At 67.0% G+C, this 56,861-nt stretch carries 50 protein-coding genes and 2 tRNA genes (2 of these 52 running past the window's edge); 27 read left to right on the top strand and 25 right to left on the bottom strand.

What is annotated here, in order from left to right; genetic code table 11:
• Positions 1–1,667: the 3' portion of a ribonuclease E gene (gene rne, locus AC5P8D_RS01080; protein ID WP_495203000.1), read on the top strand. The gene continues 1,606 nt to the left of window position 1, outside the view; 1,667 of the gene's 3,273 nt are visible here — the last part of the coding sequence; its start codon lies beyond the left edge, outside the window; it ends in the stop codon at positions 1,665–1,667.
• A gap of 177 nt (positions 1,668–1,844) precedes the next feature.
• Here the strand turns inward: rne and AC5P8D_RS01075 are convergent, their stop codons facing one another.
• From AC5P8D_RS01075 to AC5P8D_RS01030, 10 genes are all read right to left on the bottom strand, one after another.
• A complete protein-coding gene (locus AC5P8D_RS01075; RefSeq protein WP_019336628.1) occupies positions 1,845–2,732 on the bottom strand; it encodes an endonuclease/exonuclease/phosphatase family protein in 888 nt (295 codons plus the stop codon).
• A 2-nt stretch (positions 2,733–2,734) separates the two neighbouring features.
• Entirely contained in the window at positions 2,735–5,902 is a 3,168-nt protein-coding gene (locus tag AC5P8D_RS01070; RefSeq protein WP_329840937.1) for a discoidin domain-containing protein, read from the bottom strand.
• Positions 5,899–6,735 (bottom strand): carbohydrate ABC transporter permease, encoded by an 837-nt coding sequence (locus tag AC5P8D_RS01065; protein ID WP_006378064.1) that lies wholly within the window; start codon positions 6,733–6,735, stop codon positions 5,899–5,901. Before AC5P8D_RS01065 ends, AC5P8D_RS01070 begins: the two co-directional genes overlap by 4 nt.
• Positions 6,732–7,613 (bottom strand): carbohydrate ABC transporter permease, encoded by an 882-nt coding sequence (locus AC5P8D_RS01060; RefSeq protein WP_006378065.1) that lies wholly within the window; start codon positions 7,611–7,613, stop codon positions 6,732–6,734. Before AC5P8D_RS01060 ends, AC5P8D_RS01065 begins: the two co-directional genes overlap by 4 nt.
• Positions 7,610–8,950 (bottom strand): sugar ABC transporter substrate-binding protein, encoded by a 1,341-nt coding sequence (locus tag AC5P8D_RS01055; protein ID WP_010486726.1) that lies wholly within the window; start codon positions 8,948–8,950, stop codon positions 7,610–7,612. The genes AC5P8D_RS01060 and AC5P8D_RS01055 overlap by 4 nt, the downstream gene beginning before the upstream one ends.
• 4 nt (positions 8,951–8,954) lie before the next feature.
• Entirely contained in the window at positions 8,955–10,559 is a 1,605-nt protein-coding gene (locus AC5P8D_RS01050) for a glucoamylase family protein (protein WP_010486724.1), read from the bottom strand.
• Positions 10,560–10,809: 250 nt separating this feature from the next.
• A complete protein-coding gene (locus tag AC5P8D_RS01045) occupies positions 10,810–13,896 on the bottom strand; it encodes a TonB-dependent receptor (RefSeq protein WP_329840936.1) in 3,087 nt (1,028 codons plus the stop codon).
• Between the two features lie 76 nt (positions 13,897–13,972).
• Positions 13,973–15,010: a LacI family DNA-binding transcriptional regulator gene (locus AC5P8D_RS01040; RefSeq protein WP_125438023.1), complete on the bottom strand. Its 1,038-nt coding sequence runs from the start codon at positions 15,008–15,010 to the stop codon at positions 13,973–13,975.
• A gap of 149 nt (positions 15,011–15,159) precedes the next feature.
• Complete coding sequence (locus AC5P8D_RS01035) at positions 15,160–15,435, bottom strand: BolA family protein (protein WP_019336633.1); 276 nt, start codon at positions 15,433–15,435, stop codon at positions 15,160–15,162.
• Positions 15,432–15,731: a YciI family protein gene (locus AC5P8D_RS01030; RefSeq protein WP_029550673.1), complete on the bottom strand. Its 300-nt coding sequence runs from the start codon at positions 15,729–15,731 to the stop codon at positions 15,432–15,434. Before AC5P8D_RS01030 ends, AC5P8D_RS01035 begins: the two co-directional genes overlap by 4 nt.
• A 374-nt stretch (positions 15,732–16,105) precedes the next feature.
• Between AC5P8D_RS01030 and AC5P8D_RS01025 the strand changes: the two genes are divergently transcribed.
• From AC5P8D_RS01025 to AC5P8D_RS01015, 3 genes are read left to right on the top strand one after another with little or no spacing between them, the layout of a single operon-like run.
• Positions 16,106–17,011 (top strand): segregation and condensation protein A, encoded by a 906-nt coding sequence (locus tag AC5P8D_RS01025; protein WP_010486714.1) that lies wholly within the window; start codon positions 16,106–16,108, stop codon positions 17,009–17,011.
• 13 nt (positions 17,012–17,024) lie between these two features.
• Positions 17,025–17,900 (top strand): SMC-Scp complex subunit ScpB, encoded by an 876-nt coding sequence (scpB, locus tag AC5P8D_RS01020; RefSeq protein ID WP_019336635.1) that lies wholly within the window; start codon positions 17,025–17,027, stop codon positions 17,898–17,900.
• Positions 17,893–19,527 carry a pseudouridine synthase gene (locus AC5P8D_RS01015; protein WP_071306023.1) on the top strand — a complete coding sequence of 545 codons (1,635 nt, stop codon included), beginning with the start codon at positions 17,893–17,895 and terminating at the stop codon, positions 19,525–19,527. The genes scpB and AC5P8D_RS01015 overlap by 8 nt, the downstream gene beginning before the upstream one ends.
• A gap of 116 nt (positions 19,528–19,643) precedes the next feature.
• Here the strand turns inward: AC5P8D_RS01015 and AC5P8D_RS01010 are convergent, their stop codons facing one another.
• Positions 19,644–20,432: an AraC family transcriptional regulator gene (locus AC5P8D_RS01010; protein ID WP_032129778.1), complete on the bottom strand. Its 789-nt coding sequence runs from the start codon at positions 20,430–20,432 to the stop codon at positions 19,644–19,646.
• Positions 20,433–20,522: 90 nt separating this feature from the next.
• Between AC5P8D_RS01010 and AC5P8D_RS01005 the strand changes: the two genes are divergently transcribed.
• Positions 20,523–21,650: an MFS transporter gene (locus AC5P8D_RS01005; RefSeq protein WP_043401504.1), complete on the top strand. Its 1,128-nt coding sequence runs from the start codon at positions 20,523–20,525 to the stop codon at positions 21,648–21,650.
• Positions 21,651–21,745: 95 nt separating this feature from the next.
• Positions 21,746–22,039, top strand: a complete 294-nt coding sequence (locus tag AC5P8D_RS01000; protein ID WP_043401502.1) for a hypothetical protein — start codon at positions 21,746–21,748, stop codon at positions 22,037–22,039.
• Here the strand turns inward: AC5P8D_RS01000 and AC5P8D_RS00995 are convergent.
• The 3 genes from AC5P8D_RS00995 to AC5P8D_RS00985 all read right to left on the bottom strand — a co-directional run bounded on the left by AC5P8D_RS00995 (position 22,026) and on the right by AC5P8D_RS00985 (position 24,533).
• A complete protein-coding gene (locus AC5P8D_RS00995; protein WP_010486698.1) occupies positions 22,026–22,460 on the bottom strand; it encodes a hypothetical protein in 435 nt (144 codons plus the stop codon). The two genes, AC5P8D_RS01000 and AC5P8D_RS00995, sit on opposite strands and share 14 nt — an antisense overlap.
• A 103-nt stretch (positions 22,461–22,563) precedes the next feature.
• Positions 22,564–23,370 carry an amidohydrolase gene (locus AC5P8D_RS00990; protein ID WP_235651904.1) on the bottom strand — a complete coding sequence of 269 codons (807 nt, stop codon included), beginning with the start codon at positions 23,368–23,370 and terminating at the stop codon, positions 22,564–22,566.
• Between the two features lie 14 nt (positions 23,371–23,384).
• Positions 23,385–24,533, bottom strand: a complete 1,149-nt coding sequence (locus tag AC5P8D_RS00985; protein ID WP_010486694.1) for a pyridoxal phosphate-dependent aminotransferase — start codon at positions 24,531–24,533, stop codon at positions 23,385–23,387.
• 196 nt (positions 24,534–24,729) lie between these two features.
• Between AC5P8D_RS00985 and ccmA the strand changes: the two genes are divergently transcribed.
• From ccmA to AC5P8D_RS00930, 11 genes are all read left to right on the top strand, one after another.
• Positions 24,730–25,359 carry a heme ABC exporter ATP-binding protein CcmA gene (ccmA, locus tag AC5P8D_RS00980; protein ID WP_019336398.1) on the top strand — a complete coding sequence of 210 codons (630 nt, stop codon included), beginning with the start codon at positions 24,730–24,732 and terminating at the stop codon, positions 25,357–25,359.
• Entirely contained in the window at positions 25,356–26,051 is a 696-nt protein-coding gene (gene ccmB, locus AC5P8D_RS00975; RefSeq protein WP_006456616.1) for a heme exporter protein CcmB, read from the top strand. The genes ccmA and ccmB overlap by 4 nt, the downstream gene beginning before the upstream one ends.
• A gap of 43 nt (positions 26,052–26,094) precedes the next feature.
• Positions 26,095–26,865 carry a heme ABC transporter permease CcmC gene (ccmC, locus tag AC5P8D_RS00970; protein ID WP_010486688.1) on the top strand — a complete coding sequence of 257 codons (771 nt, stop codon included), beginning with the start codon at positions 26,095–26,097 and terminating at the stop codon, positions 26,863–26,865.
• Positions 26,862–27,050 (top strand): heme exporter protein CcmD, encoded by a 189-nt coding sequence (locus AC5P8D_RS00965; RefSeq protein ID WP_010486686.1) that lies wholly within the window; start codon positions 26,862–26,864, stop codon positions 27,048–27,050. The genes ccmC and AC5P8D_RS00965 overlap by 4 nt, the downstream gene beginning before the upstream one ends.
• The gene (gene ccmE / locus AC5P8D_RS00960; RefSeq protein ID WP_019336396.1) at positions 27,047–27,508 is read left to right on the top strand and encodes a cytochrome c maturation protein CcmE; all 462 of its coding nucleotides are present in this window, start codon (positions 27,047–27,049) and stop codon (positions 27,506–27,508) included. The genes AC5P8D_RS00965 and ccmE overlap by 4 nt, the downstream gene beginning before the upstream one ends.
• Positions 27,509–29,428, top strand: a complete 1,920-nt coding sequence (locus AC5P8D_RS00955; protein ID WP_495202999.1) for a heme lyase CcmF/NrfE family subunit — start codon at positions 27,509–27,511, stop codon at positions 29,426–29,428.
• Positions 29,429–29,436: 8 nt separating this feature from the next.
• Positions 29,437–30,054, top strand: a complete 618-nt coding sequence (locus AC5P8D_RS00950) for a DsbE family thiol:disulfide interchange protein (RefSeq protein WP_005410345.1) — start codon at positions 29,437–29,439, stop codon at positions 30,052–30,054.
• A gap of 4 nt (positions 30,055–30,058) precedes the next feature.
• Positions 30,059–30,508, top strand: a complete 450-nt coding sequence (locus AC5P8D_RS00945) for a cytochrome c-type biogenesis protein (RefSeq protein ID WP_019336393.1) — start codon at positions 30,059–30,061, stop codon at positions 30,506–30,508.
• Complete coding sequence (locus tag AC5P8D_RS00940) at positions 30,502–31,491, top strand: tetratricopeptide repeat protein (RefSeq protein WP_495202998.1); 990 nt, start codon at positions 30,502–30,504, stop codon at positions 31,489–31,491. Before AC5P8D_RS00945 ends, AC5P8D_RS00940 begins: the two co-directional genes overlap by 7 nt.
• A 180-nt stretch (positions 31,492–31,671) precedes the next feature.
• On the top strand, positions 31,672–32,784 hold the full coding sequence (gene metX / locus AC5P8D_RS00935) for a homoserine O-acetyltransferase MetX (protein ID WP_495202997.1): 1,113 nt from the start codon (positions 31,672–31,674) through the stop codon (positions 32,782–32,784).
• Positions 32,785–33,129 carry a DUF1294 domain-containing protein gene (locus AC5P8D_RS00930; RefSeq protein ID WP_019336390.1) on the top strand — a complete coding sequence of 115 codons (345 nt, stop codon included), beginning with the start codon at positions 32,785–32,787 and terminating at the stop codon, positions 33,127–33,129. It abuts the gene before it with no gap.
• Between the two features lie 100 nt (positions 33,130–33,229).
• Here AC5P8D_RS00930 and cydC read toward each other — a convergent pair whose 3' ends face one another.
• Entirely contained in the window at positions 33,230–34,903 is a 1,674-nt protein-coding gene (cydC, locus tag AC5P8D_RS00925) for a thiol reductant ABC exporter subunit CydC (protein WP_262102174.1), read from the bottom strand.
• Positions 34,900–36,645 carry a thiol reductant ABC exporter subunit CydD gene (gene cydD / locus AC5P8D_RS00920; RefSeq protein ID WP_262102173.1) on the bottom strand — a complete coding sequence of 582 codons (1,746 nt, stop codon included), beginning with the start codon at positions 36,643–36,645 and terminating at the stop codon, positions 34,900–34,902. The genes cydC and cydD overlap by 4 nt, the downstream gene beginning before the upstream one ends.
• 228 nt (positions 36,646–36,873) lie before the next feature.
• Here cydD and AC5P8D_RS00915 point away from each other — a divergent pair, with 228 nt between their 5' ends.
• The 10 genes from AC5P8D_RS00915 (at position 36,874) to pgaD (ending at position 47,561) form a co-directional block, all read left to right on the top strand.
• The gene (locus AC5P8D_RS00915; protein WP_005410352.1) at positions 36,874–38,463 is read left to right on the top strand and encodes a cytochrome ubiquinol oxidase subunit I; all 1,590 of its coding nucleotides are present in this window, start codon (positions 36,874–36,876) and stop codon (positions 38,461–38,463) included.
• Between the two features lie 15 nt (positions 38,464–38,478).
• Positions 38,479–39,630, top strand: a complete 1,152-nt coding sequence (cydB, locus tag AC5P8D_RS00910) for a cytochrome d ubiquinol oxidase subunit II (RefSeq protein WP_159360392.1) — start codon at positions 38,479–38,481, stop codon at positions 39,628–39,630.
• Between the two features lie 53 nt (positions 39,631–39,683).
• A complete protein-coding gene (gene cydX / locus AC5P8D_RS00905; RefSeq protein WP_005410354.1) occupies positions 39,684–39,800 on the top strand; it encodes a cytochrome bd-I oxidase subunit CydX in 117 nt (38 codons plus the stop codon).
• A gap of 55 nt (positions 39,801–39,855) precedes the next feature.
• Positions 39,856–39,932, top strand: a tRNA-Pro gene (locus AC5P8D_RS00900).
• A 140-nt stretch (positions 39,933–40,072) separates the two neighbouring features.
• Positions 40,073–40,149 (top strand) — tRNA-Pro (locus AC5P8D_RS00895).
• Between the two features lie 222 nt (positions 40,150–40,371).
• The gene (locus AC5P8D_RS00890) at positions 40,372–41,577 is read left to right on the top strand and encodes a CynX/NimT family MFS transporter (RefSeq protein ID WP_043400972.1); all 1,206 of its coding nucleotides are present in this window, start codon (positions 40,372–40,374) and stop codon (positions 41,575–41,577) included.
• A gap of 343 nt (positions 41,578–41,920) precedes the next feature.
• Positions 41,921–43,948 carry a poly-beta-1,6 N-acetyl-D-glucosamine export porin PgaA gene (gene pgaA, locus AC5P8D_RS00885; RefSeq protein WP_010486663.1) on the top strand — a complete coding sequence of 676 codons (2,028 nt, stop codon included), beginning with the start codon at positions 41,921–41,923 and terminating at the stop codon, positions 43,946–43,948.
• 1 nt (position 43,949) lies between these two features.
• Complete coding sequence (gene pgaB, locus AC5P8D_RS00880) at positions 43,950–45,836, top strand: poly-beta-1,6-N-acetyl-D-glucosamine N-deacetylase PgaB (protein WP_043400969.1); 1,887 nt, start codon at positions 43,950–43,952, stop codon at positions 45,834–45,836.
• Position 45,837: 1 nt separating this feature from the next.
• Positions 45,838–47,094: a poly-beta-1,6-N-acetyl-D-glucosamine synthase gene (gene pgaC / locus AC5P8D_RS00875; protein ID WP_010486660.1), complete on the top strand. Its 1,257-nt coding sequence runs from the start codon at positions 45,838–45,840 to the stop codon at positions 47,092–47,094.
• Positions 47,091–47,561 carry a poly-beta-1,6-N-acetyl-D-glucosamine biosynthesis protein PgaD gene (pgaD, locus tag AC5P8D_RS00870; protein WP_010486657.1) on the top strand — a complete coding sequence of 157 codons (471 nt, stop codon included), beginning with the start codon at positions 47,091–47,093 and terminating at the stop codon, positions 47,559–47,561. The genes pgaC and pgaD overlap by 4 nt, the downstream gene beginning before the upstream one ends.
• A gap of 107 nt (positions 47,562–47,668) precedes the next feature.
• Here the strand turns inward: pgaD and AC5P8D_RS00865 are convergent, their stop codons facing one another.
• From AC5P8D_RS00865 to AC5P8D_RS00825, 9 genes are all read right to left on the bottom strand, one after another.
• A complete protein-coding gene (locus tag AC5P8D_RS00865) occupies positions 47,669–48,940 on the bottom strand; it encodes a glutamate-5-semialdehyde dehydrogenase (protein WP_071306032.1) in 1,272 nt (423 codons plus the stop codon).
• Positions 48,937–50,094, bottom strand: a complete 1,158-nt coding sequence (proB, locus tag AC5P8D_RS00860; RefSeq protein ID WP_057503879.1) for a glutamate 5-kinase — start codon at positions 50,092–50,094, stop codon at positions 48,937–48,939. The genes AC5P8D_RS00865 and proB overlap by 4 nt, the downstream gene beginning before the upstream one ends.
• A gap of 11 nt (positions 50,095–50,105) precedes the next feature.
• Positions 50,106–50,369, bottom strand: coding sequence for a YciI family protein (locus tag AC5P8D_RS00855; protein ID WP_010486652.1), 264 nt, complete (start codon positions 50,367–50,369; stop codon positions 50,106–50,108).
• Entirely contained in the window at positions 50,369–51,664 is a 1,296-nt protein-coding gene (gene argH / locus AC5P8D_RS00850; RefSeq protein ID WP_019336646.1) for an argininosuccinate lyase, read from the bottom strand. Before argH ends, AC5P8D_RS00855 begins: the two co-directional genes overlap by 1 nt.
• A gap of 20 nt (positions 51,665–51,684) precedes the next feature.
• Entirely contained in the window at positions 51,685–52,638 is a 954-nt protein-coding gene (gene argC, locus AC5P8D_RS00845; RefSeq protein ID WP_043400943.1) for an N-acetyl-gamma-glutamyl-phosphate reductase, read from the bottom strand.
• The gene (locus tag AC5P8D_RS00840; protein WP_010486646.1) at positions 52,635–53,237 is read right to left on the bottom strand and encodes a GNAT family N-acetyltransferase; all 603 of its coding nucleotides are present in this window, start codon (positions 53,235–53,237) and stop codon (positions 52,635–52,637) included. The genes argC and AC5P8D_RS00840 overlap by 4 nt, the downstream gene beginning before the upstream one ends.
• A gap of 3 nt (positions 53,238–53,240) precedes the next feature.
• The gene (locus AC5P8D_RS00835; protein WP_010486643.1) at positions 53,241–54,569 is read right to left on the bottom strand and encodes an acetylglutamate kinase; all 1,329 of its coding nucleotides are present in this window, start codon (positions 54,567–54,569) and stop codon (positions 53,241–53,243) included.
• 25 nt (positions 54,570–54,594) lie between these two features.
• Positions 54,595–55,683, bottom strand: coding sequence for an acetylornithine deacetylase (locus tag AC5P8D_RS00830; RefSeq protein WP_010486641.1), 1,089 nt, complete (start codon positions 55,681–55,683; stop codon positions 54,595–54,597).
• 132 nt (positions 55,684–55,815) lie between these two features.
• Positions 55,816–56,861 carry the 3' portion of an argininosuccinate synthase gene (locus AC5P8D_RS00825; protein ID WP_495202996.1) on the bottom strand. Its footprint extends 148 nt past the window's final position, so 1,046 of the gene's 1,194 nt are visible here — the last part of the coding sequence; the start codon falls outside the window, past its right edge — the gene reads right to left on this strand; it ends in the stop codon at positions 55,816–55,818.

The following is a 56,861-nucleotide window of genomic DNA, read 5'->3' as shown; positions in this document are numbered from 1 at the left end:
TGCGCGAGGAAGTGGAGCCGGCCAAGGCAGCCCCGGCCCCGGTCGCGGTCGCACCGACGGCCCCGGCCCCCAGCGGCGGCGTGATCGGCTGGCTCAAGCGCGTGTTTGGTGGCGAGCCGGCCCCGGCGCCGGCGCCGGCCGCTCCGGCGGCGCGTCAGTCGCAGGACGGTGGCCGCAAGGAACGCAACAAGGATCGCAACAAGGACCGCAAGGACCGTCGCGACGACAATCGTGGCAACGGCAACGCGCAGCAGCAGAAGGACGGCGGCAACCGCAAGGACCGCGGTGAGCAGCGCAAGGATGGCCGCAACGGCAACAACGGCAATGCCCAGCCGCAGCCGCAGCAGGGCAAGCAGAAGGAGCCGCAGCAGAAGGATGGCCAGCAGCAGCCGCAGCAGCAGAACAAGCCGCGCAACGAGCAGCAGGGCCAGAACCAGAACCAGCAGCAGCCGAAGCTGAAGCAGCCCAAGCAGCCGCGTCCGCAGCAGCAGGACGGTGACAAGCCGGCCGAGAAGCCGCAGCGCGGTGCCGCCGATGCACCGGTCGACGCCGTGACCGCGGCAGCAGCCGTGGCCGCCACGGCCGCCGCCGCCAATGGGGTGACCGCACAGGAAGCCACTGCACCGGTCGCCCCGGTGGCCGCCGCTCCGGTGGACGCCGCAGTAGCGATCGAGACCGGTGCCAACGAGGCCGAGGTGGTTGCGGTTGCCGGTGAAGAGGCCGCAACCGACGCCAATGGCGAGCAGGCAGGCGAAGGCGCGACCCGCCGTCGCCGTGGCCGTCGTGGTGGCCGTCGTCGTCGTCGCGGTGGCACCGAGAACGCCGCCGGCAGCGACGCTCTGGGTGATGACCAGGACGAGGGTGATGACAGTGATGACGCCGACGGCGCCGAGCCGAACGTCGACAGTACTGCCGGCACTGCGCCGGTCGCTGTTGCGCAGCCGGCCCGTTCGCAGCCGGAGTTCGACTTCGATGACGAAGTCGAGCCGGTCGTTGCCGACGCCTCGAAGCCGGTCCGTGCTGCCGCCGCCGTTGCCGCCGCACCGGTTGCCGTGGTGAGCAGCGCCGTGGTCGAAGCCGCCGCCCCGGTCGTGGCTGAAGTGCAGGCCCCGGTCGAAGCTGCTGCGAAGACCGAAGCGGTGTCCTCGCCGGTGCAGACCAGCATGCTCGATGCCATCGACGCCGCGACCCCGGCCCAGCCGGTAGCCGCTGCCGCGCCGGTGATCGAAGTCATTGCGCCGGTGACCGAAGCACAGCCGGTCGCGGTTGAAGCAGCCCCGGTGGCTGAAGCCGCTCCGGTGATCGAAGCGAAGCCGGCGGCGGTCGAAGCTGCGCCGGTGGTTGAAGCCAAGCCGGAGATCGTTGAAGCCACTCCGGTGGTTGAAGCCACTCCGATGGTTGAAGCCAATCCGGAGGCCGTTGAGGCTGCGCCGGTGGTTGAAGCCAAGCCGGTCGTCGAACCCGTCGTAGCCGCCGAACAGCCGGTCGCTCCGGTGGCGGTGGAAGCCGCGCCGATCGAAGCCGCTGCCCCGGTCGCCGAAGCGGTGGTGACGCCGTTGATCGACCCGGTCGCCGATGGCCATGCCGACGCTGCAGCCCAGGCTGCAGAAGCCAAGGCCGACGAAGAAGACGAAGAGACTGCCAAGCGCACGCCGCCGGCGAACTGATCGCTCTTTGATCGCATGAAAACGAAACGGCGGGGATCAATGATCCCCGCCGTTTTTGTTTGTGCCTCGGGCGCGTGCAGCGCTCTGGAAGAGGCCGACCTTGGTCGGCGCCGTTGTTGGAGCGGACGCGGACACGTCCGTGCCAACCAAGGTTGGCACCTACCGAAGCGTGCTCCGTCAGGGTTTCGGTGCGAACTGCAGACGGGTCCACACGCCGTAGTGGTCCGAGGCCCAGCGACCGCTGTCATCGGGCTGGTCGAACAGGAGCTTGGCCTCACGCGCGACCATCTCGTCCTGCTGGAAGAAGATGTGGTCGATCCGCGAGGGTGCCTGGTAGTAGTGCCGGTTCAATGTACTGACCCCGGCCAGGTCAGTGTTGACGTGCACGCTGCCGTAGCTGTCGCCGTAGTGGCTGCGCAGCTCGCTCAGGTCACCAGCATCCACCAGCGCATTGAAGTCGCCGGCGATCACCACCGGAGCACCGGCCGACGTTGCAGTGATGAAGCGCAGCAGGTCCTCGACCTGGCTGCGGCGGATGCGCTGCCCGCTCTCGTCACTGCGCTCGTTGAGGTGCGTGGCATAGACGTTCACCGGCGTGCCATCGACGTCGATGCGCAGGTGAGCAACCGTGCGGTAGTCGTCCAACGGCTGCAGCAGATGATCCCCCTGGGCGAGGATCGGCCGCCGCGTCAGCAGCGCATTGCCGTAGCGCTTGGGCGCCCCAACCGGATCGGTGGACACGAACACGTACCTGTAGCCGAGTTGGCTGGCCAGCCATTGCGCCTGGTTGCGCACGTTGCGGCGCTGGATCACCTCCTGCAGGGCAACCGCATCCGGCTGCAGGCGCTTGAGTTCGGCCAGAATGGTGCGGCGCCGGCTCGGCCAGTCCTCGCGGTCATGATGCAGGTTGAAGGTGACCATGCTCATGCCCGGCGCGCTGGCAACGTCGGGCGCCGCGGTCGTGGCAGCCGGTTCGGCCGCCATCAACACGCCCGGCAATGTCAATGCAATGGCCAGCCCCAGGGCACGCACCGATGTGCGCACCCTCGCCCCCTGCTGCTTCATCGTTACTGTCCCTTGCGCTCGGCGCGGCGCACCGCGCTCGGCACTTCGATCTCGATCCGCGCCGGCAGCTGGTGCACGTGCAGTTCCTTGTTGATCCACTCGGCGGCTTCGCCGTTGACCGTCACCTCGCCCGGATCACCCGCGTACGGCCATGGCAGCACCACGCCCCCCACCGGCGGCACCAGGCCCGGCTGCACCTCCAGCACCAGCTGCTTGTCGCTGCGCTGCAGGCGGTAATTGAGCTGGCCCTGTGGCGTACGCAGGCCCTGCACCGCGACACCCTCACCCTGCAGCCACGCGCTCGGTACGCCGGCGGCCAGCACCAGCGCATCGTCCATGTCACGGTTGTAGGCGAACATGTCCAAGGCCGAGCGCACGAAGTCCGAGGCCACCCAGGCATGCGGCAGGTCACCGACGAAGAACGGCTTGCGCGGCGTGCGCGAGACCACTTCGGCCCACTGGTTCCAGGCCTGCGGTGCGCGGTCCTTGAAGAAGAACTCGGTGGCCTGCCAGGCGCGGTCGCGCCAGCCCAGGCGCACGAACGCGGCCACGTTGCGCCATTCGTACGGGGTGTAGTCCTTCCACTCGCGCTTGCCATCGCGCCGCGCGACGAACTCGTTCCAGTAGCGTTCGAAGGTCGCCTCCAGCGCCTGCTGCGGCAGCCTGCCCTGCTCGCCGCCCGGGGCCAGTGCGATGGTGGTCGACGTCGCGTCGAAGTCACCCAGCTCGGCCGAGCCCGGCAGGTAGTCGATGCTGTGCTGCTGCATCGCCGACAACAGCGAGGCCTGCAGGTCATCCCTGAACTGGTCGCGCGATTCGGCAATCTGCATCGCCTCGACCTTGCCCAGCTGGGTCGCCAGCAGCGCCGCGTCCTTGTAGCCGCGCAACGCCCAGAAGTTGTCCCAGTACGAGTGCATCGGCTTGGCCGAATAGCCTTCGTGGCTGATCGAGGCCGGCATCATCCCGTAGAACGCCGGGTTGCGCGCGCGGTTCTCTTCGGTGCGCTCGCTGGCGCGCAGCTGCTCCATGTAGGTGTAAGCGCCCTGCACGTGCGGCCACATCAGCTCGGTGAAGGTGCTGTCGCCGGTGTAACGCCCGTACTCGGCGATGCTGTAGATCAGCTCGCCATGGCTGTCGTTCTCCGGCACCGGATCACTGCCGCGCGCATCGACGCAGCACGGCACCTTGCCGTTCTCGAACTGGTACGGCGCATACCAGTTGATGTAGTCACGCACCGCATCGCTGCGGCCCATGCGCAGCAGGCCCTCGGAAATCATCGCGCCATCGCGGATCCAGCTGCGCGCATACGAACGCGTGCCCGGCTGCAGCCGCGGCCCGACCCGCGAGATCAGCATGTGCGCGACCGCCGTGCGCAGGGTGTCGACCAGCGGTTGGCCTGCAGCGGGCACCTGCAGCGAGACCACGCCCAGCTTCTTGCGCCATTGTTCGGCCACCTGCGCCTGCGCCTTGGCCACGTCCAGCGCCTGCGGCGCCCAGCCACCGGTCTGTGGCAGCACCACCGCCACCTCGCGGCTCTGGCCAGGCTCGAGCTTGATCGTATAGATCAACGCGCCCGACGCCATGCCGGTGCTGTCCTTCACCGCGGTCTCAGCCGGGTACTTGCCGTCCGCCAGGTGCATCGCATCGAGCTTGCCATCGAACGTACTGGCAAAGCGCGCGTCCGGCACCTGCAGCGGATAGAGGCGCGGCTCGCCGTTGACCCGTACCAGCTGCTCGCCGACATCCAGTGCATCGATGCGGCTGAAGCCACCGACGGTGTTGAGGAACTGCGTGGGCGGATTGACCTGCCACGGACGGATCGCCAGTGCCAGGGTGTATTCGTGTGCGACCTTGTCCGGATTGCTCAGCCGGTAGCGGCCGATCAGCTGCGCGCGCTCCGGCGTGCCCTGCACGAAGCCGGTCACCGCCAGGCCAACCTTTTCATGCACCCAATCGACGTTGGCGATCGGCAGGTAATGATCCTGCAGCGACTGGGTGATCGCCACCTTCGACCAGTCCAGCAGCTTGCCATCGAGGCGGATGAACGGTTCGATGCTGAAGCTGCCCTTGGCCGGCTCCAGTGCGCCGTCCTCGCTGATCAGCGCCTGTTCCTGGCCGCCATCGAGGCCGAGCAGGGTCCAGTACGGCTGCTCACCCACATAGGCACGTGGCAGCGAGCCGCGTGGCAGGTCGGCGGCGACCGAGGAGAGAAAAGCGTTCGGGGTGGCGGCAAAGGCCAGCGGCTTGAGCGTGATGTCACGGATGCCATAGCGCCAGTTCGGCCCGTCCTGCAGATCGAAGCGCACGTAGCGCGCATCGGTGTCCGGCAGCGCCAGCCAGTCGCGGCCACCGGCACCACTGGTCACTTCACGCACGGTACGCCAGTCACGGCCATCCTCGGAAGTGCGCACGGTATAGCGGCGGGCTTCCAGATTCGGCAGCCAGTCGATCACCGCACCGCCGATCTCGCGGCTCTTGTGCAGGTCCAGGCTGATGGTCTGCTGCTTGACGCCACCACTGATCCAGAACGTATCGCTCTTGCCGTCGATCATGCGGTCCTGCAGCGCGGTGGCGGTATCGGCAATCACCGATGGCACCAGCGCCGAATCATCCTGAGCTGGCAGGCCCTGCAGGGTCAGCTTGTCGAAGCACACCGTGCCGCGGCCGCCGACCTTGCTGTAGATCGTGAACTCGACCGCAGCACTGCGTGCCATCTCCTTCTCGGGCGAGGGACCCCACGCCTTGTCGATCTGGCGGCGGCGGTACTCGACCGGCGTCCACGCCTTGGGGAAGCTGTAGCCGGGCCGGTTGACCCACCAGACGTTGTCGCCACTGGTATCGATCAGCTTGAACTGCAGGTCGTTGCCCGGCGAATCACCGCGCAGCTGGAAACCGAAGCGGTAATTGACCGGGTATTCGATGTTCAGCGCGCGACGGATGCCGACGTAGCCGGAGACATCGTGGAAGTCATAGTCCAGGCACAGCGCGCGGCCACCACCGGCGCCGCTGACCGGCCGAAGCGAACCGCTGACCTGGTCGGACAGCACCAGCTTCCAGGCCGCGATGTCGTCGAAGTCGTCCAGCACCTTCGGTGCCGGCAGCGCCGGGGGGGCGGCGATCGCCAGGGAGGTCCACAACAGGCACAGTCCAACGGCGATCGCTCGCTTCATCCCTTGACGCTCCCCAGCAACAGACCTTGGATGTAGTACCGCTGCAGCACCAGGAACAGCGCCAGCACCGGGACCACGGTGACCACCGCGCCGGCCATCATCATTTCCACGTCCATGATGTGCTCGCGCGAGAGGGTGGCCAGCGCCACCGGCAAAGTGTAGTGCTCCTGATCGGTCAACACGATCAACGGCCACATGAAATCGTTCCATGCACCCATGAAGGTGAAGATCGCCAGGGTCACCAGCACGGGCTTGAGCATCGGCAGCACGATCTGGAAGAAGATGCGCAGCTCCCCTGCCCCGTCGATGCGGGCCGCTTCCAGCAGCTCGTCCGGAATCGAACGCGCGTACTGCCGCACCAGGAAGATGCCGAACACGCTGGCCAGCGCCGGCACGATCACGCCGCCGAAGCTGTTGACCAGGCCCAGCTGCTTCATCAGCAGGAACAGCGGCAGCATCGCCACCTGCGCCGGAATCACCAGCGCCGCCATCAGCACCTGGAACAGGCGCTCGCGGCCGACGAAGTTCAGCTTGGCGAAGGCATAGCCGGCCATCGTGTTGAGCAGCAGCGAACCCAGCGTGATACCGACCGACACCAGCAGGCTGTTGGCGAAGTTGCCGCCCATGCCGGTGCGCGCGAACAACTCATGGTAGTTGCGCGTGGTGATGCTCGATGGCAGCAGCGGCGGCGGGAAGTGGGTCGCCTCGCCCTGCGGCATGAACGAGACCGAGAGCATCCACAGCAGCGGCGCCAGGCTGACCAGGGCCAGCACCAGCAACGCACCATTGATCAACCACGGGTACCAGCGCGACTGGCCGATTTCACGACTCATACCAACTGCCTCTTGCGGCCGAAACGCAGCATCACGGTGGTCACCGCCAGGATGATCAGGAACAGCAGGAACGCCACTGCGGAGGCGCGCCCCAGGTTCCACCACTTGAAGCCTTCCTCGAACATGAAATACAGCACGCTGACGGTGCTCTGCAGTGGGTCGCCGCGGGTCATCACGTACGGTTCGGCGAACAGCTGGAAGTAGCCCGACACGGTGATCACGCCGACCACCAGCAGCACCGGGCCGAGCATCGGCAGGGTGATGTGCAGGAACTGCTTCCAGCGCGAAGCACCGTCGATACGGGCCGCCTCGTACAGATCATGCGGGATGGCCTGCAGGCCGGCCAGGAAGATCACCATGTTGTAGCCGAAGTTCTTCCACACCGCGAACAGCATGATGGTCGGCATCGCCCAGTTGGGATCGCCCAGCCAGTCGATCGGGCTGATGCCCAGATGGCCCAGGCCGTAGTTCACCAGGCCGTAGCTGGTATGGAACAGGTAGCGCCAGATCACCGCCACCGCCACCAGCGTGGTCACCACCGGCGCGAACAGGGCGGTGCGGAACAGCGCCTTGAAGCGTGCGGCCGGTGCATTCAGCAGCATCGCCGCACCCAGCGACACGCCAATCGACAACGGCACGCCGATCAACACGAAGTAGGTGGTGTTCCACAGCGACTTCCAGAACATCGGCGTCTGCAGCAGGTCGATGTAGTTGCCGAGGCCGACGAACCGCAGGTTGCTGCTGTCAGCCAGTGCATAGAGGTCGAAGTCGGTCACGCTCAGCGCCAGCGCCGAGGCGACCGGCAGGCCGAAGAACATGCCCAGCACGATCAGCGAGGGACCGGCGAAAATCCAGCCGGCAAGCGAAGTACGTTTCATTGCGCGCTCCCGGCGGCCACGGCACTGCTCGATTGCGGCGACGGCACGCGCTGCTGCAGGCGTTGTTGTTCATGCATCCAGCGGCGCTTGGCCAGCACCTTGTCCACGCGCTGGTCCAGCTCTTCCACGGCCTTGTCCTGCGCCAGGCCACCACGCACCACCTTCTCGGTGACGATGCGCATTTCCTGCACGATGCGCTCCCACTCAAGCACCTTCGGCGTCGGCTTGACCCGCTCCAGCTGGTCACGGAACGCAGCGGCCAGAGGATCATTGGCCAGCGACGGTGCGTTCCAGGTACTGCGACGCGGCGGCAGGTCGCCGATGATGGAATGGAAGCGGGCCTGGATTTCCGGGCGCGACAGGAACTCGATCAGCCTCCAGGAGGCTTCCTTCTGCTGCGACTTGCGGAAGATCACCAGGCTGGTGCCACCGGCAATACCGGCGCCCGGACCGTCCGGACCCGGCAACGCGGCCGTGCCCCACTGCCCTTCCAGCTCCTTGGGCTGCAGCTTCTTGAACTCGCGGATGTTCCAGGGGCCGGAGATGTAGAACACATTGAAACCACGGAAAAACTCGTCCCAGACGTTGGAGATCTGCGTCTCGGACATCTTCGGCGCCCAGCCCTGCTCGAACATGTTGGCGTAGAAGGCCAGCGTGCGGCGGAACCCCGGGCTGGCGAAATTGCCGCGGGTGTCATCGTCGCGCAGCAACGGATCGGGCTGCTGCAGCGCGAGCGACAGCTGCTGCTCGAACTCGTTGATCGGCATCAGCACCGCATAGCGGTTCGGGCCCTGCATGCGCTTGATAGCCGCCATCTGTTCGTCCCACTCCTGCCACGTGCGCGGCGGGTGGTCGTAACCGGCCTTGGCCAGCAGATCCTTGCGGTAGAAGATCAGGCGCGTATCGACATACCACGGCACGCCCACCAGCTCGCCGTGGATCACATTGGTATCCCAGATGCCTTGGAAGTAGTCCTTCGGGTCGACCACGGCCGAGCGCTGCACGAACGGCTGCAGCGGCGTCAGCGCATCAAGTTCGGCGAACTCCGGTACCCAGGTGTTGCCCAGCTGGCACACGTCCGGCAGGCCGTCGGCGGCGAACGCGGTCAGCAGCTTCTCGTGCGCGGCCGTCCACGGGATGTTCTGCACATCCACCTTGATACCCGGATTCTCGGCCTCGAACTCATGGATCAGCTCGCTTACCACCTCCGCCTCGCGGCCCATCGCCCAGAAACGTACGGTGGTGGTGCCCGGATCGGTACGGGCACAGCCGGCCACGGCCAATGCGGCCAAGGCAGGCAGCGCCCAGCGGCGCAGGCGGTCGATCCAGTTCGGCATCGGGTTACTTGCCCTGGCCTGTGGTGCGGTTGGCATTGTTCTTCTGTTCCTGCGCGGCAGCCGCGCGTGATTCGGCGATACCCACCGCGCGTGCCGCCGCGGCCTTTTCGTCTTTCTGCAGTTCCAGCGGCTGGAACGAACCTTCCGGTGCCAGCCAGCCACCACTGAACCCGGCCCGTTCCAGGCCCTTGCGGATGTACGGGTTCTTCTTCATGACTTCCCAGACGAAGTCATCGCGGTAGTTGGCGATCATGGTCAGGATCGGGCCCTGATCGATGGCGATGTAATCGCTGGCGACCCAGCCGCGATCCGGCACCAGGCGGCCGGTCTTGATCGGGATGTCGTAGTTGAAGCTGGGGTTGAATGAATCCAGGAAGCCGTAGCTGGAGTAGATGTAATCGCCAAAGCGCTTGTGCATCTCCAGCGTGGCCGGAATCACCTGCTCCGGCGCGAACACCACCGACGCGATCGCAGCGGTGGGAGCGATGGTGCCGTCATCGAAGTTCTCGCGCAGGCCGGCGCCGCGCGAGGAGTAATGGCGGAACTGGCGCTGCTCGCCGCGATAGTCCTGGGTGGTGTTCTGTGGTCCATCACTGGCGGTCAGGCCCCACACATTCTCGCCATACTCCTTCCACTGCATCGGGTTGGCGATGGCGTACTCGCGCTGGGCCAGTGCGGCCGAGCGGCTGTTGAGGAAGTAGGTGCTGCCGCGCTCGCGCATGTACGCATCCTGGATATCGCGGAAGTCGATCCAGACGTGGCTGTACTGGTGGCCGAACAGCGGGCCGAAGGACAGGTATTCCTGGCCCTGGTAGACGCCCCAGTCGTTGTCATAGGTACGCGTCCACACCGTCCACGCATCCGGGCTGACCGGGTGCGTCGGCGAGCCCAGGGCAAGGATGTAGACCATCATCGCCTCGTTGTAGCCCATCCAGTCGTGGTCGATGAAGCCGCTCTCGGGGAACCAGCCCATCGAGATCAGCGGTGCACGCTGCTGCAGCCACGGCCAGTCGACCTTCTTGTACAACGTGTCGGCGATCTGGCGGATCTCCTTCTCACGCGGATCGTCGCCGTCGTAGTACGACTGCGCGAACAGCACGCCCATCATCAGCAGCGCGGTATCCACCGAGGACAGCTCAACCCAGCTGTCGTAGCGACGCCCTTCCTGCATGTCCAGGAAGTGGTAGTAGAAGCCCTTGTAGCCGGCCTTGCCGGTGCGCTGCGGGCCCATCGGCACGTCGCGGAAGAACTTCAGCGTGGTCAGGGTGCGGTCGATCGCCTGGTTGCGGCTGACCCAGCCGTTCTCGATGCCGATCGGGTACGCGGTCAGTGCGAAGCCGACCGAGGCGATGCTGGCGAACGGCCGCGACGGATAGCGGTCCGGGGTCAGGCCATTGATCTCGTTGGTGGTATCCCAGAAGAACTGGAAGGTACGACGCTCGATGTCATCGAACAACGGCGGCAGCACCGGCTTCATCGGCCGCGGCGGTGCATCGGCCTCGATCAGGATCACCGGCGGCCGCGGCTTGGCAGGTTCCTGCTGGGCCGGCTGGCAGGCGGCCACGGCCAGGCTCAACGCTGCGGCGGACAACAGATGGCGTGCCTGCATGGCGCGATTTCTCCGGTGGTCTGATCGATGGGAAAGCATACCGTCCAATGATCTGAAATCGTTTACAAGATGCGTTCTGAAAAAACCACGAAAGACGTGGTTTGACACCGCGATCATTGCCCATGCCGCTGCCCCCTGGCCGGCAGCGGCATGGGCAATGGACCGGCGCGGGACCGGCCATTGCCGTTTTCAAGCAGCCGATGCCGCCGGCGGAACGGCGGCATCGGAGTACAGCATCAGGCGGTTCCGCTTAGAAGCGGAAGCCCACTTCGGCCTTCACCTGACGCGGGGTACCAATCACGTCGCCGGTCTCGTTGTAGCTCACCAGCAACTTGCCATCGCTCTTCACGTAGTTCAGGTTCGAGAAGTTGTCGAAGTTGAGCACGTTGATGATGTCGATACGTGCATACAGCTCGGTATCGCCAGCCAGCTTGAAGGTCTTGGTCGCCTGCAGGTCCAGCGAGCGGTAGCCGAAGATCTTGCCACCGAGCAGGAAGCGGCCATTGCCACCCGGAGTACCCGCAGCCGGAGTCGGCAGGCAGTTGGCGGTGCCGGCCTGCGCGATGCAGGACCAGTCATTGCCCGGCGTCGGCGTGGCCAGGGTCAGCTTGCCACCGAAGGTGATGCCCCAGAAGCCGTCATACGAGCCGGTGACCACCAAGCGGTGGCGCGGCGCGCCGTTGGACTTGATCGTCGGGTACTCACCGATGGTGCCGCGATCGAACGAGTAATGCTCGTTGATGTTGCGGTTGTGACGCGCGTTGGTCCAGGTATAGGCGATCGAGGTGCCCCAACCGCTTTCCTTGCTGTACGGCTTCTGCGCCGACAGCAGCACCTGGGTCGAACGGGTCTTGATGCCCTGCTGGCCGATGATCAGGCTGCCGAAGCCCGGAATGTTGCAGTTCCACGGCTGGCCGTAGGTCGGCTCCTTGGCACCACACAGCATCTGGTTATCGAAGAAGTTGCCGTTGTTGAAGCGGTTGCCCAGGGTGAAGGCAAAGCCATCATAGGTCAGCGTGCGAGAGATCGTCGCGTCAGTCAGCCACTCACCGAACTGGTTGCTCATGCCCAAGCTGAACTGGTCGGCGTACGGCACCTTCATGTTGTTGTTCAGCAGATCGACCTCCATGCCTTCATTGCTGGTCGAACCCAGCAGTGCCTGCACGTTCTCGATGCCGTTCATCAAGTTCGGATTCCAGTCAAAGCACGGAGTCTGGCCGTACATGCAGTTGCCGGTGGCCGGGTTGCGGAAATAGACGGTCGGCTGCGGCAGTGCCAGCTTCGTGGTTTCCAGCGCCAGGTTGTCGAACAGGTCGCGATCATAGGACCGGCCGGCGCCACCATGGAACACGTGCCGTTCGTCAGCGTTGACGTCATACGAGAAGCCCAGGCGCGGCTGCCAGGCATTCTTGAAGTTCTTGCGGTTGTGGCCGGTGCTGATGTAGTCGTTGACGTTCAGGCCGCTGAGCGCCAGCGTCTGCGCATAGGTCTGGGACACGCCCACCGGCGCATTTGGATCCTGCGAGAACAGGGCCTTCACAACCTCCGGCGGGGTCACGAAATCGGTATATACGGGGTTCTTTTCGTAGTCCCACCGCAGGCCGATATTCAGCTGCAGATGATCGTTGACCTGCCAGTCATCCTGGATGAACAGACCAATCTGCTTGACCTTGGCACGCACTTCGGACTGCACGCCGGTGACGCCGGTGCTGGCCTTGGTGAACTGCGCCTTATACGGCGTGCTCGAGGGGAAAGCCGGATTGTCGATGGTGTAGAAGAACTGCGGATTGATCTGCGCCGCATCGGAGGCGTACAGATCAATCTGCTTGTACTTGGCGCCCATCTTGATGGTGTGGTCGCCCGCCCACTGCAGGCCGTCCAGGGTCAGGTTGTCCTCGATCGCCCAGCCCTTCTGGCCCTTCACCTGCGAAGCGAAGGCATCAGCCGCGCCAACCTGGACGAGGGTCTTCTCCTGCGGGCGGTTGGCGTCCGAGTCGCCGAAATCCGGTGCGGTGTAGATGATGCCGTTGCCGATGGTCAACGGCAGCGGATTGTTGAAGGCCTCCTCGTGGGTAACCATCAATTCGTTGTAGAAACGCTCACCGCTGTGGTTCCAGCGCAGCGCGTAACGGCGGTCGGTGTTGTCCACGACCTTGCCGTGCACCTTGGCGGTCTGGCCACTGAACTGCTGCTGGGTTTCGTCGCGGTCCTGGAAGGTCAGTTCGATGCGATCGTTGTCAGTCGGTTCGAAGTCGATCTTGGCGAAGATCAGGTCCTGCTGGAACGGCTGGCTGGCCGGGCCAAGGCCTGCGGCACCGTCAGCGGGCAGATTGGCGGCCGACGGAGTGACGGCACCGTCCGGCGCGATGGTCACTGGCAGGTCGAAGCGCTTGGCTTCATAGGTGACAAAGAAGTGGGCCTTGTCCTTGATGATCGGGCCACCCAGCGCGAAGCCGTACTCCTTCTCGGCCGAGTCTTCCTTGCTCTTGCCCGGCTGGCGTTCGGCCGGGGTCATCGCACGCATGCTTTCGTTGGTATAACGGTAGAAGGTCTCACCCTTGAACTCGTTGGTACCCGACTTGGTCGCGGCGGTGATCGCGGCGCTGGACACCTGGCCGTACTCGGCCTTGTAGTTGCCGGTGATGACCTTGTACTCACCGATGGCCAACTGCGGGAACGGATTACCCGCGCTGCCGGACTGGCCGGAAATGCCGCCACCCTTGACGTAGCTCTTCTGGCCCACGCCGTCGATGTAGACGTTGGTGCCGTCGGAGTTGGTCGCGCCGCCACGCAGCGAAGTGTTGCCCTTGGCATCGCGGGTGAAGATCATGCCCGGCACCGCGTCGGCGAACTCCAGGAAGTTGCGCGAGACCTGCGGGGTGGTCTGGATCTGCTGCAGGCTGACGGTCTTGCCGACTTCGGACGTGCGCACTTCCTGCAGCAGGGTCGGCGCGACGACGTTGACGGTGTCCAGGTTGGTGGCCGCGGTCGAACCCGGGGTGCTGCTGGCAGCGCCGGCAAAGTTCAGCGTCGCGGTCGAGGCCACGGTGACGGTGACCTTCTGCGACTGGCCGTTGGCGACCACGTCGTAGGTGCCCGGGTCCAGGCCCATCAGCGAGTAGCTGCCATCGGCACGGACGGTGCCGCGACGGACGGTGCCTGTGGCGATGTTGGTGGCGGTCACTTCGGTGCCGGCCTGGGCGCCGGACACCTGGCCGCGCAGGCTGGCATTGGCCGACTGCGCCATGACGTTCGGGGCGGCGGCCAGCATCAGGCAGCTGACCAGTGCGGTGCTCAGCAGCCGGCGCGCCGGCGTGCGGAAGGTGGTGTGCATCATCAACTCAATCTCCGGGTGGCGGTAACCGCTCGCGCGGTACCTGCGATCAATCAAAGAAGAAGGAACGCCTCTGGCTTCAACGGCCCGATGGCGGAGTGGTGGAATCGCGAACTATCAAGCGGGGAACCAGGGTCTGCTTATCCCCTGTCCCGTCCGTGGAGGTGCCGTCCATCAACTGCAGCAGGCGCGTCATGGCCCGGTCGCCGAGCTCGGCGATGCTGACCTGCATGGTGGTCAGCGACGGGTGGACGAAACGCGCCAGTGGAATATCATCGAAACCCGCCAGGGCCACATCGGCCGGGACACGGACCCCTGCCTGCGTGAACGCATACAGGCAGCCCAGCGCCATCATGTCGTTGGCGGCGAACACGGCATCAGGCAGCGCTCCGGCTGCCAGCAACTCCTGACCGGCGCGATGGCCGGAAGCTTCGTCGAAATCACCGGGCAGCTCGATGCCTTCGGCGCCACCGCCAAAAGCCGCCAGCGCGTCACGGAAGCCGCGCAGGCGCTCGCGCGCGTCGAAGTTGAGATCCGGGCCAGAAATGAAAGCGATGCGACGGTGGCCAGCGTCAAGCAGATGACGGGTCATCGCCATCGCACCGGCATGGTCGTCGATGCTCAGCACCGGGTGGTCCTGCCCGGGCAGATAGGTGTTGATCAACACCGTCGGCAACGACTGCGGCAGGTTGTCGGTCAGGAAACCGGGGCTCTCGGCATAGGGCGAGAGCACCAGCAGGCCGTCGACGCGGCCGCGCATGGCGCGCAGGGCCGCACCCTGCTGCTCCTGGTCACCGTGGTAGCTGGACACCAGCAGGTGCTGGCGGCGGTTGCGGGCCACCCCGTCGATGCCGCGCATCAGCTCGGAGAAGAATTCGCCGTACAGGTCCGGCAACACCACGCCCACCGTATTGGTGCGGCGGCTGCTCAGGCTGCGGGCGGCGGCGTGCGGGGTGTAACGCAGCCGTGCGGCGACCTCCAGCACAAGCTGGCGGACCGGTTCGGCGACATTTTCATGCCCGTTGAGCGCGCGGGAAACCGTGGCCACGGAGACCCGGGCTTCGCGTGCGACGTCTTTGATTGTGATAGCTGCCTTGTTCACGAAGCCGCCCTCCACGGCTTGGACCTACCAGCATTGGCGCGGAATGTAAGCGTTTCCATCTGGGCTTGTAAACAGTCCGTTAGGCGAATGTCCCGAAATGGACATGGAAATCTGTCTGCAGCGGGCCCCCGCGGGGACCCGCCAGGACAGCGTGGGACAAGGGCTCAGCCCTGTTCTGACGGGGTCTGCGCGCGGATGGACAACGCGTGGATGTCGGTCTCCATCATCGCCCCCAGCGCGGCGTACACCGCGCGATGCCGGGCCAGCGGGCCCAGTCCGGCAAAGCGTTCACTCACCACATGCACGTTGAAATGGCCGCGGCCATCGCGCGCACCGGCATGGCCTGCGTGGCGATGGCTGTCGTCTTCGATCTCGAGCACGCTCGGCGCCAGGGCATGCTGCAGCGCATCACGCATTCGCGAGATCCGTTCCGCGCTCACGGCAACACCTTGCGGAACGGTCGCACCTGCACGCGGGTGTAGACGCCGGCGGCCACGTACGGATCGGCGTCGGCCCAGGCCTGGGCCTGCAGCAGCGACTCGAACTGCGCGATCACCACCGAGCCGCTGTAACCGGCCGGGCCCGGGTCTTCACTGTCCACCGCCGGGCACGGGCCGGCCAGCAGCAGGCGTCCCTCGTCGCGCAGCGCGTGCAACCGCGCCAGGTGTTCCGGCCGCGCCTGCAGCCGCTGCGCCAGCACATCCTGGCCGTCATACCCTTCGATCACATACCACACCGGCATTTCCTCGCTTGCGTTGTCGGGTCCGCAGATTCTAGCCAATGCGACCCTGCCCCGGCCCGGCTGGACACTGGCGCAACAAAGGCTTACCCTAGACTCCATTGCACGTGGCTGGATGCAGCAGCCCGTCGGTTTTTGCGGCCAACGCAGCCCCCGACGACCGTCCCGCTGCTTCAAACCGGTCCACCTGGCCGGGCCACGTAGACGACCTCCCCGTAGTTCCGTCGCCGCCGTTTCGTGCGGCGCGTCCTGCTGTTTGATATGTGTGGAATCGCGCCGATCCCGGCGTGTCTGGTGCCCTGGGGCTCCGTGGCGTTGGCCCGGCTAACCCGGTGCCGCGACTGGTCCGTTGCAATCCTGATGTCCATTAGATGACTTCCGAACTCGCGCTCGACGCGAACCCGCCAACCCGGCCGCCCGCCCCACAGCAGCAGGAAATGCCGCTGGCCGTGGTGCATGGGCAACCGGTCCTGCAGATTCCGCAGGACCTGTACATTCCGCCGGACGCGCTGGAAGTCATCCTGGATGCCTTCGAAGGCCCGCTGGACCTGCTGCTGTACCTGATCCGCCGCCAGAACCTGGATGTCCTGGACATTCCGGTAGCCGAGATCACCCGGCAGTACGTGGAATACATCACCGTGATGCGCGAGCTGCGCTTCGAGCTGGCCGCCGAGTACCTGGTGATGGCAGCGATCCTGGCCGAGGTGAAGTCGCGCATGCTGCTGCCGCGCCCGGTCAGCGAGGAAGGCGATGAAGCCGACCCGCGCGCCGAACTGGTGCGCCGGCTGCAGGAGTACGAACGTTTCAAGCAGGCCGCCGAGGACATCGATGCCCTGCCCCGCCAGGACCGCGACACGACGGTGGCGCACGCCTTCATGCCCGAACGCGCCACGGTGAAGCTGCCGCCGCCGGTGGACCTGAAGGAGATGCTGCTGGCCCTGCACGACGTGCTCAAGCGCGCCGAGCTGTTCAGCGGTCACGCCATCAAGCGTGAGGCATTGAGCGTGCGGCAACGCATGGGCGAAGTGCTGGGACGCCTGGAAGATGGCAAGTTCTATCGTTTTGAAGGGCTGTTCACGGCCGAAGAAGGCAAGCTGGGCGTGCTGGTCACGTTCCTGGCGGTGCTGGAACTGGCCAAGGAACAGCTGCTGGACATCGTCCAGGAAGAACCACTGGCGCCGATCTACGTGAAATCGCTGGCCGCCGGCAACACCAACGCCCCGCTGCAGTTCAGCAGCGAGTTCGACGACAACGACGCCGCCAATGCAGACGAGTGAGCGCTGACTGCCGATGGATCAACTGCTGATCAACCGCATTGTCGAGGGTGCCTTGCTGGCCTCCAGTCAGCCGCTCACCCTGGCCCAGCTGAAGGACCTGTTCCCGGAAGAGGAACCGGCACCGCCGGGCAGCATCGAACGCGCGCTGGAACGCCTGCGCGAAGCCTGCGAAGGCCGCGGCGTGGAACTGGTCGAGGTCGCCTCCGGCTTCCGCTACCAGGTGACCGGCGAAGTGCATGGCTGGATCAGCCGGCTGTGGACCGAACGCAAGACCCGTTACACCCGCGCCACCCTGGAAACCCTGGCGCTGATCGCCTACCGGCAACCGATCACCCGCGGCGAGATCGAGCAGGTACGCGGCGTGGCGGTCAGCAGCAACATCATCCAGGCACTGGAAGAACGCGAGTGGATCCGCGTGGTCGGCCACCGCGATGTGCCCGGCAAGCCTGCGCTGTTCGGCACCACCAAGGGCTTTCTGGATTATTTCGGCCTGAAGCGATTGGATGAGCTGCCGCCTCTGTCGGAACTGAAGGACCTGGGCGAGCTGGAACCCCAGCTGTCCCTGGACCGCGATGCGCCCGCAGCAGCAAGCGCCGACGGTCCTGACATCTCGGCCGGCGACGAAGGCGCTGCCGCGAACGATGATGCCGGCCTGGCCGGCAGTGACACCCCCGATTCCGCCGACGCAGCTCCTGCGGCGGCTATCGATGAGCAAGCACCTTCGCCCCTCGATGATGGGCACCCCGATTCCGCGCCGGGCGAGCGCGCGGTGCCAGTGAACGAACGCGAAGACAACGCCGTCGCGATGACGACCGTGGCTGTTGACCAAGCCGATTCCGAACCAGAGGCCGACCTCGAAACCGTCGGCCGGAGCAAAACTGATGAGTGACACCCCCCGTAACAAGCTCTCGCTGAAGCGCGAAGCCACCTCCGAACAGTTCAAGCTGGAAGAGCGCCTGCACAAGGTGCTGGCCCAGGCCGGCCTCGGCTCGCGCCGCGCGCTGGAACAGCGCATCGCCGAAGGCCTGGTCAAGGTCAACGGTGAAGTCGCGCAGACCGGCATGTCGGTCAAGAGTGGCGACAAGATCGAGCTGGATGGCCGTGGCTTCGTCGCCACCGCCCTGGCCGAGCCGTCGCGCGTGCTGGTCTACAACAAGCCGGAAGGCGAAGTGACCACCCGCGATGATCCGGAAGGCCGCCCCACCGTATTCGAATCGCTGCCGCCGCTGAAGGGCGCGCGCTGGATCGCGATCGGCCGCCTGGACATCAACACCACCGGCCTGCTGCTGGCCACCACCGACGGTGAACTGGCCAACGCCATGATGCACCCGTCGTTCGAGGTCGAGCGCGAATACGTGGTCCGCGTGCGTGCGCCGGAAGGCGAGGAAAAGGTCTCCGACGCCATCGTCGACCGCCTCACCCGTGGCGTGGCACTGGAAGACGGCCCGGCCAAGTTCGACGAGATCGAACGCATCGGCGGCACCGACTCGCACGACTGGTTCCGCGTCGTGGTGAAGGAAGGCCGCAACCGCGAAGTGCGCCGCCTGTGGGAGTCGCAGGGCTGCCAGGTCAGCCGCCTGAAGCGCACCCGCTACGGCAAGGTGAGCCTGCCGCGCGAACTGGCCCGCGGCCATTCGGTGGAACTGGGCACCACGCAGGTTGAAGCCCTGCGCGCGCAGCTGAAGCTGGAAGAAGGCGCGCCGTCGGCACTGACGCTGCAGCCGGTGATCGGCCAGCGCCGCGCCGCCAAGACCACCGTGCGCGTGCGCGAAGGTGGCCGCGGCAACGCCTACGTCAACGGCCACAACACCGCCGACGAGGGCCGCGAGCTGCGTCGTTTCGATAACGTCCGCGAAGACCGCGGCCGTGGTCGCGGCGGCAAGGGCGGCGGCTTCAAGGGTGGCCTGACGGTCAGCGGTGAAGCGGCAGCCAAGCAGTCGCAGAAGCCGTTCAAGCAGCGCGCCCAGAAGAACGACCGTTCGCTGCCGGAAGGCAACCCGGCCGCGTTCCGCACCTGGTACGTGCCGGATGGCGTGAGCACCGGCCCGAGCGGCCATCGCAATGCCGGCCCGGGCGCACGTGGCCCCGGTGCCCGTGGTCCGGGCGCAGGCGGCCAGGGCCGTCCGTATGGCAAGCCGAAGGGTCCGGGCGCAGGCGCCGGTGGCGGCCAGGGCCGTGGCGGTTTCGGCGGTGAAGGCCGTGGCGGCGCAGGCGGCCAGGGTCGTCCGGCCGGTGCGGGCAACCGCTCGCAGGGCCAGGGCAACAAGCACCCGTACGGCCATCCGGGCAATGCCCCGAGCTTCCCGTCCGACCACGCCACGCCGGGCTTCAACCCGTATGGCAGCCCGAAGCCGGCACAGGGCGCCCGTCCGGGCGGTCGCGGTCCGGGCGGCGGCAACCGCGGTCCGGGCGGTAATCGCGGCCCGGGTGGTCCGGGTAGCAACCGTGGCCCGGGTGGCCCCGGCGGCAACCGCGGTCCGGGCGGCCCGCGCCGCAGCGGCCCGCGCGGCGGCTGATCGCTGACACGCATGAAATGAGAAACCCCGGCGCAGGCCGGGGTTTTTCGTTGAAAAGGGGACGGAGGGGATTAAGTCGTTTTTGCCACGGTGTGTTTCGAAGGGGCGAAAGCGACTTAATCCCCTCCGTCCCCTTTTGCGTGGCGCTGGAAAGCGGCGGGAGTGGTGCCGGTCATGCTGCGGAAGAAGGCGATGAACGGGCTCTCGGCGGAGAAGCCGGTGTCCTGCGCCACATGCGCGACGCGATGACCCAGCAGCAGCAACTCCATGGCCCGCATCAGGCGCCATTGCTGGCGCCAGGCCTGATAGCTCATGCCGGTATCACGCTGCATCAACCGGCCGACGGTACGCGCGCTCAGGCCCGTGCGCGCGGCCAGCTCCCCCAGTTCGGGCGGCAGCTGTTCGGCCAGCGGCAGGCAACGTGCGATCCGCGGATCACGCGGTAAAGGCAGGTCCATCGGCGCCACCGGTGCAGCGGCGATTTCCAGCACGCACAACGCCAGTTGATGGTGCGCGCGCGGCGACTGCCAGTCATGGTCGAACGGCGCCTGCGCGATCGGCTCCAGCAAGGCCTGCAGCAGCGGACCGACGCCGATGATCGCCGGCTGCCGGGGCAGCTGGGCCGACAGGGTGGCGTCGAAGTACAACGAACGGTAGTCGACTGCCTGGCGCATCTGCGCACGATGGCGCAGGCCACCCGGAATCCACGCCGCGCGCGCGGGCGGCAGCAGGCTGACGCGGTCACCGTAGGTCAGGCGCGTACAGCCCTGCCGGGTGTACAGCAGCTGCGCGCGTGCATGCTGGTGCCAACCCGAGTCGTGATCCGCCAGTGAGGCCGCGATCCCCAGCACCGGAGCGCCCCAGGCATCGGCGTCGAAGTGCGCATCCGGCTGCAACCAGGCCATGTCTGATTTCATATATCTGATGACAGGATAGACAGAGTGCGCCATTGTGGGCGCGACCACAATGCGCGGCCCTGTTCCTGGAGCGCCCTCATGTCGCGCCGCCTGTTGTTGCTCACCATTGCACTGCTGATGTTTCCGCAGTTGGCACAGACCCTGTACAGCCCGGCCCTGGCCGATCTGGCCGAACGCTTCGCCCTGCCGCCGAGTGCCGCCAGCCAGGCCATGAGCCTGTACCTGTTCGGCTTCGCTGCAGGCGTGCTGCTGTGGGGGCGCCTGGCCGATCGTATCGGTCGTCGCCCCGCCCTTCTCTGTGGCCTCGGCGTCTTCGCAGTGGCTGCACTGGGCGGGCTGATGGCTGGCAGCTTCGGCCAGGTGCTGCTGGCCCAGGCGTTGGCCGCAGTCGGCGCCGCCGCCGCTTCGGTGGTGACCCAGACCGTGCTGCGCGACCATCTGCAGGGGCCAGCGTTGGCGCAGGCATTCTCCTGGATCGGCATGGCCCTGGCCCTGAGCCCGGCCATCGGTCTTGCACTGGGCACGCTGCTGGTCGCCGCCAATGGCTATGCCGGCGTACAGTCCGGCCTGCTGCTGATCGCTGCCCTGCTGGCGGTGGCATGCCTGGCAGGCCTGCGCGAAAGCCGCCCTGCACAGATCTCGCACACGCCCATGCTGCCGCTGCTGCGGGAACTGCTGCGCGATCGCTGGATCTGGTCACACGCGTTGCTGGTGATGGCCTTCAACGTGGCGATGTACAGCTGGTATGTGCTCGGCCCCTTCGTGTTTGCGCGCCTGCACTGGCCAGCCACCTGGTTCGGCGCCAGCGGCGCGGTGCTGGCACTGGGCTCGGCACTGGGCGCGTGGGGCAATGGCCGCCTGCTGCGTGCAGGCGTTGCCACAACCACGCGCATCCGCATCGCCGCAGGACTGGTTCTGACGGGAGGCCTGCTGGCCGCGCTGCTGCATGATCACCCTGCCCTGGTCGCGGCGATGGTGCCGGTGGTGACGGGCTTCGGCCTTGCCATTCCCAATGTGCTCGGCCAGGCCTTGCGCGGCTATCCACACTGTCTCGGCAGCGCAGGCGCGCTGTTCGGCCTGCTCTACTACCTGCTGATCGGTGCGGCAATGGCGCTGGTCGGTGCAGTGCAGCTGCTGGCACCGACCCTCATCGTGTGCGGCCTGCTGGCCTTGTGGCTGCAGCGGCAGCGTCCCGCTGCAGCCTAGGAATTGCTGCAAAAGCAGCGCACTGTGCGCGCCTTCCGGGAACGGCTTTGATTCCCTGGCTATCGTGCGCGCTCTCCCACACAAGGCAGATGCCCATGATCACCATCACCGCCGAACAGGCCCGCGCCAACGTCGATGCCGCCAAGCGCCCGATCGAACTGTTCTACCGCGATCTCGACAACGCCATCCAGATCGGCTCGGAAAATGGCCGCCGCTACGTCGTGTTCGGCTTCAGCCAGGTGATGGCCAGCGAGCAGCTCGTCGAAGACGTGGTCGCACAGCTGCTGAAGAATGGTTTCGGTGTTGAACGGTTGTTGAGCGATTCCGAACAGCACTACATCCGCATCAACTGGGGAACTGCCGCGCCGTCGCGCCTCAGCGCCGGCTGAGGGTGAACGCGGTGCCGTCCACGCCCAGGTCCCAGCCCTTGCCGGTACCGGACAGGGCCAGCGAGATGTCGCCCTTGGTCATCACCTGCGCGTTGCTGGACTTCACCGCACCGGCATGCGCGCCGACCGAGGCGTAAGTGCCCAGCAGCTCGTTGACGCTGACCGCGCCGGTGAAGCTGCCACGCCCGTTGGTGATCTTCGACTTGCCAACGGTCAGGCCGCCCCCCTTCATCTGGATGCGCACCGGCAGGCTGGCGCCGTTGCTGCAGGTGACCGTGCCATTACCGGATGCGGTCTTGTAGATCAACGACCAGCCGGACAGGTTGTAGCGCAGCTCGCAATCGAGGTTGCCGGCAGCGTGCGCGGCGGGGGCCAACGCTGCGGCGGACAGCGCCAGCAGCAGGGCGAAGGGCTTGTTCATGGCGGGACTTCCAGTTCGGTCGGACTGGCGGCGAATCTAACAGCGCGCACGTGCACGTTGAATGCAGGCGCGCGCGCTGGTGCGGCGGCGTTCAGGCCGTCGCTCAGGCCTGCTCGTCCAGATGGAAGGCATCGGCATCAAGCATGGCCGGGAAGCGCGCGCGGTGCGCTGCCAGCGCCTCGGCCGAGACGGTGGTGGTGACCACCTGTTCGCGTTCACGGATCTCCACCTGCGGTTGGCCGAGGAAATCCAGCACCGCGCTGTCGCCGGTGTAATGCAGCTGGTTGCCATCGACGCCGACACGGTTCACCGCAGCAACGAAGCACAGGTTCTCGATCGCACGTGCACGCAGCAGTGTCTTCCACGCATAGGCGCGTGCCGACGGCCAGTTGGCAACGAAGATCTGCAGGTCGAAATCCAGCTGCTGCGGACGCTCCACGTTGTAGCGGTTGCGGCAGAACACCGGGAAACGCAGGTCGTAGCAGACCTGCGGATTGATCCGCCAGCCCTTCCATTCCACGCTCAGGCGGTCGCGACCGGCAGCATAGCGCTCGTGCTCGCCGCCGTAACGGAACAGGTGGCGCTTGTCGTAGTACTCCAGGTTGCCATCGGGCGTGGCGAACAGCAGGCGGTTGTAGACGCCTTTGCCATCACGCAACTGCACGCTGCCGATCACCGCTGCGTTCAAGGCCCTGGCCTGCTCGCGCACCCAGGCCACGGTCGGGCCGTCCATGCCTTCGGCCTGGGCGATGGCGTCGTTGGAGAAGCCACTGGTGAAGGTCTCCGGCAGGATCACCAAGTCGGTGATGCCGGCCAGCGGTGCCAGCAGTGCGCCGTAGTACTCACGGTTGCCCGCCGGATCATGCCAGCGGGTGTCGCCCTGGACGAGGGAAATGCGCAGGTCCTGCATGGTCACTGCTCCGCTCAAAGAAGGCGCAGGCGTTCGATCGCCGCGTCCATGGTCGCTTCATTCTTGGCGAAGCACAGGCGCACCAGGCGCTGGCCGGCCGGCGGATTCTCGTAGAACGGCGACAGCGGGATGGCGGTCACGCCCTTCTCGATGGTCAGCCACTTCACGAACTCGTGGTCCGGCAGGTCGCTGATGGCCGAGTAATCGACCAGCTGGAAGTAGCCGCCGGGGACCGGCAGCGCCTTCAGGCGGGTGCTGGACAGCTGCTCGCGGAAACGGTCGCGCTTGGCCTGGTAGAACGCGCCCAGCTCGAGGTGGTGTTCGGGCTCATCGCGGATCATCGCGGCGAAGCCATACTGCGCCGGACCGAAGCTGGTGAAGGTGTTGTACTGGTGCACCTTGCGGAACTCGGCGGTCAGCGCCGGCGGGGCGATCGCATAGCCGATCTTCCAGCCGGTGCAGTGGTAGGTCTTGCCGAAACTGGAGATGACGAACGCGCGCTCGCGCAGTTCCGGGTAGCGCAGCGCCGATTCATGGCGGCGGCCGTCATAGATGATGTGCTCATACACCTCATCGGAGATCAGGTAGATCTGCGTGCCGCGCAGCAGCTCGGCCAGCGCCTGCATGTCCTGCGCCGACAGCATCGCGCCGGACGGGTTGTGCGGGGTGTTGACGATCAGCATGCGTGTGCGCGGGGTGATCGCCGCACGCACGCGGTCCCAGTCGACGGCGAAGGTCTGCGGATCCAGCGACACATGCACGGCCTTGGCACCGGCCAGATCGATCGCCGGTTCATAGCAGTCATAGGCCGGGTCGAGCACGATCACTTCTTCGCCGGCACGCACCACGGCGTGGATGGCGTTGAAGATGGCCTCGGTACCGCCACTGGTGACGGTGATCTCGCTGTCCGCATCGACCTGTGCGCCGTAGCAGTCCAGCGCCTTCTGTGCGATGGCCTGGCGCAGCGGCGCCACGCCGGTCATCGGCGGGTACTGGTTCAGCCCGGCGGCCATCGCCTTGGCCGTCTCATCGATCAGGCGCTGCGGCGCGGAAAAGTCCGGGAAACCCTGGCCCAGGTTGACCGCGCCGTGTTCGGCGGCGAGCTGGGACATCACGGTGAAGATCGTGGTACCGACCTTGGGCAGCTTGGTGTTGGGTTGCATCGGCCTGGAATCTGGGGGAACGAGGCCCAGAAGTGTACGAAATCCACGCTGCGACTGTGGGTTCAGACGGTAGCGCCGGGCCATGCCCGGCGGCTCTTTGCATATGCCTTGCAGCCGCCGGGCATCGCCTGGCGCTACCGGGACAGCATTCACCGCTACAATTGCCGCCGCACTCCGGCATGAAGACCCCTGCCCCTTGAACACCCCTGCATTGCTGGCCGCCAGCGGCCTGAGCTTCTCCCGCAATGACGAGCCGGTGTTCGGCCCGCTGGACTTCCATGTGGACGCCGGCGAAGCCCTGCTGGTGCAGGGCGGCAACGGCGCCGGCAAGACCACGCTGTTGCGCGTGCTGGCCGGCCTGGCCCGGCCCGGTGCCGGGCAGGTGCAGATCGATGGCCGACCGGCCGGCAATGCCGAGCGCGCGCGCTATGTCGCCTACCTCAGCCACCTGCCCGCATTGAAGCCCGATCTGGACACGCTGGAGAACCTGCACTTCCTGTGTGGCCTGCACGGCCGCCGTGCGCGGCAGATGCCCGGCAACGCGCTGGCCATCGTCGGCCTGGCCGGTTATGAGGACACCCTTGTTCGGCATCTGTCCGCCGGGCAGAAGCGGCGGCTGGCTCTGGCACGCATCTGGCTGTCGCCGGCGCCGCTGTGGCTGCTCGACGAACCCTATGCCAACCTCGACCTGGAGGGCATCACCCTGGTCAACCGGATGATTTCCGCGCACCTGCGCGCCGGTGGCGCGGCACTGGTCACCACCCATGGCGCCTATGCCGCACCGCCGGTGCGTACCCGCCAGCTCGACCTCGGCGGTGCCGCATGATCGCGCCAGGCACCGAACCGGGCCTGTGGCAGACCGCGGGCGCCCTGCTCAAGCGCGACCTGCGCCTGCTCTGGCGCCGCCGCGGCGATGCGCTGCAGCCGCTGCTGTTCGCGGTGCTGGTGGTGGTGCTGTTCGCGCTGGCGCAGGGTCGCGAGCCGCAACTGCTGGCCGCCACCGCAGGCGCAGTGCTGTGGCTTGCGGTGCTGCTGGCCGGGCAGCTGTCGCTGGATTCACTGTTCCGCTCCGATGCCGAAGACGGCTCGCTGGAACAATGGCTGCTGGCGCCGGTGCCGCTGGCCTGGCTGGTGCTGGTGCGCGTGCTGCTGCACTGGGCCACCACCGCCCTGCCGTTGATCGTGGTCAGTCCGCTGCTGGCCGAAATGCTGCATCTGCCGCATGACCAGCTGCCGATGTTGCTGGCATCGTTGCTGCTGGGAACGCCGTTGCTGAGCCTGATTGGTGGCGTGGTCGCTGCACTGACCGTCGGCATCCGACGCTCTGGTATTCTCGTGGCATTGCTGTCGCTGCCGCTGTACGTGCCGGTGCTGGTGTTCGGCGCAGGCAGTCTGGCGGCAGCCGGACGCGGACAGGATCCGGTCGGTGCGCTGCTGATGCTGGGCGCCGGCCTGCTGGTCGCGCTGGTGCTGGCGCCGTTGGCCACCGCCGCTGCAATACGTATTTCTCTGAGTTGACCGAGCTGAGAGCCAATCCACCCCTGCTGGATAGCCGCCACGCATGAATCCGATTGTCCGCTGGTTCCACCAACTCGGTTCGCCCCCCACGTTCGACCGATTCGCTGCCCGCTGGTCGCGGGTGTTCTACCTCGCGGCGGTGCCGGTGCTGCTGGTCGGCATGTGGCAGGCGCTGCTGGTGGTGCCGCCGGAAGCCAAGCAGCTGGACAGCTTCCGCATCCTCTACATCCACGTGCCCAGTGCCTGGATGAGCCTGTTCGTGTTCGCGCTGATGGCGCTGTATGCCGCCATCGCCCTGATCTGGCGGATCAAGGTCTGCGAGATCCTGGCCATGGCCTGTGCGCCGATGGGCGCCGGCTTCACCCTGATCACCCTGCTGACCGGCAGCATCTGGGGCAAGGGTACCTGGGGTACCTGGTGGGACTGGGACCCGCGCATGACCAGTGAACTGGTGCTGCTGTTCCTGTACCTGGGCGTGATCGGCCTGTACCACGCCATCGAGGACCGCCGCAGCGCCGCGCGCGCGGCCGGCCTGCTGGCCATCGTCGGTGTCAGCCTGCTGCCGGTGATCCGCTATTCGGTGGACTGGTGGGGCGGCCTGCATCAGCGCCAGTCGATCAACGTGTTCGGTGAATCGGCAATCAGCAGCGCGATGATCGCGCCACTGTGGTGGATGGTCATCGGCACCAAGTTCTGGTTCGCCGGTTCGGTGCTGGCCAAGGCCCGCGCCGACAATCTCGACCGCGAGGCCGGCAAGGCCTGGGTCGGTGGCCGGGTCGATGCCGCACGCGCGGCCGGGGAGGCCCAGCCATGACCCACCTGCCCTATGTGATCGGCGCGTACGCCGTGTTCGTGCTGGTGCTCGGCGCCGATGCCATCGGTTCGTGGCTGCGCCTGCGCATGGCACGCCGGTTGGCGCTGGCACGCCAGCAGCGGCAGCAGACCCGCGCCGTCAAACAGGAAGCTGCGGCGCCGCTGTCGACGGAGCTGGAACGATGACGCCGGTACAACGCCGCCGCCTGGCCTGGGTACTGCTGGCCCTGCTCGCCTCCGGGCTGGCCACCGCACTGGTGGCGATGGCGCTGGAACGCAACATCGCCTACCTCTACACGCCCTCGGAAGTGCTGCGCGGGGATGTCGATGCACAGTCGCGGTTCCGCTTGGGCGGCATGGTGGTGAAGGGCTCCTTCAACCGCCCGGTCGGTTCGCTGGAAGCACGTTTCGAAGTAACCGACGGCGATGCCCAGCTGGCGGTGACCACGTCGCGGATTCTTCCGGACATGTTTGCCGAAGGCACCGCGGTGGTCGCCAGTGGCCGCCTGCAGGAGGGTGTCTTCGTTGCCGACGAAGTGCTGGCCAAGCACGATGAAAAGTACGTGCCGAAGGAAGTGGCCGACAAGATGGGCGATGCCCATCGCAAGCATGACGTGCCGGTGACGGCACCCGAGGTGCGCTGAGTGCTGCCCGAACTGGGTCAGATCCTGCTGTTGTGCGCGTTGCTGGCCTCGCTGCTGCAGGCCGGCCTGCCGCTGGTCGGCGCGCATCGCAGCAACACGGCATGGATGGCGGTGGCACGGCCGGCCGCCTTCGCACAGCTGCTGCTGCTCGCCGGCGCGTTCGCGGTGCTGACCGCCGCGTTCGTGCAGCAGGATTTCTCGGTGCGCTACGTGGCCGAGAACTCCAATTCGCTGCTGCCGATGATCTACCGCTACTCGGCGGTGTGGGGGGCCCACGAGGGCTCGCTGCTGATGTGGGCGCTGGTGCTGGCGCTGTGGACCGGCGCGGTGGCGCTGTTCTCGCGGCACCTGCCGGCACACGTGCAGGCGCGCGTACTGGCGGTGATGGGCGTGGTCAGCGTCGGCTTCCTCGCCTTTCTGATCTTCACCTCCAATCCGTTCCTGCGCCTGAACCCGGCGCCGCTGGAAGGCCGCGACCTCAACCCGCTGCTGCAGGACCCAGGGCTGATCATTCATCCGCCGATGCTGTACATCGGATACGTGGGCTTTGCCGTTCCGTTCGCATTCGCGGTGGCGGCCCTGCTGGAGGGGCGCATCGATGCGCGCTGGCTGCGCTGGACGCGGCCGTGGACCAACGTCGCCTGGGGCTTCCTGACCCTGGGCATCGCACTGGGCAGCTGGTGGGCCTATTACGAGCTGGGCTGGGGCGGCTGGTGGTTCTGGGACCCGGTGGAAAATGCCAGCTTCATGCCGTGGCTGGTCGGTGCGGCATTGATCCATTCGCAGGCCGTCACCGAAAAGCGCGGCACGTTCGGCAGCTGGACACTGCTGCTGGCGATCGCCGCCTTCGCGCTGTCGCTGCTCGGGACCTTCCTGGTGCGCTCCGGTGTGCTGACCAGCGTGCATTCGTTCGCTGCAGATCCGTCGCGCGGCCTGTTCATCCTGGTGTTCCTGTCGGTGCTGGTCGGCGGCAGCCTGCTGCTGTACGCGCTGCGCGCCAGCCAGCTGAGCGTGGACGCCGACGATCCGCGCCGTGGCTTCACCGCCACCTCGCGCGAGACCCTGCTGCTGGCCAACAACCTGCTGCTGGCCACCGCCTGCGCGATGGTCCTGCTCGGCACGCTGTACCCGCTGCTGGCAGATGCACTGTCGCTGGGCAAGATCTCGGTCGGCCCGCCCTACTTCGGCAGCCTGTTCCTGCTGCTGATGGCGCCGATGATCCTGCTGCTGCCGTTCGGCCCGCTGGTGAAGTGGCAGCGCGACCAACCTTCGCGTGCATTCGCCCTGCTGGCGCCCTGGCTGGGGCTGGCGGTGCTGCTGGGCGCGCTGGCCTGGTGGCAGGCGCCGCAGAACGGCTGGAAGGCCGGTCTCGGTGTCGCCGCCGCGGCCTGGGTCGGCTTCGGTACCGCACGCTTCGTCTGGCAGCGACTGCGCGGCAACGGCCGCTTCACCGCCGAAATGCTCGGCATGATCGTCGCCCACGCCGGCATCGCCGTGTTCCTGGCCGGTGCGTTGCTGGTGGAAGCCCTGAACGTGCAGCGCGAAGTGGCGCTGGCACCTGGCCAGCAACTGGTGGTCGGCCGCTACGAAGTGCGCTTCGAGGGCGTGGACCACCGCGAAGGCCCCAACTTCATCGCCGACCGTGGCCATCTGCGGGTGTTCCGCAACGGCCGCGAACAGGCCCTGCTGCATCCGGAGAAGCGCCAGTACGCCAGTGGCGGCCAGGTGATGACCGAGGCCGGCATCGATGCACGCTTCGACGGCGATGTCTACGTGGCATTGGGCGAGCCGCTGGGCAACAATGCATGGGCGGTCCGGGTGCACATCAAGCCGTTCGTGCGCTGGATCTGGCTGGGCGCGCTGTTGATGGCCCTGGGCGGATTCATCACCGCAGCCGACCGCCGTTTCCGTCGTCCGTAGGAGTTTCCATGTCCGAGTCCCCCGCCCCGCGCCCCTCCCGCCCGCTGCCGCCGGTAGCCATCGTGATCGGCGTGCTGTTCTTCTTCGGCCTGCTCGGGCTGATGATCTACGGGGTGATGAAATCGGGTGATCCGCAGCGCGACGTGCTGCCCTCGGCGCTGATCGACAAGCCGGCGCCGGCGTTCGCCCTGCCGGTGCTGCACGACCCGGAGATGATCGTGCACAGCGACGAACTGCGCGGCGCGCCTTACCTGTTGAACGTATGGGGCAGCTGGTGCGCGGCCTGCCGCGAGGAACACCCGGTGCTGACCCGTTTCGCCGAGAGCAAGCGCGTGCGCGTGATCGGCTACAACTGGAAGGACGAGCCGACCGATGCCCTGCACTGGCTGGAGCAGCTGGGCAACCCGTTCATGGTCGTGCTCAGTGATGTTGAAGGCCGCACCGCCATCGACTGGGGCGTGACCGCTGCACCGGAGACCTTCCTTGTTGACGGCAGCGGCATCGTGCGCTGGAAGTACAGCGGTGCGATGACCCAGCGCGTAGTCGACGAGAAGCTGATCCCGGCGCTGGAAAAGATCGAGAAGGCCCAAGGCAATGCCGGCAGCACGCTGCACACGGCGCCCTGAGCCCATGCGCTGGCTGCTGGCGCTGCTGCTTCTGATGCTGCCGCTGGCCGCAGTGGCACAGCAGCCGCTGCACGATCCCCAGCCGCTGCAGTTCCGCGATGGCGCCGAAGAACGCCGCTTCCATGACCTGGCCGCGCAGCTGCGCTGCGTGCAGTGCCAGAACCAGTCGCTGGCCGATTCCAACGCGCAGATCGCGCAGGATCTGCGCCGCGAGGTGCTGCAGCTGATGCAGCAGGGCCACGACGATGCACAGATCAAGCAGTTCCTGGTCGCCCGCTACGGTGAGTTCGTGCTCTATCAACCACCGTTGCAGCCGGGCACCTGGCTGCTGTGGGGCGGTCCCCTGCTGATGCTCGGCGCCGGCGCACTGGTGGTGCTGGGCATTGTCCGCCGTCGTGGCCGTACGGTCGGCGCAGCACCGGCCGGCAAGGCCGATGAAGGAGACGGATGGTGAGCCATTGGCTGCCGGTGCTGGCCGGTCTGGTGGCCGCACTGATGGCGGCGCTGGTGCTGTGGCCGCTGCGCCACCACGGTCGCCGCGGTTTCGCGGTCGGCGTGTTCGCGCTGGGCGTGGCCGGTGCCTGCCTGTATCTGCTGGTCGGTGATCCGCGTGCAGCACAGGTACAACCGACGCCGTCGGTAGCCACCCTGCGCGATGGCGTACAGGCCCTGCAGGATGCACTGGAGCGTGACCCACAGCGGGCCGATGGCTGGGCACTGCTGGGCCGGTCGCAGGCCGAACTGGGCAACGCCGCAGCCGCGGCGGACGCCTTCGCACGTGCCGCCGCTCTCGCCCCGGAAGACTCCGGCGTGCTGGTGGAAGCGGCGCAGGCACGTGCGCAGGCCGATGCCGGCAAGCAGTTCGATGACACCGCGATGGCCTGGTTGCAACAGGCGCGTGCACAGGCACCCGATGCCGAGCGCGCCAGCTGGCTGCTGGGCATCGCCCTGCGCCAGCGCGGAAAGAATGCCGAGGCCGCGGATGTGTGGAGCGGCCTGCTGCCACGGCTTGAGCCCGGCGCCGCGCAGGCGCTGCAGGCGCAGATCGCCATCGCCCGCGAAGCCGCAGGCCTGGCACCCGATGCCGCCCCTGCAGCACCAGCGGCGCTGCTGCAGGTACGCGTGCAGCTGCCTGCGCTGGAGAATGCCGAGTGGCCGGCCAGCACCCGGGTATTCGTGCTGGCCCGCGCCGTGGGTGGACCGCAGATGCCGGTGGCCGCACGCAAGCTGCCGCTGGCCGGTTTCCCGGCCACGGTCGGGCTGGGCGACGCTGACAGCCCGATGCCGACCGCGCCGCTGTCGGCACATCGCGACGTGGAAGTGCTGGCACGCATCTCGCGTACTGGTAGCGCCAATCGCAGCGAGGGCGACCTGCAAAGCGACGTGGTGCGGGTGACGCTGCCGCATGACGGCGTGGTTGAGCTGCGGTTTCCCTGACCTGTAGAGCCGAGCCCACGCTCGGCTGCGATTGGGTTGCCGGCGCCCGCCAGCCGAGCATCGGCTCGGCTCTACAGCAGATCCACGCCATGCGTGGATACGACGGTCCGGTCCGCGTCCACCCGCTGCTGGAAACCAGCGTGTCGCCAGCTCCACATGCGGCCCCGCTAGAATGGCTGCATGACCGAATTCATCCCGCCCGGCACCCGCTTCCACGCCCTGCCCTCGCCCTTCCCGTTCAAGCGCGGGGGCGCCCTGCACGGCGCGCGCGTGGCCTACGAAACCTGGGGAACACTGGCGGCCGACGCCAGCAATGCGATCCTGATCGTGACCGGCCTGTCCCCAGACGCGCATGCAGCGGCCAACGAGGCCAACCCGGCACCGGGCTGGTGGGAAGCGATGGTTGGCCCCGACAAACCCATCGATACCAACCGCTGGTTCGTGGTGTGCGTGAATTCGCTGGGCAGCTGCAAGGGCTCGACCGGCCCCGCTTCGCTCAACCCGGCCAACGGTCAGCCCTACCGCCTGGACTTCCCCGAGCTGTCGATCGAAGACGGCGCACGCGCCGCCATCGAGGTCGTGCGCGCCCTGGGCATCGAGCAGCTGGCCTGCGTGGTCGGCAATTCGATGGGCGGCATGACCGCACTGGCCGTGCTGATGCTGCAGCCGGGCATCGCGCGCAGCCACGTCAACATTTCCGGCAGTGCGCAGGCGCTGCCGTTCTCGATCGCGATCCGTTCGCTGCAGCGCGAGGCGATCCGTCTTGATCCGCGCTGGAATGGTGGCCACTACGACGATGCCGAATACCCCGAGTCCGGCATGCGCATGGCGCGCAAGCTGGGCGTGATCACTTACCGCTCCGCACTGGAATGGGATGGCCGCTTCGGCCGCGTGCGGCTGGATTCGGACCAGACCGACGACGATCCGTTCGGCCTGGAGTTCCAGGTGGAAAGCTATCTGGAAGGCCACGCACGGCGCTTCGTGCGTTTCTTCGATCCGAACTGCTACCTGTACCTGAGCCGCTCGATGGACTGGTTCGATCTGGCTGAATATGCCGACGGCGACGTGCTGGCCGGGCTGGCGAAGATCCGGGTGGAAAAGGCGCTGGCGATCGGCGCCAATACCGACATCCTGTTCCCGGTGCAGCAGCAGCAACAGGTCGCCGACGGCCTGCGCGCCGGCGGCGCCGATGCGCGCTTCATCGGCCTGGAATCGCCACAGGGCCACGACGCCTTCCTCGTCGATTTCGAGCGTTTCGGCCCGGCCGTGCGCGGCTTTCTCGACGCGCTGTAGGTGGCATGGCGGCGTAATCTCGCGCTGGCCGCGTTCGGCGCGTTGATCGCGCTGACGGTCAGCGGCGTGCTGCCGCTGTGGCTGGGTGGGTGGTGCCTGCTCGCCAGCGCGGTGTCGTTCGGCCTGTACGGCCACGACAAGCGCGCGGCGCAGCGAAAGCAGTGGCGTATTCCGGAGCGCACATTACAGCTGCTGGCCTTTGCCGGCGGTTGGCCCGGCGCGCTGCTGGGCCAGGCGATGTTCCGCCACAAGCACCGCAAAGCCTCGTTCCAGTGGGTGTTCTGGCTGTGCGTGCTGGCCAACGTGGCCTCGATCGCGGTGATGCTGCGCGAGTTTTCGCGATAGCCAACCTGTAGAGCCGAGCCCATGCTCGGCTCCGTACCGAGGCAGCCGAGCATGGGCTCGGCTCTACAGTAGATCCACGCCACGCGCGGATGTGCATCGGTCAAAGTTCGCGGACCAGCGCCCCATCGCGCAACCGGTACTGCGCATCGACCACGCCTTCAGGCAGGTCGTCGTGGGTGATCATCAGCAGGCTGCGCCCGTCCAGCAACCCGGAAAGGTCCCGCAACAGCGCGCGTGCGGTATCCACGTCGAGGCCTTCGGTCGGTTCGTCCAGCAACAGGATCGGTGCATTGCGCAGCAGTGCACGGGCCAGCGCCAGCCGCCGCGCCTGGCCGGCCGACATCGTCGCGCCGTTCTCCCCCACCCAGGCCTGCAGGCCACCATTGCGCTCGGCCCATTCGCCCAGGCGCACGCGGCGCAGCACTGCCCACAAGGCGGCGTCGCTGGCATCGGGATCCCCCAGGCGCAGGTTCTCGGCCACGGTGCCGGCGAACACCGGCGCGTTCTGCGGCAACCAGGCCAGCTGCCGATGCCAGTCGGCCTGGCTGAAATCGCGCAGGTCGAGGCCACCATAGGTGATTCGCCCCTGCTGCGGATCCCACAGCCGCAGCAGCAGGCTGGACAGCGTGGTCTTGCCACTGCCGCTGTCGCCACGGATGGCGATGCGTTCCCCAGGCGCCAACGTCAGCCGCAGGCCGGACAGCACCGGTCGCACCGCGCCTGGCCACTGGAAATGCACGTCATCCCAGTGCACGCGCGCGGCCTGCGGTACCGGCTGTGGCGCTGCGGGATCCTCCACCGTCGTCGCCTGCTCGACGATGGCCTGCAACCGATCAGCGGCGATCCGCCCGGACTGCAGTGACTGCCACGCCAAGCCCATCCCGGCCCACAGTTCGATCAGCGCAACAGTGAGGAACACCAGGCCCGCGGCCATTTCCGGCGCGATACGCTGCTGTTCGGCCGCGTGGAGCGCCAGTGCCAGCATCGCCACCAGCCCCAGCCCTGCGACCAGGCCATGCAGGGTCGAGGCCGCGATCAGGCGCCAGCGGCGCCGACGATCCCGCGAAGCCAGCTGCTTGGCGGCCACGCGCACCTTCAGCTGCCACGCCGCATCGGCATGCAGCGCGGCCAGATCGCCCGCGCCCTCCAACCCTTCAAAGGCGGCGGTGCGCAGTGCGGCGCGATGCGCGGCACGGTCGGCCTCTTCATCGTCACGACCTCGCACACCCAGCCACGGCACGCCGAAAGCGATCAGCAGCGCCAGCACCGCCAGCAGCACCGCCGCTGACGGCAGGATCACAGCGGCTGAAGCGATCGCCACCAGCGTCAGCGCACCCAGCGCCACCAGCGGCCCGATCGCACGCACCAGCAGGCCGTCCACTTCACCGATGTCACCGAGCAGGCGCGCCAGCAGATCGCCGGTGCGCGTGGCCCCCAGCCGTGCCGGTGCCAATGGCAGCGCGCGGCGGAAGAACCACACGCGCAGGTCGCGGGCGATGCGCAGGGTGGCATCGTGGCCCACCAGCTTTTCGAAGTAGCGCGACACGATGCGCGCCATGGTCAACCCGCGGATACCCGCGGACGGCGAGAAGAAGTTGAAGCCCTGGCCGAGGCCGGCCGCACCGGCCAATGCAGCGGCGGTGAGGAAACCACCGGACAGGCCCAGCAGTGCGGTGCCGGCCAGCATGGTGGTCCACAACAGCAGGATCGTCAGCAGCAGGCGCGGCCGATGGCGCAGGAACACGGCGCGCAGCGAATCAGGCGAACGGCTCATGCGCGCACCGCCTGTGCCGGTTCCACCAACCGACCTTCCGGCAACAACAGGCAACGGTCGGCCCAGGCGATCACCGCCGGGCTGTGGGTGGCGACCACCACGCTGCGGCCGCGTGCATAGGCGGCCAGGCTGCGCAGCAGCGCCGCTTCGGTATCGGCATCGAGGAACGCGGTGGGTTCGTCCAGCAGCAGCACCTGCGGGTCGCGCAGCAGCAGGCGGGCCAGGCCGATGCGACGTGCCTCACCACCGGACAGGCCGAAGCCGCGCTCGCCGATCACCGTATCCAGTCCCTGTGGCAGGCGCTGCGCGAACTGCAGCACCTGCGAGGCCTCGGCCACTGCGCGCAACCGCGCGTCGCTGGCGCCGGGATCGGCCAGGCGCAGGTTGTCGGCGATGCTGCCGTGGAACAGGTACGGCCGCTGGCTGGCATAGGCTACCTGCACGCCGGGCCGCAGCTGCAGCTTGCCGGCACGCGGTGGCAGCCAGCCCGCCAGTGCTTCCAGCAGCGTGCTCTTGCCGGATCCACTGGGGCCGACCAGGGCCAGCCGCTGGCCCGGTTCCAGCAGCACATCCAGATCCTGCAGCACGTCGTGCGGCGCGCCCAACGGGCGCAGCACCAGCCCCTGCGCCTGCAGCGGCGGCAACGCGGCCTCGGCCGGTTCCACAGCCAGCGGCGCACTCTCGTTCTCGATCAGGCCCTGCTCGTCCGGCAATGACTGCAGCAGACGCTCAACCTCGGCTGCCGCGGCCAGTGCATTGGCGCGGTCGTGGTAGTGCGCAGCCAACCGCCGCAGCGGCGCGTAGAACTCCGGCGCCAGCAGCAGGCAGAACAGGCCCGCGCCCAGCGTCGGCACCGCCGAATGCAGCGACATCATGCCCAGATAGCTCAGGCCCAGGTACAGCGCGACCATCGCCACGCTCACCGAGGCAAAGAATTCCAGCACCGTGGACGACAGGAAGGCGATCCGCAGCACTTTCAGGGTACGCACGCGCACACCTTCGGCGGCCGCCTCGATACCCTCCAGCTCGGCCTCGCCGCGGCCATACAGGCGCAGCAGGCCCAGGCCCTTGATGCGGTCGGCGAAGTGGCCGCTCATCCGCGCCAGCTCCCCCAACTGGGCGCGACCGGCGGCTTCGGCGCCCCAGCCCACCAGCATCATGAAGAACGGCACCAGCGGCGCGGTGAACAGCAGGATCAACGCCACCACCCAGTCAACCCAGGCCACCGCGGCCAGGATCAGCAGCGGCACCACCAGCACCTCGGTGCGCACCGGCAGGAACCCGCTGTAATAACTCTCGATCGCATCACCGTGATGCAGCATCAGTTCGCCCAGTTCGCCGGTGCGGCGCTGGCGCAGCCACAACGGGCCATGGCTGAGCAGTCGGGCGAACACTCGCTCGCGCAGGGCCAGCCGCGCGGCATCGGCTACATCCCCGGCAGCCGCTTGGGTGGCGCTGCCCAACAGCGTGCGCAGCACCAGGATCACCACCAGCCCGCCCAGCACTGGCAGCCCCGAGGCCAGCGGCGCGCGCTCCACCAGCACCTGCTGCACCAGCCAGGCGATCGCGGCGGCCTGGCCGATCAGCAACGCACCGGACAGGCTGATGCACAGGGCCGCCAGGCGTTGGCGCCCCCGGGCAGAATGGGCCAGATCAGCCAGCCACGCCGCGCGGACACGACGCTGGCGGGCAGTTTCGGCTTCCGGGGACAGGCTGTCAGGGGTCGTTTCGGCAGCGCTCAAGGGGTCTTCACGGGCAACGGGGGAGACACGGCATTGTAGGCGCAGGCAATGGCCGGCCTCTGCGGCCAGCGGTCGCAGTCTTCATCGGGTTGGCATACGATCAACCGGGGCACCTGTTCATACATTGATCTGGATCAAGGCTGTTTGAAGTAGTCGGTCACATCATTCACGTCGTAGACCACCCTTCCCGCCACCTGCAACGGCACTATCCAACGAGGTAGCCAGGCCATGATTGATCAGACAGTCGTAGAACTGTCGCGGCTGCAATTCGCGCTGACCGCGATGTACCACTTCCTATTCGTACCACTCACCCTTGGCCTGTCGTTCATGGTGGCCATCATGGAGAGCGTGTACGTGATGACCGGCAAGGAGATCTGGCGCAGGATGACCCTGTTCTGGGGCGTCCTGTTCGGCATCAACTTCGCCATGGGCGTCGCCACCGGCATCGTCATGGAATTCCAGTTCGGCATGAACTGGTCCTACTACAGTCACTACGTGGGTGACATCTTCGGCGCGCCGCTGGCGATCGAAGGCCTGATGGCCTTCTTCCTGGAAGCCACCTTCGTCGGCCTGTTCTTCTTCGGCTGGAACCGCCTGAGCAAGGTCAAGCACCTGATGGTGACCTGGCTGATGGCACTGGGCACCAACCTGTCGGCGATCTGGATCCTGGTTGCCAACGGCTGGATGCAGAACCCGACCGGTGCGGTGTTCAACCCGGAAACCATGCGCATGGAAGTGGTCGACTTCATGGCGGTGGTGTTCAACCCGGTGGCGCAGGCCAAGTTCGTGCACACCGTCAGCGCCGGCTACGTGACCGGTGCGGTGTTCGTGATGGCGATCAGCGCGCTGTTCCTGCTGCGCAACAAGCACAAGGACCTGGCCCGTCGTTCGTTCGCGGTGGCCGCGGCGTTCGGCCTGCTGTCATCACTGTCGGTGGTCGTGCTGGGTGACGAGAGCGGCTACGCCGCCAGCGAACACCAGAAGATGAAGCTGGCCGCGATCGAAGCGATGTGGGAGACCGAGCGTGCGCCGGCCGACTTCACCGCCTTCGGCATCCCGAACCAGGAAACCCACCAGAACGACTACGCGGTGAAGATCCCCTACCTGATGGGCCTGATCGCCACCCGCTCGTTGAACCAGCCGATTCCGGGCATCCTGGAACTGGTCGAGCGCGCCGAACACCGCGTGCGTGGCGGCCAGCTGGCCTACGGTGCATTGGAGCGCCTGCGCGCCAACAAGAACGACGTTGAAGCACGCGAGATGTTCGACCGCCACTGGCAGGACCTGGGCCACGGCCTGCTGCTCAAGCGCTACCGCGACGACATCCTCAACGCCACCCCGCAGGAGATCTCGCAGGCGGCGATGGACACCGTGCCGCGCGTAATGCCGCTGTTCTGGACCTTCCGCGTGATGGCCGGCCTCGGCTTCTACCTGATCGCCTTCTTCGCACTGGCCTTCTACTACTCCTGCCGCAACAACTTCCAGGACAAGCGCTGGTTCCTCAAGCTGGCCCTGTGGACGCTGCCGGCACCGTGGATCGCGATCGAGTGCGGCTGGTTCGTGGCCGAGTATGGTCGCCAGCCGTGGGCTGTCGATGGCGTGCTGCCGACCTTCTATGCGGCGTCGGGCTTGGCCCTGCATGAAATCGTGCTGACCCTGGCAGGCTTCACCGCAATCTACACCGCGCTGATCGTGGTCGAGATCAAGCTGATGCTCAAGGCGATCCGCAAGGGTCCGGACGAGGTGCTGCCGTCGCTGCAGTCGCCCCAGCCGCATGCTTCCCACAATGCCTCGGCGCCAGCCGCCGGCCAGGCCTGAGGCAGGAGAACCAAGATGGATTTCATTCTTCTGGACTACACCACGCTGCGCGTGATCTGGTGGCTGCTGCTCGGCATCCTGCTGATCGGTTTCGCCGTGATGGATGGTTTCGACCTGGGCGTGGGCACCCTGCTGCCCTTCGTCGCCCGCAACGACGCCGAGCGCCGGCGGGTGATCAACACCATCGGCCCGGTGTGGGAAGGCAACCAGGTGTGGCTGATCCTAGGCGGCGGCGCGATCTTCGCCGCCTGGCCGCCGCTCTATGCGGTCAGTTTCTCCGGGTTCTACCTGGCGATGTTCGTGATCCTGTTCGCGCTGATCCTGCGTCCGGTCGGTTTCAAGTTCCGCAGCAAGATGCCCAGCGAACGCTGGCGCAACACCTGGGACTGGGCGCTGTTCATCGGTGGCTTCATCCCGGCGCTGATCATGGGCGTGGCGGTGGGCAACGTGGTGCTGGGCGTGCCGTTCCACTTCGATGACAGCATGCGCATCTTCTACACCGGCTCGTTCTTCGGCCTGCTGATGCCCTTCGCACTGCTGGCCGGCCTGCTCAGCGTGTCGATGCTGGTCGCCCACGGTGCCGCGATGCTGGTACTGAAGACCGACGGCCCGGTGGCCGAACGTGCAGCCCGCTTCGGCAGCATCGCCGCGATCATCGCCTTCGTGCTGTTCGCAGTGGGCGGTGCCTGGGTGGCCTTCGGCCTGCCGGGCTACCAGATCACCTCGCAGGTGGTTACCGATGGCGCCACCAATCCGCTGCTGAAGACTGCCGAACTCGGCGCCGCCGGTGGCTGGATGCGCAACTACAGCGCGATGCCGGCCACGATCCTGGCGCCGCTGCTGGGCCTGGCCGGCCTGCTGGCCAGTGCGGTACTGCTGCGTGCCCGTCGCGGCGGCCTGGCCTTCATCGCCTCCGGTGCGGCCATTGCCGGCATCATCCTGACCGTCGGTTTCGCCATCTTCCCGTTCCTGCTGCCGTCCTCGAGCCAGCCCACCTCCAGCCTGACCGTGTGGGATGCCTCGTCCAGCCACCTGACCCTGTGGATCATGCTGCTGGCCACGGCGGTGTTCCTGCCGATCATCATCGGTTACACCACCTGGGTGTACCGCGTGCTGAAGGGCAAGACCACCACCGAAGAGATGGGCAACAACCCCAACGCTTACTGATTGCCGGTGTGCCGGCCCACGGCCGGCACACCCTTGAACAAAGGAGATTGACCATGTGGTATTTCGCCTGGATTCTCGGCGCCGGCCTCGCCTCGACGGTGGCCATCCTCAACGGCATGTGGTTCGAAGCCCGCGAGCAGAACCGTATCGAGAAAGAAAATCGTCGCTGAGCTGTAAAAAAACCTTGCCGCCTTGGCCTTCACACGGTATCTTAGGCGGCTCCTTCGGGGTGTAGCTCAGTCTGGTAGAGCGCTACGTTCGGGACGTAGAGGTCGCAGGTTCGAATCCTGTCTCCCCGACCACTCAAGTGGTCGCATTGAAGCCTGGTGAAGTCGTCCAGGCTTTTTTGTTCCCTGAAGTGGCACTGCTTCGGCAGTGTGAAGAAAACAGCATTCACCCCTTGCCGCCATCGGGGTGAATCGCTAGAATAGGCGGCTCCCTTCGGGGTGTAGCTCAGTCTGGTAGAGCGCTACGTTCGGGACGTAGAGGTCGCAGGTTCGAATCCTGTCTCCCCGACCACTTCGGTGGTCACCAAGAAGCCTGGAAGACATCAATGTCCTCCGGGTTTTTTTGTGCCAAGCGCCAGGCCACCCGCATGACGGGACCTTGCCAGAGCGCACACGTACAATGGCCGCGCTGCCGGCCCGCCTGCAGCCCCTACCCCCACCTGCCGCTTCGGCGTAGACCGATGCCGGCGCTGCATGCCGTTGCTGCGGCGTGCGACACCTGCAAGGACCACCGATGAGTTCCTCCACTTCCGATTCGCCGTCGCTGCTGCACGGTCGCGTCCTCGCGTTTGCCGCGATCCTGCTGGCAGCGGTCAACCTGCGCACTGCGGTCACCTCGATCACCCCGCTGCTGGACGTGCTCGGCCAGCAGTTCGGCTTCGGCACCACCATGACCGGCGTGCTGGGCATGCTGCCGACCGCCTCGTTCGCGCTGTTCGGCGTGGCCACGCCGGCACTGGCGCGGCGCCTCGGCCTGGAGCGCACCACCCTGCTGGCGATGGTGATGGCGATGGCCGGCCTGCTGCTGCGCTCCAGCGCCGGCAACGTCGGCACGCTGTTGCTGGGTTCGGTGCTGGCGCTGGCCGGCATGGGCATCGGCAACGTGGTGGTGCCGCCGCTGGTGAAGCGTTACTTCGCCAACAAGGTCGGCACCATGAGTACGCTCTACATCAGCGTGCTGCAGCTGGGCACGATGCTGCCGGCGCTGCTCGCGGTGCCGATGGCCAACGCTGCCGGCTGGCGCGTGTCGCTGGGCATGTGGGCGCTGCTGGCACTGGCCGCCGCACTGCCCTGGCTGGTGCTGGCCAAGCGCGCGCCGAAGCCGCAGGCCGACGCCACCGACCCCACCGCGCAGCCGCATGGCAAGGTCTGGCGCACGTCGCTGGGCTGGAGCATGACGCTCATGTTCGGCATGACCTCGCTGATGACCTACTCGATGTTCACCTGGCTGCCGCGCATCGTGGTCGAGGCCGGTGGCACGCCCGCGTTCGGCGGCGTGATGGTGGCCGTGTTCTCGGCACTGGGCCTGCTACCGTCGCTGGTCATCCCGTCGATGGCGGTGCGCCTGCAGAACCCGTTCCCGCTGGTGCTGATCGGCTTCTTCTCGTTCGTGATCGCCTTCACCGGCCTGCTGCTGGCACCGATGAAGGCCCCGCTGCTGTGGGCCTGCCTGCTCGGCGTCGGTCCGTCCACCTTCCCGCTGGCGCTGACCCTGATCAACCTGCGCACCCGCACCCCCACCGGCTCGGCGGCGCTGTCCGGGTTCATGCAGGGTGTGGGCTACAGCTTCAGCTGCCTGGGGCCGTTCCTGGTCGGCTGGCTGCACACCGTCAGCGACGGCTGGACGATCCCGTTCAGCTTCCTGTTCGGCTGCGCCACCCTGATGCTGTGCGCTTCCTGGGTGGCCTGCAAGCCGCGCAAGCTGGAAGACCTCTGGTAAGCCGCATGGGGCCAGCAACCGGCCCCACCTACCGCTCGTCAGCCCGTTTGCGCATTTTGACGCCGGGCTGACAATTCCGGGCGGATAGTGCCCACGAATGCCCATCCTTGCCGCGTGCCGGCATTCGGGCATGGGGGCGGCAGCGCCGCCCAGGCCACCACTCGGTGCGCGGGGGACTCTCGTTTCAGACAAGACATTGCAGGTCGCTGTCCTGGTTTCGCCCATCCCTGCTGGATGGGAGTTCGCGAGGGGAGTGACGCAGGCCACGGCCACCCCAAAATCTGGCATGTGATGTGCGTCACATTTTTCAGGTTGTCTGGTTCGGAAGCCAAGGGGGTCCCCAATGGTTGTCCACCGCCGGCTGGCGCTCTGCGTCGGCCTTGCCTGTACCGCCCTGGCCTGGGCCAGCAGTGCTGCCCCGCCCGACCGCGAGGCGGCCCTGGCCGAGATCGGCCGCTACCGCGACCAGGCCCGCTGGCTGGATGCCCTCGGCGCCATCGAGCGCGCCAGCCAGCAGCAGCCCAACGACGATCTGCTGTTCAAGCTGCGCGTACTGACCCTGGGCGACATCGGCAATGCGTGGCGCGCCTGGGCGCTGTACCAGCAGCGCCCGCAGCTGTTCGACGCTGCACAGAAGCAGCGCATCGAAGGCGACTACCTGGCCAAGCTGGTGGTCTGGAGCCTGGCCTACAGCAGCAGCGAAGACAGCCGGCTGGAAGAGGCCGAATCAACCCTGGCGCGCATGCAGCGCTACCTGGGCGCCGAAGGCACTCCACCCGCGCAGGCGCCACTGCGCATCCGCATGGACCGGCTGATCCTGCTCAACCGGCTGGGCCGCCATGCGCAGGTGCGCGAGGAAGCCCGCGCACTGCAGGCCGAAGGCCATGCCCTGCCCGACTATGTGCTGCCCGCAGTGGGCGATTCGCTGATGGGCACCCTGCACCCGGAGGAAGCCATTCCGGTGCTGCAGGCAGCGGTCGCTGGCGATCCAACGCGCGACGCCTCGCATTCGGAACTGGCTTACGCCTACCTGGAAAGCGAGCAGCAGGAAAAGGCCGTCGACCTGCTGCAGGCGTGGCGCGACAAGGAACCTGCCTGGCGCTGGAGCAACGGGAAGTCGCCGTATCCAAACTGGTCGCGCTACGAGGCCGACCTCAACCTGGCGATGGTGCGCGCCTACAGCGGTGACCTGCCCACCGCGCAGCGCGATCTGGAATCGATGGTCGACATCGCACCGGGCAACGGCGGCCTGCAGAGTGCGCTGGGCAGTGTCTACATGATGCGCGGCTGGCCACGCAGGGCGCTGCAGCGGCAACAGATGGCGCATGCGCTGGACCCGCGCGACATCGAGCCCCGGCTGGGCATGCAGGAAGCCTACGTCGCTCTGCAGCGTGATGACCTGGCGCGACCGCTGCACGACGATCTGGTCGCACGCTACCCCACCCAGCCCGCCGTCGAACGCATGGACCAGGCCTGGCGCGCGCATCGCGGTTGGCAGCTGAAGGCATGGACCGACATCGGACGCAGTTCCGGCGGGGGTGGCACCTCGCCGCTGGGCAACGATGATCGCCGCTATGGCATGGAGGTCCAGACACCCGTACTCGACGATCGCTGGCGGCTGTTCGCCTTCGCCGACCGGCGCTCGGTCGATTTCCAGGACCAGCGCATCGACCCGCTGTGGCTGGGCGCGGGCGTACGCTACCGCTTCGGCCGGCTGGATGCGGAAGCGGCCGTGCTGCGCGCCAACGACCACATTGGCGATACCGGCCTGCGCGTCGGCGTGGGCTGGCAGTTCAACGACTACTGGCATGCCGGACTGATTGCCGCACGCAATGATCCGGAGGCATCGATGCAGGCGCGCGTGGCCGGCATCACCGCTGACAGCGTCAGTGCGCAGGTCGACTATCGGCGCAGCGAACGCACGCACTGGGTGTTCGGCGCCAGTCGCTTCCGTTACGACGATGGCAACCATCGCGAACTGTTCAGCACCGCACTTGAACAGCGCCTGCTGACCCGCCCACGGTGGCTGATCGATGGCCTGGCCAGTGCCTACACCAGTCGTGGCAGCCGCGACGATGCCCCCTACTTCAACCCGAAGCGCGACCGCATGGTCGAGATCGGCCTGCGCATCGACCAGCAGCTGTGGCGCCACTACGAACGCCACTTCCGGCACCGGCTGACCGTCTCGCTGGGCGACTACTGGCAGGACGGCTTCGGCAGTGCGCTGGTGCCGTCGGTGTCGTACATGCACGAGTGGCAGCTGGGCCAGGGCCGCGTGTTCGAGTATGGCGTGCGCTGGTCGCGGCCGGTCTACGACGGCCATCGCGAACGCCATATCGGCTTCGAAGCCGCACTGCGCTGGGGAGACTGACATGACCCGCATCCTGCGCCTGATCGTGCTCCTGCTGCTGTCGGCTGCGCCGCCGGCCTTCGCGCAGCAGGCCCTGCATCTCGATGCGATCGACAACGGCCTGCTGATCCTCAGCTACCACGACATCCGCGACCAGGTCGCAGCCAAGGGGGATGCCGATACCTATGCGGTGAGCACGCAGAACTTCGCCGCCCACCTGGACTGGCTGGGGGCACACGGTTACCACCCGGTGTCGCTGTCGCAGGTGATCGCGGCCTCGCAGGGGCGCGCCACGCTGCCTCCGAAACCGGTACTGCTGACCTTCGATGACGGCCTGCGCAGCGTCTACGACAAGGCCTTCCCGCTGCTGCAGGCCTACCGCTATCCGGCGCTGGTGGCGGTGATCACCGACTACGTGGACATGGCACCGGGCCGCACCATCGACTATGGCTACCGCCCGTTCGGCCGCGACGACTTCATCACCTGGGCACAGCTGAAGCAGATGCACGACAGCGGCCTGATCGAGGTGGCCAGCCATACCGACGATCTGCACCACGGGGTGCTTGCCAACCCGCAGGGAAATTCCACCCCTGCTGTCGTGACCCGCATCTACCGACCGGCCACGCACAGCTACGAGAGCGAGCCACAGTACGAGCAGCGCCTGCGCGCCGATCTCGGCCGCAGTGTGCAACGCATCCAGCAGCACCTGGGCGTGCGCCCGCGCGCCATCGTCTGGCCCTATGCCGCCTACAACCAGCTGAGCAACGACATTGCCGAGCAGCTGGGCATGCCAGTGTCCTTCGATCTGGAAGGCCGCAGCACGCCGGTGGCCAGCGACCTGCATGGCCTGGCGCGCTTCCTGGTCAGCGACAACCCGACCGTGGAGGCGCTGGCCTACGAACTGCGCCGCGACGTCGCGCTCGATGGCATCCGTGCCCTGCAGATCGACCTGGATGATGTGTACGACCCCGACCCCGCACAGCAGGCGCGCAATCTGGATGCGCTGATCGAGCGGGTCAAGCGCATCGCGCCGACGCACGTCTACCTGCAGGCGTTCGCCGATCCGGACGGCAACAACACCGCCGATGCACTGTACTTCCCGAACCGCCACATGCCGATGCGCGCGGACCTGTTCAGCCGCGTTGCCTGGCAGCTGAAATCGCGTGCGGGGGTGAAGGTCTACGCATGGCTGCCGGTGCTCGGCTTCGAGCTGCCCGACCCGGCGCAGCGCAAGGCGCTGGCGATCCGCAACGGCGATGCCGATGGCATGTACCGGCTGGATTTCACCAACCCGCGAGCGCGCCAGATCATGCTCGACATCTACGAGGACCTGGCGGTCAACTCGTACCTCGAGGGCCTGCTGTTCCATGACGATGGCTATCTGCGCGACACCGAGCTGCCCACGCTGGCGGCCGGCGATGGAGGCAGCGCACGCACGCAGGCATTGATCGACTTCACCCTGGCACTGCGCAACAGCGCGCAGCACTGGCGGCCGAAGCTGGCCACGGTGCGCAACCTGTACGCCGAACCGGTGCTGCGCCCACAGAGCGAAGCCTGGTTCGCGCAGCGCCTGGACCTGTTCAACAAGGCCTACGACCAGACCGCACTGATGGCGATGCCGTGGATGGAAGGCAGCAAGCATCCGGAACGCTGGCTCGACCAGCTGTTGGGCGCGGTGCGGGCGCATGATCCACAGCTGCAGCACACCCTGTTCGAATTGCAGACCGTCGACTGGCGCAGCGGGCAACCGATTCCCGCCGAGCGCCTGCGCGCGCAGATCCGCCAGCTGCAGGCGCAGGGCGTGCACCACTTCGCCTGGTACCCGGACGACTTCATCGCCGACCAGCCCTCCACCCGCGATGCCCGCGCGGCGATGTCCGCCGGCAACTTCCCGTACCCGGAGAAGTGACATGGACATGCATCCGTTGCTGCAGGTCCTGTTCCAGTTCGCCTTCTACTACCCGATGGTGATGGCGTTCTTCTGGATGTCGGGCGGCCTGTATTACTACTTCCGGCGCGAACGCCATTCGCGTCCACGCAACGACCCGCCGCTGATGGTCGATCCACCGTTCGCGAGCCTGCTGATTCCCTGTCACAACGAGTCCGCGAACCTCGACGACACGCTCGGCGCGGCGCTGGCACAGCGCTACCCGGCCGACTACGAAGTGATCGCCATCGACGACGGCAGCAGCGACGACACCGGTGCGCGGCTGGACGCCCTGGCGGCAAAGCACCCACGGCTGCGCGTGCTGCACCTGGACCGCAACCTGGGCAAGGCCAATGCGCTGCGCATGGGTGCACTCGCCGCGCGTTCGGAGTACCTGGTGTGCATCGACGGCGACGCGATGCTGGAGGAGCACGCGCTGCACTGGATGATCTGGCACCTGGTCAGCGGCAACCGGGTCGGCGCGGTGACCGGCAATCCGCGCATCCGCAACCGCTCCACCCTGCTCGGACGCCTGCAGGTGGCCGAGTTCTCCTCGATCATCGGCATGATCAAGCGCGCGCAGCGCGTATACGGGCGCATCTTCACCATCTCCGGGGTGATCGCCGGCTTCCGTCGTACCGCGCTGCACCAGGTCGGCTGGTGGTCGGACGACATGGTGACCGAAGACATCGACATCAGCTGGCGCCTGCAGCGGGCGCACTGGGACATTCGCTACGAACCCAACGCACTGTGCTTCATCCTGATGCCGGAAACGCTGAAGGGGCTGTGGAGGCAGCGGCTGCGCTGGGCCCAGGGTGGCGTGGAGGTGATGCTGCGCCACGCCCGCTCGCTGCTGCACTGGAAGGAGCGGCGCATGTGGGGCGTACTGCTGGAGTACGTGCTGAGCGTGATCTGGGCTTACACCATGTTGTTCATCGTGGTGCTGTGGGCGCTGGGCAAGTTCATCGAACTGCCGCCGCAGCTGCATATCGCCAGCCTGCTGCCGGAATGGCACGGCGTGATCCTGGCCCTGGTCTGCCTGCTGCAGTTCGCCAGCAGCCTGATCATCGACCGTCGTTACGAAACACAGATTGGACGCAACTACTTCTGGGTCATCTGGTACCCGATGGCGTACTGGTTGATCAGCCTTTCCACCACCCTGGTGGCGTTGCCGAAAACCCTGCTGCGCCGTCGCAGCAAGCGCGCCACCTGGACCAGTCCCGATCGGGGGATCCGATGAACGCACAACGCCCGTCCAACCGCTTCGACTCGCGGATGATCCGCAAGCCGCATCGCCAACCACGCTTCCAGCGCACCGCCTGGGGCTTCGTCACCCTCGCGTTCTGGGGGTTCTACTTCTACCTGTGGGCACCGTTGGTGACCCTGCTCTCGTGGCTGATCGGCGGGCAGATGGCCTGGCAGCAGCTGTACGAGCGCAAGAACCAGTTCGACCCCTATGTGCTGGTGGCGCTGCCGCTGATGCTGCTGTGCGCCAGCGTGCTGCTGATCGGCTGGGCCGAGTACAACCGCGCGCGCTTCCGCGGCCACGACCGGCGCCTGCCGCGGCCGCTGGCCAGCCTCAACGAAGTGGCCGCCGACCTGGGGGCCAGCACCGGGCTGGCCGAGCGCCTGCTCGGCTGCAAGGCCGCCACGCTGCACATGGACGATCACGCGCGGCCGATCGGCATCCGCCGCGAGGTGGTGTAACCCGACAACCCGGTGGGTGCCGACCCTGGTCGGCACTTGCTTTGGTAGATGCCGACCTTGGTCGGCACCGGGGTCTACCGCGAAGAGCATCCACGCACGGCGTGGATCTACGTGCGCGTCTGCCCTTCACCGCGCACGACAAATCGTTCGACGGTGAGTGCTTCCAGGCCCATCGGGCCGTAGGCGTGCAGGCGCGTGGTGGAAATACCGATCTCGCTGCCCAGGCCCAACTGTCCACCATCGGAAAAGCGCGATGAGGCATTCACCATCACCACCGCCGAACGCAGCGCGTTGACGAAGCGCTCGGCGTGGACCGCGTCTTCGGTCGCAATCACTTCGGTATGGTCGGAGGTATAGCGGCGGATGTGCGCGATGGCCGCATCGAGGTCATCCACCACCCGCACGGCCAGCACCAGATCCAGGAACTCGGCGGCGTAATCCGCATCGGTGGCTGCGGTGCTACCCGGCAGCAACGGCTGCGCAGCCGCGTCGGCGCGCAGCTCCACGCCGCGCTCGCCGAGCGCCTGTGCCACGCGCGGCAGGAACGCTTCGGCCACATCGCGGTGCACCAGCAGGGTCTCCAGCGAATTGCAGGCCGACGGACGACTGCACTTTCCGTCCACCAGCAGATCGATGGCTTTGCCGAGGTCGGCGCTGGCATCCACGAACAGGTGGCAGACACCCTTGTAGTGCTTGATCACCGGCACCCGCGCATGTTCGGCAACGAAGCGGATCAGGCCTTCGCCGCCGCGCGGAATCGCCAGATCGATCAGTTCATGCAGCTGCAGCAGTTCCAGCATCGCTTCGCGGCGCAGGTCGGTCAGCACGGTCACCGCCGCCGGTGGCACGCCATTGGCCTTGAGCGCGCCCGCCAACGCCTGGGCGATGGCTGTGTTGGAATGGATCGCTTCGGAGCCACCGCGCAGGATCACGCCATTGCCGGCCTTCAGGCACAGCGCAGCCGCTTCGGCGGTCACGTTCGGGCGCGCCTCATAGATCATTGCGATCACACCCAGCGGCACGCGTACCTTCTGCACGCGGATGCCGTTTGGACGCGCATCGTCGCGGGTGATCTGGCCGACGGGATCGGGCAGCGCGGCGACCTCACGCACGGCTTCGGCCATCGCGAACAGGCGTGCCGGGTCCAGCGCCAGGCGGTCGAGCATGGCGCTGCCAACGCCCTTGTCGCGCGCGGCGGCGAGGTCACGTGCATTACCGGCAAGGATCAGCCCGGCATTCACTTCCAGCGCCTGTGCCATGGCCAGCAGCAGCGTGCGGCGGGCCGCACTGTCGAGGCCGGCAACGTTCTGGGCCGCGTCACGGCAGGCACGCGCCTGCGTTTCGATGTCGCTCATCGGGGAGTCCTTCAAACCGGTCATGGCAGCACCAGATCGTCGCGATGGACGACGCTGCCGCCGTAGTTGTAGCCCAGCACGGCCTCGATGTCGCGCGAATGGCGGCCGGCGATCCGGCGCACATCATCGGCCGCGTACTGGCTGACGCCGCGCGCGACGCAGACACGGCCCTGCGGCGCGTTCCAGCACACCTGCACCATGTCGCCACGGCGGAACACGCCCTCCGCGCCGGTGATGCCACCGGGCAGCAGCGAGGCGCCCTTCTCGCGCATGGCCTGCGCCGCGCCGGCATCGATCACGATCGCGCCCTCGACCAGCGGCGCGTGCCGCAGCCAGTGCTTGCGTGCGGCCTCGCGGCTGCGTGCGGCGTGGATACGGGTACCGAACAGGCGATCCTGCGCCAGCGCGCGCACCACGTCGCCACTGCGGCCATTGAACAGATAGGTTTCTATGCCGAGGCGACCGGCCTTCGCCGCCGCCTCCAGCTTGGTGCGCATGCCGCCGGTACCAGCGCGCGAGCCGGCGCCACCGGCCATCGCCAGCACCTCGTCACTCAGTTCCGGCACGTCGTGCAACGGCCGCGCGTCGGCCACGGTGCGCGGGTCGGCGCTGTACAGGCCGTCGATGTCAGTGGCGATGAACAGTGCATCGGCATCGACCAGCGCCGCCACGGTCGCGGCCAGGTTGTCGTTGTCGCCGAGCTTGAGCTCGTCCACCGACACGGTGTCGTTCTCGTTGACCACCGGCAACGCACCCAGCCGCAGCAGTTCGTTGAGGGTAGCGCGTGCGTTGAGGTAGCGGCGGCGGTTGCGCAGGTCGTCGTGGGTCAGCAGCACCTGCGCCACCGGGCGCTCGAAGAAGCGCTGCCAGAGCCCGATCAGCTGGGCCTGGCCGAGCGCGGCCAGCGCCTGCCGCGCCGCCATCGCCGCGCCGGGCTCATCGGCCCGCGGCAGGATCGCGCGCCCGGCAGCGACCGCGCCGGACGATACGATCACTACCTCACGCCCGGCCAGTACATTGGCAGAGACGAACTGTGCCAGGCCCAGCGCGTGGCGTGGCGACAGGCCGCCGCCATCGGCTGCCAGCAGGCTGCTGCCGACCTTCAGCACTGCACGCCGCCATGGTGGCAGCGCTTGTTCGGGGAACGGCGAGGCGACGTGGGCAGCGTGCTGGATCATCGGTCAGGCTCTCAGCGAGTGTTCCATTCGTGCACGGTCAGGTCGGAGGCCTGCATCGTCACCAGCGGATCGGTGGCGACGATGGCCTGTGCCTGCGCCAGGCTGTCCACGTTGCACAGCACATAGGCGCCACCGCTGCCATCGGCGAAGCCGCCGGTCAGCTGCAGCTTTCCCTGCGCCTGCAACGCATCGAGGAAGTCACGATGCGGCTGCACGGCGGCGGCATTGAAACCGGGCCGGCGCATGGCCAACACCAGGTAGACCGTGCCCGCCATCAGGACAGCGCCTGCCAGCGCGCGCGCAGTTCATCCAGGCGCAGGTCGGCTGCCGAACCCGGCGACACGCGAGCGGCCAGGCTGCCTTCCGGCGTGCGCCCCTGCCCTGCACTATCGGCACCGGCCGCAGCGGCCTTGTAGGCCTCGCGGAACGGCACACCAGCCACGGCCGCTTCCACGGCAACGTCGGTGGCATACATGCCCGAGTCGATCGCTGCGCGCAGCCTGTCGTCACGCCACTCCAGATTGGCCAGCAGCGCCGGCAGCAGCTCCAGCGCGGCCAGGCCACGGCCGAAGCCATGGAAGATGGCGCCCTTGGACGACTGCAGGTCGCGATGGTAGCCCGACGGCAGCGACAGCAGCTGCTCGATCTCGGTGCGCGCGGCGGCGACGCTGGCATGGGTGGCGCGCATCAGCTCGATCACATCCGGGTTGCGCTTGTTGGGCATGATCGAGCTGCCGGTGGTGTACTGCGCCGGCAGTGCGACGAAGCCGAACTCGGCGCTGGTGAACAGCGACAGGTCCCAGGCGATGCGGCGCAGGTCCAGGGTGGCGCCACCGAGGGCTTCCAGCGCGGCCAGCTCGAACTTGCCCCGCGACAGCTGCGCGTAGATCGGCGAGATCTGCATGCGCGCGAAACCGAGCGCAGCCGTGGTGTGTTCGCGGTCCAGCGGCAGATTGACGCCATAACCGGCGGCGGTGCCCAGCGGGTTGGCATCGATCAGTGCATGGGTGTCACGGGCGCGGATGGCATTGTCGATGAAGGCCTCGGACCAGCCCGCCCACCACATGCCGGCCGAGGACACCACGGCACGCTGGATGTGGGTATAGCCGGGTATCGGCAGGTCCTTCTCGGCCTGCGCACGGTCCAGCGCGACCTTGGCCACTTCGGCGCTGAGCTGCGCCACGCGCTGCAGCTTCTCTTTCAGCCACAGGCGGGTGGCCACCAGGATCTGGTCGTTGCGGCTGCGGCCGGTGTGGATCTTGCGGCCGGCGTCGCCGAGGCGTTCGGTCAACCGCGCTTCGATCGCCGAGTGGCCATCTTCGTACTGCGTATCCAGCACGAAGCGGCCTTCGCGGAAGTCCTGCGCCAGGATCTCCAGTTCGCGCAGCAGGCCTTCCAGCTCGTCGGCGCTGAGGATGCCGATGTGCTGCAGGCCTTGTGCATGCGCGGCGCTGGCGGCGATGTCGTGCAGGAAGAATTCGCGATCGAGGATCACGTCGTCGCCGGCGAGGAAGGTCTGGATCTGGGCGTCGACGGCGACGCCGGGCTTCTGCCAAAGAAGGTCTGCCATGGGGGCTCCGGAATACGTGTTCAGTGCGGGATCGACGTCAGTTCGTCGATGCCCAGCGCGAGGTTGAGGTTCTGCATGGCCTGGGTGGCCGCGCCCTTGAGCAGGTTGTCCAAGGTCGCCACCACCACGACCCGCTTGCCGCCCGGGGCCAGGGTGAAGCCACCGACCTGGGCACCGTGGCGACCGGCAATGCGGCTGACCCACGGCGCTTCATCCACCACTTCGATCAAGGGTTCGCCGGCATAGGCCTGCTGGAAGCGCTCGACGATCTGCTCGCGGGTCTGCACCCGGTTCAGCCACAGATTGGCGGTGAGCGTGATGCCACGGAAATGCGGCGCGACGTGCGGCATGAACTCGACCGCCACGCCCAGCTGCACGGACACTTCGCGCTCGTGCACGTGGTTGGTCAGCGCATACGGCATCAGGTTGTCGGCCAGCAGTTCAACGTTGTTCTTGTCCGACGGCGTGGTACCGGCACCGGAGTAGCCGGAGACACCGAAGCACTGCGGCGGACCGGCCAGCAGGTCCAGCAGCGGATGCACCGCCAGCTGCATTGCCGTGGCATAGCAGCCCGGGTTGCTGATGTGCTTCTGGCCGTTGTAGCGGCCGCGGGTCAGCTCCGGCAGGCCGTAGTACCAGCTGTTGTCGAAGCGGTAGTCGGCCGAGAGATCGACGATGACAGTGTCCGGCTTCGCGGTTTCAAGCGCGGCCACGAACGGCGCGGCCAGGCCATTGGGCAGGGCCAGGATCACCGCATCCACGCCCTTGGCGGCCACCGCGTCGGCGTCCAGGTTCTCGTACTGCAGGTCACCCTGGAATTCCGGATGGTGATCGGACAGGCGCTGCCCGGCGCGCTCGCGCGAGGAGACGAAAGCCAGTTTCAGCCGCGGATGGGCGGCCACCAGCTTGATCAGCTCGGCACCGGTATGGCCGCGGGCACCGACGATACCCAGGGTGAAAGTCGAATCGTTCATGCGTGACTGTCCAGGCGGTACTGCAGGTGGCGCTTCACGCCCTGCCATTCCGCATCGATGATGGAGAAGATGACGGTGTCGCGCGGCGTGCCGTCGGCATGCCGCTTGTGGTTGCGCAGCACGCCGTCCTGCTTGGCGCCGAGGCGGGCGATGGCGGTACGCGAAGTAAAGTTGAACCAGCTGGTTTCCAGCACCACGCTGATGCAGCCCATGGCCTCGAAGGCGTGCTGCAGCAGCAACAGCTTGGCTTCGGTGTTGGCGCCGGTGCGCTGCACACGCGGCGCATACCAGGTGTAGCCGAGACTGAGCTTGGGCACCCCGGCATCCATGTCGTAGAAGCGCGTGCTGCCGATGATCTCACCCGCCGCATCGCGGATCACGAAGGGCAGCACCTTGCCTTCAGCCTGCGCCTGCAGCGCGGCCTGCACATAGTGCTCGACCCGCTGCGGTGACGGCACCTGGGTGTACCAGAGCTGGTCCAGGCCGCTGCCTTCAAGCGCATCGCGCAGGCCCGGCACGTGCTCCATCTGCAGCGGCTGCAGGGTTACGTGCTGGCCGCGCAGGGTGGGAACCGTGTTCCAGGCATCGAGGTTGCTCATCGCTCAGCCCTGCAGGCTCGGGGTGCGCTGCGCGCAATGATCGACATAGGTCTTGATCCGGTCGATGCCATCGGCACCGAACCAGAACACCTTCCACTGATCCTGCTTGTAGCAGCCATCGGACTCGGCGTAGTAGAAGTGATTGATCGGGTTGCCGTGGCGCGAGCGCCAGAACAGCTGCGGGGTTTCCTCCAGCATCACGTTCCATACTGCGCGGCCCAGGCCCTCGCCCTGCGCGTCGTCGAGCACGGCGAACTTGTCCAGGTACACGCCCTCTGCCTCGTCGGTGAGGATCACCGCGGTGCGGTAGTTCTCGCTGACATAGGCACGCAACAGTTTGGTCTTCTCGAAGTAGTCCGGCACCAGGGTGCGGCCGAAACTGGATTCGATCAGGCCCTTCAGGCGCGGCAGGTCCAGTTCGTCCCAGGCGGTGGCGCGCAGTACTTTCTCGCCCTTGCGTACCAGCGTGCCCGAGCCCTTGTGGGTGAACAGTTCCTTGGCCAGGTCGGCCGGACGGGTGATCGACACCGACGATTCCAGCGGCAGGCGATCAAGCAGATCCTTGATCTGTTCGATCTTCACCTTCATGCCGCCGTGGATCCACGGCTGCGCGATCAGGTGGTCGTACTCGGTGGACAGGTTGATCGAATCGATCACGTTGCCCTGCTCGTCCAGCAGGCCGCCGGTGCCGGTCAGGAAGATGATCTTGTACGGCTGCAGTTCCTGCACCAGCTCGTTGGCGGCGAAGTCGGCGTTGACGTTGAGGATCTGGCCGCCGGCGGTCTCACCCAGGCTGGTGATGACCGGGATCGAACCGGCGCGCAGGCTGGCCTCGATTGGCGCCAGGTTGACCTTCTTCACCTCGCCGACCAGGCCGTAGGTGTCCACGTCCAGGTACTCGGCCTCGAACACACCACCGGTGATCGAGGTGGCGCGCGCGCCGTTCTGCTGCAGCGCCTCGACCAGGCGCAGGTTGGACTGCTGGAACACCCGGCGCACGATCGCCAGCGCTTCCGGCGAGGTCACGCGCAGGCCGTTCACGGTCTGCTTCTCGATGCCAGCGGCCGACAGCTCGGCATCCAGCTGCGGGCCGGCGCCGTGCAGCACGATCGGGGTCAGACCGACCTCCTGCAGGAACGACAGCGAGGAGGTCAGCGCGTCGAGGTCGTCGCGCAGCACCGCGCCGCCGACCTTGACCACGGCGAAGCGCTTGGCATCCAGCTGCGAAAAGCGCTTGAGGTACTGGCTGATCTCCTTCGCGCTGGCCATGCTGGAAAGCAGGCGCACGATGGTCTGGCGGGTCTGGCGGTGGGGCTGGAGGGCAGGAGACATTTCGGTTTCGTCGGAAAGGGAAGAATCAGGCGCCGGCGGCGATGATGCGGTGCACGGCGTCGGTGTAGCGCTGCAGCTGCTCCAGCGTCACGAACTCGTCGGCGGTGTGGGCCTGGGCGATGTCGCCCGGGCCGAACACCAGCGTGGTGTAGCCACCGGCCGAGAACAGCGAGGCCTCGGTCCAGAAGTCCACCGCGTTGCCGATCGGCAGGTCCAGCGCATCGGCCACGTCGCGCGCCAGCAGGCGGCGGTTCTCGGCTTCGGCGATGTCACCGGCCGGCAGGCTGGGGCCACGGAAGGTTTCGGTGAACAGTGCCGCCTGCGGCTCGGCGAAGCCGGCAAAGGTCGCCAGCAACGCATCGATATCCATCGACGGCAGCGGACGGAAACCGAAGCGCACTTCGGCAGCGGGCGCGATCATGTTGGCCTTGATGCCACCTTCGACGCGACCGATGTTGAAGCGCAGGCCGGTCAGCCCGCCGAAGCGCGCCGACGCCAGCGATTCCACGTGGTCCAGCGCGCGGTTGCCCCAGCGCATGGCCTGATGCAGCGCGCTGGCGGCTGCATCCTGCTTGCCCGAGGCATGCCCCGCGCGGCCAGCGAACTGCATCAGCACCGAGCTGATGCCACGGTGCGCCAGCACCGCCTCGCTCATGGTCGGCTCGGCCACCAGCACCGCTTCATACGGCAGGCCACGGGCCAGGAACGCAGCGATGCAGCGCGGATCGTTGGCTTCTTCATCGCTGGAGAACAGGAAGGCTGCGTCACCGTCGCTGGCATTGGCTGCGGCCACCAGTGCGGCGGCCGCGCCCTTGATGTCACACACGCCCAGACCGACCACGCGGTCGTCCAGGCGGCGCATCACGTGCGGGTCGGCACTCCAGTGCGGCGAATCCGGCACGGTATCCAGGTGTACGTTGAACAGGTACTTCGGCGTCCCGCGCACGGCGTACAGGCTGACCGCACCGGCGCCGTGGTCGATCACCTCGACGTTGAAGCCGGGCAGGTTCGCGCGCAGGTAATCGAAGATGCCACCGGTGGTGATCGCACGCGGCGGGTTGCGGGTGTCGAAGGACACCAGCGCCTGCAGGTGATCGAGCGTCTGTTCAAGCATGAATCAACAATCCTGTGGAATTCCGCCGGGCATGGCCCGGCGCTACCGGAATGCGTCTGGTGGAGAGCCCCCTTCTTGTTGAAGGGGGCGCGCCAACGGCGCAGGGTTGAGGTGGAATGCGTGGTCAACCGCTCAGCGGTTGACTTGCGCGTAAAGCGTCGAGCTCATGCCGAACAGCTTGATGAAGCCCTCGGCCTCTTCCACGCCCCAGTCGGCCGACTGCGCGTAGGTGGCACCCTTGGTGTTGAGCAGGTGCGGCGACTTCACCGCCACTGCATCGACGCGGCCACCACGGGTCTCCAGCACCACTTCACCGTTGACCTTGGCCTGCGAGGACTTCAGGAACGCTTCGATGTCGGTCTTCAGCGGGTCGTGGTAGAAGCCTTCGTACACCAGCTCCACCCACTTGCGCGCCACATCCGGCTTGAAGCGGTTCTGCTGCTTGGTCAGCACCGCATCTTCCAGCGCGCGGTGTGCGGCCAGCAGCGAAACCAGGCCCGGTGCCTCGAACACGATGCGGCCCTTCAGGCCGATCACGGTGTCGCCGGTGTACACGCCACGGCCGACGCCGTAGGGGGCGAACAGCTTATTGAGCTGGGCCAGGATCTGCTCGCCCGGCAGTACCTTGCCGTTGAGCTCGACGGCTTCGCCTTCGACAAACTTCAGGGTGACGGTCAGCGGTGCTTCCGGCCATTCGCTGCGCGGTGCGCACCAGCCACGGGCGCCCTCGCCCGGTGCTTCCCAGCGATCGATCTCGCCGCCGGACATGGTCAGGCCCAGCAGGTTCTCGTTGATGGTGTAGGCCTGCTGCTTGGCGCGCACGCCGAAGCCACGCTCTTCCAGGTACTTCTGCTCGTAGGCGCGGGTCTGGGTGTGTTCCTTCTGGATCTCGCGGATCGGCGCGATGATCTGGTAGTCACCCAGCGCCTTCACTGCCAGGTCGAAGCGCACCTGGTCGTTGCCCATGCCGGTGCAGCCGTGGGCGATGATGTTGGTGCCCAGTTCGGCAGCGCGCTTGAGCGCGGCATCGACGATCAGGTAGCGGTCCGACACCAGCAGCGGGTACTGGCCCTGGTAGCCTTCACCGGCCCACACGAACGGCTTGACGAAGCCTTCCCAGATGGCCGGGCCACCGTTGACGGTAACGTGGCTGGTCACGCCCAGCTCGGCGGCGCGCT

This window comes from Stenotrophomonas sp. YJH_SMC_101-4, assembly GCF_059370395.1.
This window is presented reverse-complemented; position numbering and strand designations above follow the sequence as displayed.

Excerpts from the sequence above, each read along its gene's own strand:
- ccmE (WP_019336396.1), top strand. The coding sequence starts at position 27,047 with ATGACGCCGGTACAACGCCGCCGCCTGGCCTGGGTACTGCTGGCCCTG.
- AC5P8D_RS00830 (WP_010486641.1), bottom strand. The coding sequence starts at position 55,683 with ATGCTTGAACAGACGCTCGATCACCTGCAGGCGCTGGTGTCCTTCGAC.
- AC5P8D_RS00865 (WP_071306032.1), bottom strand. The coding sequence starts at position 48,940 with ATGACCGGTTTGAAGGACTCCCCGATGAGCGACATCGAAACGCAGGCG.
- AC5P8D_RS01010 (WP_032129778.1), bottom strand. The coding sequence starts at position 20,432 with ATGGCCTGGTTGCAGCCGGATGCGCACTTCGACGCCGATGCCTGGGGC.
- AC5P8D_RS00890 (WP_043400972.1), top strand. The coding sequence starts at position 40,372 with ATGAGTTCCTCCACTTCCGATTCGCCGTCGCTGCTGCACGGTCGCGTC.
- argH (WP_019336646.1), bottom strand. The coding sequence starts at position 51,664 with ATGGCAGACCTTCTTTGGCAGAAGCCCGGCGTCGCCGTCGACGCCCAG.
- cydC (WP_262102174.1), bottom strand. The coding sequence starts at position 34,903 with ATGAGCCGTTCGCCTGATTCGCTGCGCGCCGTGTTCCTGCGCCATCGG.
- AC5P8D_RS01065 (WP_006378064.1), bottom strand. The coding sequence starts at position 6,735 with ATGAGTCGTGAAATCGGCCAGTCGCGCTGGTACCCGTGGTTGATCAAT.
- AC5P8D_RS00995 (WP_010486698.1), bottom strand. The coding sequence starts at position 22,460 with ATGAACAAGCCCTTCGCCCTGCTGCTGGCGCTGTCCGCCGCAGCGTTG.
- pgaB (WP_043400969.1), top strand. The coding sequence starts at position 43,950 with ATGACCCGCATCCTGCGCCTGATCGTGCTCCTGCTGCTGTCGGCTGCG.
- AC5P8D_RS01025 (WP_010486714.1), top strand. The coding sequence starts at position 16,106 with ATGACTTCCGAACTCGCGCTCGACGCGAACCCGCCAACCCGGCCGCCC.
- AC5P8D_RS00985 (WP_010486694.1), bottom strand. The coding sequence starts at position 24,533 with ATGCAACCCAACACCAAGCTGCCCAAGGTCGGTACCACGATCTTCACC.
- metX (WP_495202997.1), top strand. The coding sequence starts at position 31,672 with ATGACCGAATTCATCCCGCCCGGCACCCGCTTCCACGCCCTGCCCTCG.
- AC5P8D_RS01070 (WP_329840937.1), bottom strand. The coding sequence starts at position 5,902 with ATGAAGCGAGCGATCGCCGTTGGACTGTGCCTGTTGTGGACCTCCCTG.
- AC5P8D_RS00915 (WP_005410352.1), top strand. The coding sequence starts at position 36,874 with ATGATTGATCAGACAGTCGTAGAACTGTCGCGGCTGCAATTCGCGCTG.
- pgaC (WP_010486660.1), top strand. The coding sequence starts at position 45,838 with ATGGACATGCATCCGTTGCTGCAGGTCCTGTTCCAGTTCGCCTTCTAC.
- argC (WP_043400943.1), bottom strand. The coding sequence starts at position 52,638 with ATGAACGATTCGACTTTCACCCTGGGTATCGTCGGTGCCCGCGGCCAT.
- cydX (WP_005410354.1), top strand. The coding sequence starts at position 39,684 with ATGTGGTATTTCGCCTGGATTCTCGGCGCCGGCCTCGCCTCGACGGTG.
- AC5P8D_RS01055 (WP_010486726.1), bottom strand. The coding sequence starts at position 8,950 with ATGCCGAACTGGATCGACCGCCTGCGCCGCTGGGCGCTGCCTGCCTTG.
- AC5P8D_RS00965 (WP_010486686.1), top strand. The coding sequence starts at position 26,862 with ATGACCCACCTGCCCTATGTGATCGGCGCGTACGCCGTGTTCGTGCTG.
- AC5P8D_RS01045 (WP_329840936.1), bottom strand. The coding sequence starts at position 13,896 with ATGATGCACACCACCTTCCGCACGCCGGCGCGCCGGCTGCTGAGCACC.
- AC5P8D_RS00950 (WP_005410345.1), top strand. The coding sequence starts at position 29,437 with ATGTCCGAGTCCCCCGCCCCGCGCCCCTCCCGCCCGCTGCCGCCGGTA.
- pgaD (WP_010486657.1), top strand. The coding sequence starts at position 47,091 with ATGAACGCACAACGCCCGTCCAACCGCTTCGACTCGCGGATGATCCGC.
- pgaA (WP_010486663.1), top strand. The coding sequence starts at position 41,921 with ATGGTTGTCCACCGCCGGCTGGCGCTCTGCGTCGGCCTTGCCTGTACC.
- proB (WP_057503879.1), bottom strand. The coding sequence starts at position 50,094 with ATGATCCAGCACGCTGCCCACGTCGCCTCGCCGTTCCCCGAACAAGCG.
- AC5P8D_RS01005 (WP_043401504.1), top strand. The coding sequence starts at position 20,523 with ATGTCGCGCCGCCTGTTGTTGCTCACCATTGCACTGCTGATGTTTCCG.
- AC5P8D_RS00945 (WP_019336393.1), top strand. The coding sequence starts at position 30,059 with ATGCGCTGGCTGCTGGCGCTGCTGCTTCTGATGCTGCCGCTGGCCGCA.
- cydB (WP_159360392.1), top strand. The coding sequence starts at position 38,479 with ATGGATTTCATTCTTCTGGACTACACCACGCTGCGCGTGATCTGGTGG.
- AC5P8D_RS00940 (WP_495202998.1), top strand. The coding sequence starts at position 30,502 with ATGGTGAGCCATTGGCTGCCGGTGCTGGCCGGTCTGGTGGCCGCACTG.
- AC5P8D_RS01000 (WP_043401502.1), top strand. The coding sequence starts at position 21,746 with ATGATCACCATCACCGCCGAACAGGCCCGCGCCAACGTCGATGCCGCC.
- AC5P8D_RS01060 (WP_006378065.1), bottom strand. The coding sequence starts at position 7,613 with ATGAAACGTACTTCGCTTGCCGGCTGGATTTTCGCCGGTCCCTCGCTG.
- scpB (WP_019336635.1), top strand. The coding sequence starts at position 17,025 with ATGGATCAACTGCTGATCAACCGCATTGTCGAGGGTGCCTTGCTGGCC.
- AC5P8D_RS00840 (WP_010486646.1), bottom strand. The coding sequence starts at position 53,237 with ATGAGCAACCTCGATGCCTGGAACACGGTTCCCACCCTGCGCGGCCAG.
- AC5P8D_RS01050 (WP_010486724.1), bottom strand. The coding sequence starts at position 10,559 with ATGCAGGCACGCCATCTGTTGTCCGCCGCAGCGTTGAGCCTGGCCGTG.
- ccmB (WP_006456616.1), top strand. The coding sequence starts at position 25,356 with ATGATCGCGCCAGGCACCGAACCGGGCCTGTGGCAGACCGCGGGCGCC.
- AC5P8D_RS00990 (WP_235651904.1), bottom strand. The coding sequence starts at position 23,370 with ATGCAGGACCTGCGCATTTCCCTCGTCCAGGGCGACACCCGCTGGCAT.
- AC5P8D_RS01075 (WP_019336628.1), bottom strand. The coding sequence starts at position 2,732 with ATGAAGCAGCAGGGGGCGAGGGTGCGCACATCGGTGCGTGCCCTGGGG.
- AC5P8D_RS00835 (WP_010486643.1), bottom strand. The coding sequence starts at position 54,569 with ATGTCTCCTGCCCTCCAGCCCCACCGCCAGACCCGCCAGACCATCGTG.
- AC5P8D_RS00855 (WP_010486652.1), bottom strand. The coding sequence starts at position 50,369 with ATGGCGGGCACGGTCTACCTGGTGTTGGCCATGCGCCGGCCCGGTTTC.
- AC5P8D_RS01015 (WP_071306023.1), top strand. The coding sequence starts at position 17,893 with ATGAGTGACACCCCCCGTAACAAGCTCTCGCTGAAGCGCGAAGCCACC.
- ccmC (WP_010486688.1), top strand. The coding sequence starts at position 26,095 with ATGAATCCGATTGTCCGCTGGTTCCACCAACTCGGTTCGCCCCCCACG.